52 protein-coding genes and 3 tRNA genes (2 of these 55 cut by a window edge) are annotated in these 56,372 nt (G+C 69.0%); 34 read left to right on the top strand and 21 right to left on the bottom strand.

Annotation, left to right across the window (positions count from 1 at the left end; translation table 11 throughout):
- The 7 genes from trpA to Q5H91_RS04830 form a co-directional block, all read right to left on the bottom strand.
- Nucleotides 1-514 carry the 5' portion of a tryptophan synthase subunit alpha gene (gene trpA, locus Q5H91_RS04860; RefSeq protein ID WP_305172090.1) on the bottom strand. 290 nt of this gene lie to the left of the window's left edge, so only the first 514 of its 804 coding nucleotides appear in the window; it begins with the start codon at nt 512-514; the stop codon falls past the left edge of the window.
- A 226-nt stretch (nt 515-740) separates the two neighbouring features.
- The gene (gene trpB / locus Q5H91_RS04855; protein ID WP_305172089.1) at nt 741-2,006 is read right to left on the bottom strand and encodes a tryptophan synthase subunit beta; all 1,266 of its coding nucleotides are present in this window, start codon (nt 2,004-2,006) and stop codon (nt 741-743) included.
- On the bottom strand, nt 2,003-2,638 hold the full coding sequence (locus Q5H91_RS04850; RefSeq protein WP_305172088.1) for a phosphoribosylanthranilate isomerase: 636 nt from the start codon (nt 2,636-2,638) through the stop codon (nt 2,003-2,005). Before Q5H91_RS04850 ends, trpB begins: the two co-directional genes overlap by 4 nt.
- Nucleotides 2,639-2,840: 202 nt before the next feature.
- Nucleotides 2,841-3,515 (bottom strand): orotidine-5'-phosphate decarboxylase, encoded by a 675-nt coding sequence (pyrF, locus tag Q5H91_RS04845; protein WP_305172087.1) that lies wholly within the window; start codon nt 3,513-3,515, stop codon nt 2,841-2,843.
- On the bottom strand, nt 3,512-3,853 hold the full coding sequence (locus Q5H91_RS04840; protein WP_305172086.1) for a hypothetical protein: 342 nt from the start codon (nt 3,851-3,853) through the stop codon (nt 3,512-3,514). Before Q5H91_RS04840 ends, pyrF begins: the two co-directional genes overlap by 4 nt.
- A 52-nt stretch (nt 3,854-3,905) precedes the next feature.
- Nucleotides 3,906-6,143: a patatin-like protein gene (locus Q5H91_RS04835; RefSeq protein WP_305172085.1), complete on the bottom strand. Its 2,238-nt coding sequence runs from the start codon at nt 6,141-6,143 to the stop codon at nt 3,906-3,908.
- Nucleotide 6,144: 1 nt separating this feature from the next.
- Nucleotides 6,145-6,867, bottom strand: coding sequence for an endonuclease/exonuclease/phosphatase family protein (locus Q5H91_RS04830; protein WP_305172083.1), 723 nt, complete (start codon nt 6,865-6,867; stop codon nt 6,145-6,147).
- A 215-nt stretch (nt 6,868-7,082) separates the two neighbouring features.
- Here Q5H91_RS04830 and Q5H91_RS04825 point away from each other — a divergent pair, with 215 nt between their 5' ends.
- The gene (locus Q5H91_RS04825) at nt 7,083-7,772 is read left to right on the top strand and encodes an Npun_F0296 family exosortase-dependent surface protein (RefSeq protein WP_305172082.1); all 690 of its coding nucleotides are present in this window, start codon (nt 7,083-7,085) and stop codon (nt 7,770-7,772) included.
- A gap of 114 nt (nt 7,773-7,886) precedes the next feature.
- Nucleotides 7,887-8,234, top strand: a complete 348-nt coding sequence (locus Q5H91_RS04820; protein WP_305172081.1) for a hypothetical protein — start codon at nt 7,887-7,889, stop codon at nt 8,232-8,234.
- Nucleotides 8,235-8,284: 50 nt separating this feature from the next.
- Here the strand turns inward: Q5H91_RS04820 and Q5H91_RS04815 are convergent, their stop codons facing one another.
- The 3 genes from Q5H91_RS04815 to Q5H91_RS04805 form a co-directional block, all read right to left on the bottom strand.
- Nucleotides 8,285-8,524 (bottom strand): hypothetical protein, encoded by a 240-nt coding sequence (locus tag Q5H91_RS04815; RefSeq protein WP_305172080.1) that lies wholly within the window; start codon nt 8,522-8,524, stop codon nt 8,285-8,287.
- Between the two features lie 191 nt (nt 8,525-8,715).
- Nucleotides 8,716-8,788, bottom strand: a tRNA-Thr gene (locus Q5H91_RS04810).
- A gap of 53 nt (nt 8,789-8,841) precedes the next feature.
- Nucleotides 8,842-10,164, bottom strand: a complete 1,323-nt coding sequence (locus Q5H91_RS04805; RefSeq protein WP_305172079.1) for a replication-associated recombination protein A — start codon at nt 10,162-10,164, stop codon at nt 8,842-8,844.
- Nucleotides 10,165-10,310: 146 nt separating this feature from the next.
- Between Q5H91_RS04805 and Q5H91_RS04800 the strand changes: the two genes are divergently transcribed.
- The gene (locus tag Q5H91_RS04800) at nt 10,311-10,889 is read left to right on the top strand and encodes a PadR family transcriptional regulator (protein ID WP_305172078.1); all 579 of its coding nucleotides are present in this window, start codon (nt 10,311-10,313) and stop codon (nt 10,887-10,889) included.
- Nucleotides 10,886-11,197, top strand: coding sequence for a DUF2218 domain-containing protein (locus Q5H91_RS04795; RefSeq protein ID WP_305172077.1), 312 nt, complete (start codon nt 10,886-10,888; stop codon nt 11,195-11,197). The genes Q5H91_RS04800 and Q5H91_RS04795 overlap by 4 nt, the downstream gene beginning before the upstream one ends.
- A gap of 119 nt (nt 11,198-11,316) precedes the next feature.
- Here Q5H91_RS04795 and Q5H91_RS04790 read toward each other — a convergent pair whose 3' ends face one another.
- Nucleotides 11,317-12,477 (bottom strand): glycosyltransferase family 4 protein, encoded by a 1,161-nt coding sequence (locus Q5H91_RS04790; protein WP_305172076.1) that lies wholly within the window; start codon nt 12,475-12,477, stop codon nt 11,317-11,319.
- A 117-nt stretch (nt 12,478-12,594) separates the two neighbouring features.
- Here Q5H91_RS04790 and radA point away from each other — a divergent pair, with 117 nt between their 5' ends.
- The 5 genes from radA to Q5H91_RS04765 all read left to right on the top strand — a co-directional run bounded on the left by radA (nt 12,595) and on the right by Q5H91_RS04765 (nt 17,143).
- A complete protein-coding gene (gene radA, locus Q5H91_RS04785; protein ID WP_305172075.1) occupies nt 12,595-13,965 on the top strand; it encodes a DNA repair protein RadA in 1,371 nt (456 codons plus the stop codon).
- Nucleotides 13,966-14,059: 94 nt separating this feature from the next.
- Entirely contained in the window at nt 14,060-14,623 is a 564-nt protein-coding gene (locus tag Q5H91_RS04780) for a CvpA family protein (RefSeq protein ID WP_305172074.1), read from the top strand.
- Complete coding sequence (locus tag Q5H91_RS04775) at nt 14,620-15,060, top strand: iron-sulfur cluster assembly scaffold protein (protein ID WP_305172073.1); 441 nt, start codon at nt 14,620-14,622, stop codon at nt 15,058-15,060. Before Q5H91_RS04780 ends, Q5H91_RS04775 begins: the two co-directional genes overlap by 4 nt.
- A complete protein-coding gene (locus Q5H91_RS04770) occupies nt 15,060-16,820 on the top strand; it encodes a cation:proton antiporter domain-containing protein (RefSeq protein ID WP_305172072.1) in 1,761 nt (586 codons plus the stop codon). Before Q5H91_RS04775 ends, Q5H91_RS04770 begins: the two co-directional genes overlap by 1 nt.
- The gene (locus Q5H91_RS04765) at nt 16,817-17,143 is read left to right on the top strand and encodes a DUF423 domain-containing protein (RefSeq protein ID WP_305172071.1); all 327 of its coding nucleotides are present in this window, start codon (nt 16,817-16,819) and stop codon (nt 17,141-17,143) included. The genes Q5H91_RS04770 and Q5H91_RS04765 overlap by 4 nt, the downstream gene beginning before the upstream one ends.
- Nucleotides 17,144-17,428: 285 nt before the next feature.
- Here Q5H91_RS04765 and Q5H91_RS04760 read toward each other — a convergent pair whose 3' ends face one another.
- From Q5H91_RS04760 to Q5H91_RS04745, 4 genes are all read right to left on the bottom strand, one after another.
- Nucleotides 17,429-18,055, bottom strand: coding sequence for a PEPxxWA-CTERM sorting domain-containing protein (locus Q5H91_RS04760; protein ID WP_305172070.1), 627 nt, complete (start codon nt 18,053-18,055; stop codon nt 17,429-17,431).
- 149 nt (nt 18,056-18,204) lie between these two features.
- On the bottom strand, nt 18,205-18,348 hold the full coding sequence (locus Q5H91_RS04755; protein WP_305172069.1) for a DUF2256 domain-containing protein: 144 nt from the start codon (nt 18,346-18,348) through the stop codon (nt 18,205-18,207).
- A complete protein-coding gene (gene aroB / locus Q5H91_RS04750; protein ID WP_305172068.1) occupies nt 18,333-19,463 on the bottom strand; it encodes a 3-dehydroquinate synthase in 1,131 nt (376 codons plus the stop codon). Before aroB ends, Q5H91_RS04755 begins: the two co-directional genes overlap by 16 nt.
- Nucleotides 19,460-19,990, bottom strand: coding sequence for a shikimate kinase (locus tag Q5H91_RS04745; RefSeq protein ID WP_305172067.1), 531 nt, complete (start codon nt 19,988-19,990; stop codon nt 19,460-19,462). The genes aroB and Q5H91_RS04745 overlap by 4 nt, the downstream gene beginning before the upstream one ends.
- 96 nt (nt 19,991-20,086) lie before the next feature.
- On the opposite strand from Q5H91_RS04745, the gene Q5H91_RS04740 reads away from it, so the two are divergent.
- The 16 genes from Q5H91_RS04740 to Q5H91_RS04665 all read left to right on the top strand — a co-directional run bounded on the left by Q5H91_RS04740 (nt 20,087) and on the right by Q5H91_RS04665 (nt 36,495).
- Nucleotides 20,087-20,221 carry a hypothetical protein gene (locus tag Q5H91_RS04740; RefSeq protein WP_305172066.1) on the top strand — a complete coding sequence of 45 codons (135 nt, stop codon included), beginning with the start codon at nt 20,087-20,089 and terminating at the stop codon, nt 20,219-20,221.
- On the top strand, nt 20,205-21,980 hold the full coding sequence (locus tag Q5H91_RS04735) for a hypothetical protein (RefSeq protein ID WP_305172065.1): 1,776 nt from the start codon (nt 20,205-20,207) through the stop codon (nt 21,978-21,980). Before Q5H91_RS04740 ends, Q5H91_RS04735 begins: the two co-directional genes overlap by 17 nt.
- Nucleotides 21,977-22,882 carry a tyrosine-type recombinase/integrase gene (locus Q5H91_RS04730; protein WP_305172064.1) on the top strand — a complete coding sequence of 302 codons (906 nt, stop codon included), beginning with the start codon at nt 21,977-21,979 and terminating at the stop codon, nt 22,880-22,882. The genes Q5H91_RS04735 and Q5H91_RS04730 overlap by 4 nt, the downstream gene beginning before the upstream one ends.
- Before the next feature lie 10 nt (nt 22,883-22,892).
- The gene (locus Q5H91_RS04725; RefSeq protein WP_305172063.1) at nt 22,893-23,840 is read left to right on the top strand and encodes an acetyl-CoA carboxylase carboxyltransferase subunit alpha; all 948 of its coding nucleotides are present in this window, start codon (nt 22,893-22,895) and stop codon (nt 23,838-23,840) included.
- A gap of 57 nt (nt 23,841-23,897) precedes the next feature.
- Nucleotides 23,898-23,971, top strand: a tRNA-Cys gene (locus tag Q5H91_RS04720).
- 41 nt (nt 23,972-24,012) lie between these two features.
- Nucleotides 24,013-24,216 (top strand): hypothetical protein, encoded by a 204-nt coding sequence (locus tag Q5H91_RS04715; RefSeq protein ID WP_305172062.1) that lies wholly within the window; start codon nt 24,013-24,015, stop codon nt 24,214-24,216.
- A gap of 51 nt (nt 24,217-24,267) precedes the next feature.
- Nucleotides 24,268-24,456 (top strand): Flp family type IVb pilin, encoded by a 189-nt coding sequence (locus Q5H91_RS04710; protein WP_370655216.1) that lies wholly within the window; start codon nt 24,268-24,270, stop codon nt 24,454-24,456.
- Nucleotides 24,457-24,579: 123 nt separating this feature from the next.
- Nucleotides 24,580-24,741, top strand: coding sequence for a Flp family type IVb pilin (locus Q5H91_RS04705; RefSeq protein WP_305172061.1), 162 nt, complete (start codon nt 24,580-24,582; stop codon nt 24,739-24,741).
- Between the two features lie 175 nt (nt 24,742-24,916).
- Nucleotides 24,917-25,597 carry a protein-L-isoaspartate O-methyltransferase family protein gene (locus Q5H91_RS04700; protein WP_305172060.1) on the top strand — a complete coding sequence of 227 codons (681 nt, stop codon included), beginning with the start codon at nt 24,917-24,919 and terminating at the stop codon, nt 25,595-25,597.
- A gap of 5 nt (nt 25,598-25,602) precedes the next feature.
- Nucleotides 25,603-27,126 (top strand): TolC family outer membrane protein, encoded by a 1,524-nt coding sequence (locus Q5H91_RS04695; RefSeq protein ID WP_370655215.1) that lies wholly within the window; start codon nt 25,603-25,605, stop codon nt 27,124-27,126.
- 28 nt (nt 27,127-27,154) lie between these two features.
- Complete coding sequence (locus Q5H91_RS04690) at nt 27,155-27,748, top strand: DUF2497 domain-containing protein (RefSeq protein ID WP_305172059.1); 594 nt, start codon at nt 27,155-27,157, stop codon at nt 27,746-27,748.
- A gap of 75 nt (nt 27,749-27,823) precedes the next feature.
- Nucleotides 27,824-29,434, top strand: coding sequence for a histidine kinase famiy protein (locus Q5H91_RS04685; RefSeq protein ID WP_305172058.1), 1,611 nt, complete (start codon nt 27,824-27,826; stop codon nt 29,432-29,434).
- Nucleotides 29,435-29,516: 82 nt separating this feature from the next.
- Nucleotides 29,517-31,574 (top strand): S9 family peptidase, encoded by a 2,058-nt coding sequence (locus Q5H91_RS04680; protein ID WP_305172057.1) that lies wholly within the window; start codon nt 29,517-29,519, stop codon nt 31,572-31,574.
- Between the two features lie 226 nt (nt 31,575-31,800).
- Nucleotides 31,801-32,034, top strand: a complete 234-nt coding sequence (locus tag Q5H91_RS04675) for a hypothetical protein (protein WP_305172056.1) — start codon at nt 31,801-31,803, stop codon at nt 32,032-32,034.
- A gap of 169 nt (nt 32,035-32,203) precedes the next feature.
- Nucleotides 32,204-34,855, top strand: a complete 2,652-nt coding sequence (locus tag Q5H91_RS04670) for a valine--tRNA ligase (protein WP_305172055.1) — start codon at nt 32,204-32,206, stop codon at nt 34,853-34,855.
- Nucleotides 34,856-35,100: 245 nt separating this feature from the next.
- Entirely contained in the window at nt 35,101-36,495 is a 1,395-nt protein-coding gene (locus Q5H91_RS04665) for an MATE family efflux transporter (RefSeq protein WP_305172054.1), read from the top strand.
- Here the strand turns inward: Q5H91_RS04665 and Q5H91_RS04660 are convergent.
- Nucleotides 36,473-37,369 (bottom strand): diacylglycerol/lipid kinase family protein, encoded by an 897-nt coding sequence (locus tag Q5H91_RS04660; RefSeq protein WP_305172053.1) that lies wholly within the window; start codon nt 37,367-37,369, stop codon nt 36,473-36,475. The genes Q5H91_RS04665 and Q5H91_RS04660 overlap by 23 nt on opposite strands.
- A gap of 70 nt (nt 37,370-37,439) precedes the next feature.
- Here Q5H91_RS04660 and hemB point away from each other — a divergent pair, with 70 nt between their 5' ends.
- A complete protein-coding gene (hemB, locus tag Q5H91_RS04655) occupies nt 37,440-38,429 on the top strand; it encodes a porphobilinogen synthase (RefSeq protein WP_305172052.1) in 990 nt (329 codons plus the stop codon).
- Nucleotides 38,426-40,636, top strand: a complete 2,211-nt coding sequence (locus Q5H91_RS04650; protein ID WP_305172051.1) for a fused MFS/spermidine synthase — start codon at nt 38,426-38,428, stop codon at nt 40,634-40,636. Before hemB ends, Q5H91_RS04650 begins: the two co-directional genes overlap by 4 nt.
- A gap of 4 nt (nt 40,637-40,640) precedes the next feature.
- Here Q5H91_RS04650 and Q5H91_RS04645 read toward each other — a convergent pair whose 3' ends face one another.
- Complete coding sequence (locus Q5H91_RS04645; RefSeq protein ID WP_305172050.1) at nt 40,641-41,141, bottom strand: hypothetical protein; 501 nt, start codon at nt 41,139-41,141, stop codon at nt 40,641-40,643.
- 104 nt (nt 41,142-41,245) lie between these two features.
- Between Q5H91_RS04645 and Q5H91_RS04640 the strand changes: the two genes are divergently transcribed.
- From Q5H91_RS04640 to Q5H91_RS04615, 6 genes are all read left to right on the top strand, one after another.
- Nucleotides 41,246-41,322: transfer RNA gene (locus Q5H91_RS04640), tRNA-Arg, on the top strand.
- A gap of 467 nt (nt 41,323-41,789) precedes the next feature.
- A complete protein-coding gene (locus tag Q5H91_RS04635; RefSeq protein ID WP_305172049.1) occupies nt 41,790-43,541 on the top strand; it encodes a ShlB/FhaC/HecB family hemolysin secretion/activation protein in 1,752 nt (583 codons plus the stop codon).
- 23 nt (nt 43,542-43,564) lie between these two features.
- Nucleotides 43,565-49,117, top strand: a complete 5,553-nt coding sequence (locus Q5H91_RS04630) for a beta strand repeat-containing protein (protein ID WP_305172048.1) — start codon at nt 43,565-43,567, stop codon at nt 49,115-49,117.
- A gap of 87 nt (nt 49,118-49,204) precedes the next feature.
- Nucleotides 49,205-50,485, top strand: coding sequence for a glycoside hydrolase family 130 protein (locus Q5H91_RS04625; protein ID WP_305172047.1), 1,281 nt, complete (start codon nt 49,205-49,207; stop codon nt 50,483-50,485).
- Between the two features lie 43 nt (nt 50,486-50,528).
- On the top strand, nt 50,529-50,822 hold the full coding sequence (locus Q5H91_RS04620; protein WP_305172046.1) for a hypothetical protein: 294 nt from the start codon (nt 50,529-50,531) through the stop codon (nt 50,820-50,822).
- Between the two features lie 268 nt (nt 50,823-51,090).
- A complete protein-coding gene (locus Q5H91_RS04615; protein ID WP_305172045.1) occupies nt 51,091-52,932 on the top strand; it encodes a DUF885 domain-containing protein in 1,842 nt (613 codons plus the stop codon).
- On the opposite strand, the gene Q5H91_RS04610 is transcribed toward Q5H91_RS04615, so the two are convergent.
- From Q5H91_RS04610 to Q5H91_RS04600, 3 genes are all read right to left on the bottom strand, one after another.
- Nucleotides 52,929-53,978 (bottom strand): glycoside hydrolase family protein, encoded by a 1,050-nt coding sequence (locus Q5H91_RS04610; protein WP_305172044.1) that lies wholly within the window; start codon nt 53,976-53,978, stop codon nt 52,929-52,931. The two genes, Q5H91_RS04615 and Q5H91_RS04610, sit on opposite strands and share 4 nt — an antisense overlap.
- 61 nt (nt 53,979-54,039) lie before the next feature.
- Nucleotides 54,040-54,297 (bottom strand): hypothetical protein, encoded by a 258-nt coding sequence (locus Q5H91_RS04605; protein WP_305172043.1) that lies wholly within the window; start codon nt 54,295-54,297, stop codon nt 54,040-54,042.
- A gap of 3 nt (nt 54,298-54,300) precedes the next feature.
- Nucleotides 54,301-54,567 (bottom strand): hypothetical protein, encoded by a 267-nt coding sequence (locus tag Q5H91_RS04600; RefSeq protein WP_305172042.1) that lies wholly within the window; start codon nt 54,565-54,567, stop codon nt 54,301-54,303.
- 104 nt (nt 54,568-54,671) lie between these two features.
- Here Q5H91_RS04600 and Q5H91_RS04595 point away from each other — a divergent pair, with 104 nt between their 5' ends.
- The gene (locus Q5H91_RS04595) at nt 54,672-55,655 is read left to right on the top strand and encodes an MBL fold metallo-hydrolase (protein WP_305172041.1); all 984 of its coding nucleotides are present in this window, start codon (nt 54,672-54,674) and stop codon (nt 55,653-55,655) included.
- Nucleotides 55,656-55,818: 163 nt separating this feature from the next.
- Here the strand turns inward: Q5H91_RS04595 and Q5H91_RS04590 are convergent, their stop codons facing one another.
- Nucleotides 55,819-56,372, bottom strand: partial view of a cupin-like domain-containing protein gene (locus tag Q5H91_RS04590; protein WP_305172040.1) — the 3' portion only. It continues 478 nt past the right edge of the window; 554 of the gene's 1,032 nt are visible here — the last part of the coding sequence; its start codon lies off the right edge, out of view; its stop codon occupies nt 55,819-55,821.

The following is a 56,372-nucleotide window of genomic DNA, read 5'->3' as shown; positions in this document are numbered from 1 at the left end:
AGAGGAACCCGCCGGCGCCATCCAGCACCTGCGCCAGCCGCGCCTCATGGGTCGTCGGCGTCGCCAGCCGGATCGGGGCTATGTCGTGGGCGCGAAGTTGGGGGCCGAGCGCGTCGTCCTCCTCGGGCGGGATATCGACGCAGATCACCCCGTCAACCCCGGCCTCTGCCGCTTCCGCTGCGAACCACTCGGCGCCGCGCCGGACCATCGGGTTGGCATAGCCCATCAGCACCAGCGGCACCTCAGGATGGCGCGCGCGGAAATCCTTCGCGATCGCCAGCACGTCGGCGGTGCGGGTGCCGGCAGCGAGGCTGCGGATATTGGCGTTCTGGATCGCCGGGCCGTCCGCCATCGGATCGGTGAAGGGCATGCCCAGCTCGATCACGTCCGCGCCCCCTGCGACGATCGCATCGAGGATCGCGGGCGTGGCCGCGGGCGAGGGATCACCGGCGGTGACGAAAGCGATCAGGGCGGGGCGGTTCGGGGCAAAGGCGGCGGCGAGTCGGGCGGTCATGCGGCGTCCTCGCGCGGGAACCGGACACTACACCCCCCCTCGCGTGTCCGGTTCCGACGCTGAATGCGGCAGGAGCGGGCACAGGTGGCGAGATGGGCGGGGCGGGACATGGCTGGACGGATAGCCCATCGACGGGATGTAGGACAGGCGAGGGGGTTGGCCGCATCACCGTTGCCTGCGCTGGGACGACGGGCGAGGGGCTGTGTAAGATGACGGAGCGTAGCGCTCATATCGCCACCCCCAGCGCATTCGCGACCGTGAAGATGTCCTTGTCGCCGCGCCCGCACAGGTTCGCCAGGATGATCTGGTCGGCGCGCATCGTCCGCGCACGGCGGGCGACGGCGGCGATGGCGTGGGCGGGTTCGAGCGCGGGAATGATCCCCTCGGTCCGGCAGAGCAGCTGGAACGCGTCGAGTGCCTCGGCATCGGTGGCGCTGTCATATTCGACGCGGCCGATGTCGCGCAGCCAGGCATGTTCCGGCCCGATGCCGGGATAGTCGAGGCCCGCGGAAATTGAGTGGCCCTCGGCGATCTGCCCGTCCTCATCCTGGAGCAGGTAGGTCTTGTTGCCGTGGAGGATGCCGGGAAAGCCGCCTGCGAGACTGGCGGCATGTTCGCTGCCGCCCAATCCGTGCCCCGCCGCCTCGACGCCCAGCATCGCCACCGACGGGTCGTCGAGGAAGGGGTGGAACAGCCCGATGGCGTTCGACCCGCCGCCGATCGCGGCGACGAGCATGTCGGGCAGGCGGCCGGTGCGCGCCAGCATCTGCTCGCGCGCCTCGCGCCCGATCACGCTCTGGAAATCGCGGACCAGTTCCGGATAGGGATGCGGGCCGGCGGCGGTGCCGATGATGTAGAAGGTGTCGTGGACGTTCGCGACCCAGTCGCGCAGGCCCTCGTTCATCGCGTCCGACAGGGTCGCCGCGCCGCTGGTGACGGGTCGCACCTCCGCGCCGAGCAGCTTCATGCGGAACACGTTGGGCTGCTGCCGCTCGACGTCCTTGGCGCCCATATAGATGACGCAGGGCAGGCCGAAGCGGGCGCAGACCGCCGCGGTCGCGACGCCGTGCTGGCCGGCGCCGGTTTCGGCGATGATCCGCGTCTTGCCCATACGGATCGCGAGCAGGATCTGGCCAATGCAGTTGTTGATCTTGTGCGCGCCGGTGTGGTTCAGCTCGTCGCGCTTGAACCAGACCTGCGCGCCCATCCCCGCCGGTGCGCCGGTACGCAGCGCATCGGACAGCCGCTCGGCGTGGTAAAGCGGGCTGGGGCGGCCGACATAATGTTCGAGCAGGTCGTCGAACTCGGCGCGGAAGGCGGGATCGGCCTTCGCCGCGCGATATTCGCGGTCGAGGTCGAGGACCAGCGGCATCAGCGTCTCGGCGACGAAGCGGCCGCCGAACTGGCCGAAATGGCCGCGCGAGTCCGGTTGCTGCCGGAAGCTGTTCGCTCCCGTGGGAGGCTGGTTGCGGAAGGAATTGGGGGCGTTCATGCCGCGGTGGCTTTAAGGAAGGCGGCGATCTTGTCCACATCCTTGACGCCCGGCGCGCTTTCCACGCCCGACGACACGTCGACCAGCGGCGCACCGGTGCGGCGGATCGCCTCGGCGACGTTGGCGGGATCGAGCCCGCCCGACAGCGCCCAGGGCAGCGGATGCCGGAACCCGTCGAGCAGCGACCAGTCGAACCGTAGCCCCATGCCGCCGGGCAGCGCCGCGCCGGGCGGTGTCTTGGCGTCATAGAGGATGCGGTCGGCTGCATCCGTGTAGGCGCGGGCGGTGTCGAGATCGGCGCGGGTCTTGATCGCGACGGCGGCCCAGATCTCGCGGCCGATGCGGCGGCGGAGGGCGGCGACGCGGTCAGGCGCGGTGGCGTGGAGTTGCAGGGCGTCGAGCCGGGCGGTCGTCACCGCGTGATCGACCAGCGCGTCGTCAGGATCGACGAAGACGCCGACCTTGCGGACCGACGCCGGTGTTCGTGCAGCGAGGCCGGCGGCCTGATCGGGCGACAGGTTGCGCGGGGATGGGGGAAAGAAGACGAAGCCGACATGGCTCGCGCCGCCGGCAATGGCGGCGTCGAGGGTGGCGGCGGTGGTCAGGCCGCAGATCTTGGCGGGTGTGGGCATGGCGGGCGACATCGGCCCGGACGAGAAGCTTTGCAAGCTGCCGCCAAATCCTCCCCTGCAAGGGGAGGGGGACCGCCCGGCGTAGCCGGGTGGTGGAGGGGTGTCACCGGTGGCCAGGGTGCGCTGCCTTCACCAGCGGTGACACCCCTCCGTCAGCCCTGCGGGCTGCCACCTCCCCTTGCAGGGGAGGAGTTGAAAGGATTTACAACGTCGCGGCGATCGCCCTGGCCGCGGCGTCGGGATCTTCCGCCTGGGTGATCGGGCGGCCGATCACCAGGATCGAGGCGCCGGCATCCATTGCCGCGCGGGGGGTGACGACGCGCTTCTGGTCGCCGACCCCGCCGCCGGCCGGTCGCACGCCGGGAACGACCAGGAAACCCTTCGGCCAGCGCTTATGAACCGCACCCACCTCTTCGCCGGAACATACGATGCCGTCCACCCCGGCCTCAGCCGCCAGATCGGCGAGGCGCAGGACATGGTCGTGGGGCGTGCCGGTCACGCCGGTCGCGGTCAGATCGAGGGCGTCGAGGCTGGTCAGCATCGTTACCGCGACCACCTTCGTACCGAGCGGGGCAGCGGCCTTGGCATCCTCCAGCATCGCCCGGCCGCCGCTGGCATGAACGGTCAGGATCGCCGGTTCGACGGGGCCGAGCGCCTGCACCGCCTTCGCCACCGTATTGGGGATGTCGTGCAGCTTCAGGTCGAGGAAGATCGGCAGGCCGAGCGCCGCCATCTCGCGCACCCCGGCCTGGCCGTGCGCGCAGAAGAATTCCAGCCCCAGCTTCAGCCCGCCGACATGGGTCCGTACGCGCTGCGCCAGAGCTTTCGCGCGGGCGAGGTCCGGGGTGTCGATCGCGACATAGATACGGCTGGTCATGCGGTGGGCGTCGCCGAGGTGGTGACGGCGGGCAAGGGCTCGCCGAGCGCGCCGGTCGAGGGGGAGGGGGCAGCAGGCGGCATCACCGCGGCGCGCGTCTCCGCCAGCACCCGTTCGCAGGTCGTCAGCCGCTGGCGCAGGCGCCAGCGCTTGGCGGTGTGCCAGCCCAGCGTCGGCAGCAGCCCGGCAAGGAAGGTGGCCAGCAGCAGGAAGGGCAGGTTGATGTCCGCCACCAGCCCGCCGGGCAGGCGGATCGGCACCGCCGTCCAGTTGCCGATGGTGAAGACCGCCGCCAAAAAGGCGAGCAGGCACCAGAACAGGATCTTCAGGAACTGCATCACCACCTCCGGGGATAGTTGCTAGCCGCGCGAGCCCGGCTTGACCAGAGTTTCACCCGATCTCGCGGCGGAGGGACGCGATCAGGGCGGGGATAGCGGTCAGGCGGGGTTCCTCTTCGTCGAGGATGGCGAGGAACGCGCTCCGCTTGATCGCGGCGACGCGGCCGGCACGCAGACGGACCGAGGGGGGCAACGAGGAGACGACGATGTCGACCAGCCGCTCGGCACCGTGCAGCCGGCCCCAGAGATAGTCGTTCTCGCGATAGGCACGGCTGAAGAAGGCGCCGAAGCTGTTGAACTGGATGCCCTTCAGCGTCGCTTCGGCACCGCCGGTGCGGATCGCGACCGCGTCGTCCGGGGCGATGCGATCGACGCGGATGGCGTCGAACTCGTCCACCCCCTCGCCCTGCAGCAGCGGCAGGGTGGCGGCGTCGAAGAAGGGAAAGCCGAGATAGGCGAGGAGCAGCGGCCGGCGTGCCTCGCGGTCGAGTGCGGCTAGCGCCGACGCCAGCCGCTCGTCGGTTTCCTCGTCGAGACGCGACAGGTCGAGCGATATCGCGAGCGCGTCGAGGAACGCGGCGGGCTCATGCCGCAGGCGTCGCGCGGCGGGGCGCAGCGCCTCGCGCGTGTCGGTCCGCTGCGCATCGAGATAGCCGGCGAGCGACAGGTAGATCGCCTCACGCACCGGCTCCAGCCCGACGACGGCGCGCTCCTCCAACTCGCCAAGCCGCCTGGCGAGCAGGCGCAGGCGGCGGATGCGAAAGCCGGTGTCGAAGCGGCGGAAGAAATCGACCGCCTCGGCGCCCGTCGCGTCGGTCGGCACGACGGTCGACAGGGCGGCGCGCGCCCGGCGGTCCGCGCCGGCACCCTCGGCGAGAGCACCCAGCGAATCGACGACGCCGGCCAGCTTCAGATGGCCATAGGCCGTGTATCCGTAACCGGCCTGCGCCGCCGCCGTCGCTTGCGCCCGCGCGCGCCACGCCGCGATCCGCTTGGGTGTCGGCCGGTCGAGGAACAGGGTCCGGCCGAATGCCGCCTCGACCTGCGCCTCCACCGCCGGGCGGATCGCATCGAGGATGCCGCGCATCCGCTCGATCGCGCGGCTGCGGGTGGCGAGCGCATCGAGATTGTCGCGGATCGGCTGCTGGCGGGGCAGCTCGCTCAACGCGCCGAGAATGGTCTGGAAGAAGCCGGGCGTGTCGCCGCGCCCCCCGACGCGAAACTTGGTGCCGGGCGAAGGGTCGATATAGACGAAGCGGCGATCGACCTGCCGCCGCGCCGGTCGATCGCGCAACGCGTTGATCGCCGGGCGGAACGGCGCATTGGCCAGGACCGAGCCGTCGATCAGCACCGCCTTGTCCGCGCCGTTCGCCGCCGCGCGGCGGGGCAGGATGCGGGCCAGGAACGCGTCACGCTCCCGCCAGACCATCCCTCGTCGTGCCAGCACGGCGTCCAGTTCGGCAACGGTGAAGGGCGGGAAGGCGCCGGGAAAGCTCGACGTGGCGCGGGCCGCGAACGCCAACTCGGGCACCGCCGCCAGCATGTCGACCGCCTCGCCCTCGTCGGAGAAGCTGACGACGACGCGGTGCTCGGTCTCGATCACTTCGGGCGGTGAGTTCAGCGGCAGGCGCTCGGGATGGCCGCCGAAATCGGTAACGGTGACGAACAGGTCGAGCGGCTGACCCTCGGGCAGCAGACGGGGGCCGCGCGGCCCGTCGGCCATCAGCGCCAGCGCGTCGAGCAGCAGCCCGGTAAAGGTCTCGCCCCCGAACGGCGGCTCGAACCAGCGCGAGCGGACGAAGCGCGACAATTTCGCGCGCACCTCTTCGCGGGTGGCGGCGTCGTCGAGCGCGTCGACCGCCTCTGCGCTGCGCCCCGCCGCCATCCAGGCGAGCGGCAGCGCCCACATCTTCGAGAAACGCGACGATGGCGCCGCCGCCGGATCGATCAGCGCGTCGACATCGGCGGAGGAGAGCCACAGGTCGGTCAGCGGATCGAGGCTCTGCCCGGTGCTGATCGCCTGTGCCAGGAAGATGCCGTTGATCCCTCCCGCCGACGCCCCGGCGACGATGTCGGCGAGCACGCGCAGCCGCAGCGACCCGCGCTCCTCCAGCTCGCCGAGCAGCGCGTGGTAGATGGCGTCGGTGCCGGGCAGCGGTTCCGCGCCTTCGTGCCAGGCGCGACTGGCGCGGGTCAGGCGCCAGATCTCCTTGGTGATGCCGTGCATATAGACGGCCAGGCTGATGCCGCCGTAACAGACCAGGGCGAGGCGAAGCTCCTTCTCGCGCATGTCAGGCGGGCGCCACCTCCGCCCAGATCGGCAGGTGGTCCGATGCCTTGCGCGCGGCGGCGCTGGCATGGACGCCGCAATCCAGGATCTTCAGTTCGCGCGACACCATGATCCGGTCGAGTCGCCCGATCGGCCGGCGCGCGTGGAAGGAGGGGCCGGTCGTGGCGAACTGGAAGTCGCGACCGAAGTCGCGCAGGCACCCCGCCGCCGCCGTCCACTCGTTCAGGTCGCCCATCATCACGGTCGGATGCGGGGTCGACTGTTGCGCGACATGCGCCAGGATCGCCGCCGCCTGCTTGCGCCGCCACAGGCCGGACAGATCGAGGTGCATGCCGACGATGCGCAGGGTCGCGCCGCCGATCACCACATCGGCGGTCACCGCGCCGCGCGGCTCCAGCGCGGGCAGGTGGATCGCCTCGCAATGGGTTACGCCTGCCGTCTTGCGGACGAGCAGCGCGTTGCCGTGCCAGCCCATCGACGCCGCGCGCTTGCCGACCGCGACCGGTTTCCAGTCGCTATGCTCGTCGAGCAGGTGGCGCGGGATCACGCCCTCGCGCGTGCCGAAACGCCGGTCCGCCTCCTGCAGAGCGACGATATCGGCGTCGATCTCGCGCAGCACCTCGATGATCCGCTCCGGACTGCGTCGGCGATCGGTGCCGATCCCCTTCCTCATATTGTAGCTGGCGATGCGAATACGCGGCAACGATGAGATCTCGGCGGTCATGCGTACCCTGCAACGCCGGGCGGCACGTCCGGGTTGCAGCGGGCAATACCGCAGTCCGGGCAATCCCTGCATTAACCAGAAACCGTCCGATTTTGGGAGGTCCCGAAATGGCACCGATGTTCATCTGGCAGAAAGGAAAGATTAGGACGAAACGGGGATCACCGGATCGGCAAAGTCCAATCACCCGCCGCCGATAGACTTTAGAGGAACCCGCCATGAAGAAGATCGCTCTTGCTGCCGTTACTGCCGCCGCCGCCTTCGCCGCGGTTCCCGCCGCCGCCGTGACTTTCCAGGCGACCGACGGCTCGACTACCGTGTTCAACGCTTCGGCAGTGGGCGCTCAGTACAGCTTCGAAACCTCCACCACGGGCAACACCGGCAATCCGACCGGCTTCGTCCGGACGGGCGGCTCGGTCATGTCGGGCAGCAGCGCGGGCGTTGGGGCCAACCCGTTCGGCGCCGGCTCGGACAACAGCTACCTGTATGTGCAGGCCGGCGTCACCTCGACGATCTCGGCGATCACGACCGCGATCACCGGCTATCAGAACATCTCGTTCTACATGGGCTCGATCGACGCCGGCAACACCGTCCAGCTGCTGGGCGCCGGCGGCGCCGTGCTGAAGTCGTACACCGGTTCCGATCTCGCCGCACCGGCGTCGGCACAGGGCCAGCAGACGCTGCCCGGCACCAACCGCCTGCTGAGCTTCACCGCCGGCGCCGGCGAAGTGCTGACCGGCATCCGCTTCACCTCGACGGTCAACTCGCTCGAGGCCGATAACGTCCGCTTCACCGCCGCGGTGCCGGAGCCGGCCACCTGGGCGATGATGATGCTGGGCTTCGCGATGGTCGGCGCCGGCATGCGCTATCGCAGCCGGAAGTCCGCGGTGAAGTTCGTCACCGCCTGATCGGTTCCTCCGGGGAGGCAGGAGCGCCCGGCGTCGCGAGACGCCGGGCGTTTTCCGTTCGGCATCCTCCCCGCCGGTGACGCGTTGGTCGGATCAGCAGCAGAGGATGCGACCATGGACAGGATCAACCCGCCGACGACCGACGACACGCAGGAGGTGCGCGGCAACCGCGATGGCACCGCCGGCCATCATTTCGGTAACGAGTACGACTCGCACGATGCGCGGTCGCCGACCCATGTCTCGGTCGCATCCGGCAATGGCGGCTCCGCGATCGATCCGTCTGCGGCATCGGAGGGCGACGATGCGGACCTGCCCCCCGACAATGGCCGCCGCGCCCATGTCGACCAGCGCACCGGCGCGGTACATGGCAGCGGCACCAGCGCCGGCGGAGGTACGCGTGGCGACGATCTCGACTCGGACGACGCGGGCGGTAGCGGTGCGGAACGACCGGTTGGAGGATGATCCACGTCTATCCCGACGGCTGGCGGCGCAGCTGCGGACGGCGCCAGTCGCTAGAAATACTGGCAGAACATGTCCGTGAGCGAGACATTGGGGTAGCGCTGCTGAACGGCGGCGATCGCCCATCGTCCCTCGGCGATCCCTTCGGGGTCCGATGCCGAAACATGGGCGGTCCAGTTGCAGCCCGGGATCGCACTGTCGAGATAGATCGACCCGATGTTCGTTCCCGGCGACATCGTCAGTTGCTGGTCATTCAGCGCCTCGTCGATCAGCGCCTTCGCGAAAGCGGCCATCACCAGTTCCTCCCCGAGCGGGATTAGAGGAATGGTTACAAGAAAGTGCTAACCCCTCAGGGAGCCTTCTATCTGCGGATACTTGGCGGTGTCCACGCGGCGCGCGTCCTGCGGTCGTCGTACCAGCCTGATGGACGTGCCACGCCACCAGCCGGTCGCGGCAGTACCTCTTGCTGCGCGGAGCGGGACGGTGCCGGTTGCAGGAATCGAACCCGCGACCTTCGGTTTACAAAACCGCTGCTCTACCAGCTGAGCTAAACCGGCGTCCGTGCGCCCCATGCGTCAGGTCGCGGCGAAGGTCCAGCCTTTGCCGCGCACTATCGCTCGCGCCGGGCCGCGCGCTGCTCGTCCCACCACGCCATGCGCTCGGCGATACGCTTCTCGAAGCCGCGATCGGCGGGGGTATAGAAACGCTGCGGCGTCATCTCCTCCGGCCAATAGTCGGCGCCCGAGAACGCACCTTCCTCGTCATGGTCGTAGCGATAGCCCTCGCCATAGCCCAGGTCGCGCATGAGCCGGGTCGGTGCGCCGAGGATCGACTTGGGCGGGCTGAGCGACCCTCCCTCCTTGGCCGCGCGCCAGGCGCTCTTCTGCGCCATGTAGGTCGCGTTCGATTTGGGCGCGGTGGCGAGGTAGAGACAGGCCTGGACGATCGCCAGTTCGCCCTCCGGACTGCCGAGAAAATCGTAGCAGTCCTTGGCGGCGAGGCACTGGACCAGCGCCTGCGGGTCGGCCAGGCCGACATCCTCGACGGCGGCGCGGGTCAGGCGACGCAGCACGTAGAGCGGTTCCTCGCCCGCCACGAGCATCCGCGCCAGATAGTAGAGCGCGGCCTGCGGGTCGGAGCCGCGGATCGATTTGTGGAGCGCGGAGATCAGCCCGTAATGTCCCTCGCGATCCTTGTCGTAGACCGCGACCCGCCGCTGGAGCAGCGCCGACAATCCCGCCGGATCGAGCGGCCCGGGCAGGTCTATCGCGAACAGCGTCTCCGCCTGATTGAGCAGGAAGCGCCCGTCGCCATCGGCGCTGGCGATCAGCGCGGTACGCGCGTCCGAGTCGAGCGGCAGCGGCGTGCCTGTCATCGCCTCGGCCCGTGTCAGCAGCTCCTCCAGCGCGTCGGCGCCTAGCCGGTGGAGCACCAGCACCTGTGCGCGGCTGAGCAGCGCGGCGTTCAGCTCGAACGAGGGATTCTCGGTAGTGGCGCCCACCAGCACGACGGTGCCATCCTCGACGAAGGGCAGGAAACCGTCCTGCTGCGCGCGGTTGAAACGGTGGATCTCGTCGACGAACAAGAGCGTGCGCTTGCCGGCACGGCCATGATCCTTCGCCTCGGCGAACGCCTTCTTCAGGTCGGCGACGCCTGAGAATACTGCCGAGATGCTGGCGAAGCGCAGGCCCACCGCGTCGGCGAGCAGGCGCGCGATCGTGGTCTTGCCCGTGCCGGGCGGTCCCCACAGGATCATCGACGACAGCCGCCCCGCCGACACCATCCGCCCGATCGCGCCCGAGGGGCCGGTCAGGTGATCCTGCCCGATGACCTCGGACAAGTGCGCCGGGCGCAGCCGGTCGGCGAGCGGCGCGTCCGCGGCGTGAGTATCGGGCGGGGCAGGGGGTTCGAACCCGGCGAACAGGTCGGCCATGCGCCGCGATGTAGGCGCCGGGCAGGGCGCCGTCACCCCCGCTGGCCGCGCGACCCGAGCGATGCTTCAAAATATATCTTGGATCATCTTGATTGATGGCTGGCTAAGATATATCTCCACGGCATCACGACACATATAGGATAGTCATGTTCCACCATTACAATCACAACCACCATCGTCATTGCGGCCAGCGCGGTGGCCGCGGTCCGTTCGGCTTCGGCGCCGCGTTCGGAGAGGGTCGCCCGGGTGGCGGGCGGCGCGGTCGCATGTTCGACGGCGGCGAGCTGCGCCTCGTCCTCCTGCGCCTGATCGCCGACGAACCGCGCCACGGCTACGACCTGATCCGCGAGATCGAGACGATCACCGGCGGCGCCTATGCACCGAGCCCCGGCGTGGTCTATCCGACGCTGACCCTGCTCGACGAGATGGGTCTGATCGCCGAGCAGCAGTCGGACGGCGCCAAGAAGCGCTTCGCGATCACCGACACGGGTAACGCGCACCTGACCGAGCAGGCCGAATTGGCCGACGCGCTGATGGCGCGGCTGCGCTCGCTGGGCGAGCATCGCGAGCGTACCGACGGCGCCGCGCCGATCCGCCGCTCGATGGGCAATCTGAAGGTCGCGCTCGCCGACCGGCTGGGCCGCGGCGACTTCTCGGAGGACACGCTGCACGACGTCGCCGCGCTGATCGACGAGGTCGCGCAGAAGATCGAGCGGCTGCGGTGAGCGCTGCCGTCTCGGTCGCGCGGGTGCCGACGCAGTCGGCCAGCCGCTACCTTCAGCAACTCGCCAAGCACTGGAGCCACAAGATGGCGGTAGCCTTCACCGCCGAGGAGGGGACGATCGACTTTCCGAATGGCACCCGGCTCGTGATGCGCGCCGACAGCGAGACGCTCGACATCGTCCTGACGGTGCCGGCGGGTGAGGACGAGGGTCGGATGCGTGAGGTAGTTGCCAGCCACCTCGACCGCTTCGCTTTCCGTGAGGCGCCGCTGACCTTCGACTGGCAATACAGCTCGAATCCTTCCCTGTAAGCGAAGGGGGACCGCAGCATCGCGGTGGTGGAGGGGTGTCCCCGATATTGCTAGGGGGACACCTCTTCGTCAGTGCTGCGCACTGCCACCTCCCCTTCGAGGGGAAGAGCAGAAGGGCGTTATCTCGCCACCACCTCAAAATAGGCATCCAGCACCGCCGCGTTCGCAGTGTCCCAGCGATAGCCGTCTGCCCGATCGCGCCCGGCCTCCCCCATCGCGCGCCGCAAGGCGGGATCGCCGACGATCTTGCCGATCGCATCGGCATAGCCCGCCACGTCGCGGGGTGAGACCAGAAACCCCGTCTTCCCATCGACCACCAGGTCGACCGCCCCGGTCGCCCGCGCCGCGACGACGGGCACGCCCGCCGCCATCGCCTCGGTGGTCACGTTGCCGAACGTCTCCGTCACCGATGGGTTGAAGAAGATGTCCATCGACGCGACCGCGCGGCCCAGATCGTCGCCGCTCTGGTATCCGGCGAAGACCGCCTCCGGCACCTCGCGCGCGAACCAGTCTTCGGCGGGGCCCTTGCCGATCACCAGCACCTTGTGCGGCACCCCGCGCCGGCCGAGTTCCTGTGCGACCTGGGCGAAGACATCGAGCCCCTTCTCCTTCACCAGCCGGCCGAGAAAGCCGATCGCGATCTCCCCATCGCCGATGCCCAAGCTGCGCCGCCACGCGAGATCGCGGCGGTCGGGGCGGAACCGGTCATGGTCGATGCCGCGCGACCAGATCGACATCGGCGCGGTGACGCCCCACTGCTCCAGCAGCGCGATCATGCTGGGCGAGGGGACCAGCACCCGGTCGAACCGGTTATAGAAGCGCCGCATTAGCGCGATCAGCAGCGGCTCGACGAAGCCGGCGCCGTAATAGCTGGCATAGGTCTCGAACCGCGTGTGGAACGAGGCGACGCAGGTTACACGGTTCTTCTCCGCCCAGCGCACCGCCGCGTGGCCGAGCAGTTCGGGGGCGGAGACATGGACGATGTTGGGTGCAAACGCCTCCAGGTCACGCCGCACCGACGCAGGCAGTCCGCGCGCCAGCCGATACTCGCTGCGCCCGCCCGGCAGCGGAATGGCCGGCACCGACACCAAGTCGCCGGTCGGCGTGAAGGCGGGCCGCGAGGCCGTCGGCGAATAGACGCGCACCTTGACGCCCTGCGCCAGCAGATGGCCGACGAGCAGGTTCAGCGACATGTTGGCGCCATCGCGCGTGTAGTTGTAGTTGCCGCTGAACAGGGCAACGCGCAGATCGGTGGCCGACTTGATGGAGGTGGCCTGCATGGGGCCGGGGCGATAGCGGCGAGTGCGCGCGGACGCCAGCGAGATCGCCCTTTGTTACCGAAATATTGCGAACGGCGCAGCGCTTGTGTTCTCGTCTCGTTCCGCTACATCGCCTGCATGGCCAAGCCGCAGAAACGATATGTATGCCAGGCATGCGGCTCGGTCGCGTCGCGCTGGCAGGGGCAGTGCACCGACTGCGCCGAGTGGAACACGCTGGTCGAGGAGGCGGGGGCGGTCGTCACGCCGTTCGCCGCCAAGCATCATCTGCACGGCGGCGGTCGGGCGATCCAGCTGACCTCGCTCGACGCCGAGGTGACGCTGCCCGCGCGGATGGCGACCGGCATTGCCGAGTTCGACCGCGCGCTGGGCGGTGGCTTCGTAGAGGGTTCGGCGACGCTGATCGGCGGCGATCCCGGCATCGGCAAGTCGACCCTGCTGCTCCAGGCGGCGGCCCGGCTCGCGACGGCGGGGCGCTCGGTCGCCTATGTATCGGGCGAGGAGGCGGCCGATCAGGTGCGGCTGCGCGCGCGGCGGCTGGGTCTGGGCGCGGCGCCGGTGCAGCTGGCTGCGGCGACGTCGGTGCGCGACATCCTGACGACCCTGTCGGCGGGACAACCGCCGGCGCTGCTGGTGATCGACTCGATCCAGACCATGCACTCCGACCTGATCGAGGGCGCGCCCGGCACCGTCAGCCAGGTGCGCGCGTCGAGCCAGGAGCTGATCCGCTTCGCCAAGGAGCGCGGTACCGCGCTGGTACTGGTCGGTCACGTCACCAAGGATGGCAGCATCGCCGGCCCCCGGGTGCTCGAGCACATGGTCGACACGGTGATGGCGTTCGAGGGCGAACGATCGCACCAGTACCGCATCCTGCGCGCCGTCAAGAACCGCTTTGGCGGCACCGACGAGATCGGCGTTTTCTCGATGGAGAGCGAGGGCCTGTCCGAGGTCGCGAACCCCTCCGCCCTGTTCCTGACCCACCGCGACGAGGGGGTGACCGGCGCCACCGTCTTTCCGGCGCTGGAGGGGACGCGGCCGGTGCTGGTCGAGATCCAGGCGCTGGTCGTCCGCCTTGCCAGCGGGGCGACGCCTCGGCGGTCGGTGGTCGGCTGGGATTCCGGCCGGCTGGCCATGATCCTGGCGGTGCTGGAGGCGCGCTGCGGCCTCTCCTTCTCGGCGTGCGAGGTCTATCTGAACATTGCCGGTGGCTACAAGGTGCAGGACCCGGCCGCCGACCTGGCGGTCGCGGCGGCTTTGGTGTCGGCGCTGTCCGAACGACCGGTGCCGCCGCAGGCGGTCGCGTTCGGCGAGGTCGCGCTGTCGGGCGAGATCCGGCCGGTGGCGCATGGTCCCCTGCGGCTGAAGGAGGCGGCGAAGCTCGGCTTCGAGCGTGCGCTGGTGCCGGGCGCGATGGCCAAGGATGACGGCGCGCTGCGGCTGACCGGTTTCCGCACGCTGGCGCAGTTCGTCGATCACATGCTCGGGCGGTGATCGTTTTCGCGAATGGACCGCCATGCCCGGCGCTTCTGCCCCACGATGATTTTCTCTCTCGACACCGCCCGCTATGCCGCGCTTTAGGGCGGACATGGCACTGACCTCGCTCGACGTGATCGTCCTCATCGCCGTGGCGGGTGCCGCGGTGATGGGCGCGGTGCGCGGCTTCGTGACCGAGGTGCTGTCGCTGTTCGCCTGGATCGCGATCGTCGCCGCGCTGAAGCTGTTCCATATCCCCGTCGCACAGGCGCTGACCGGCGTGGTCGGCACCGTATCGGGCGCAGCCGTCCTCGCCTTCGCACTGCTCGCGGGCGTCACCTATCTGGGCGGCAAGCTGGTGGCGAACGCCATTGGCAGGCGGACCCGAACCTCGGTCCTCGGCCCCGTCGATCGCGCGCTCGGCTTCGGCTTCGGTGCGCTCAAAGGGCTGATCCTGGTCAGCCTGGTATTCCTGCTGGTCGCGCTGGTGATCGACACGGTCAGCGGCGGTCCGGCGCGGCGGCCGCTCTGGATGGTCAAGAGCCGCACCTATCCGCTCCTGAACGCCACCAGCGCCGGCATCGCCGATTTCGTCGACCGCCGCCGCCGGGGACTGCCGGTGTTCGGCGCGCGGGCACCCACGCCCGACCCGACCACCACGGGTGACGCATCATGAGCGGGACGCTCTACAACACTGACATCCTGCGCCTGGCCGCCAGCATCCCGCATCACGCGCGGCTGACGGCGCCGATGGGAACGAGCGAGCGGCGCTCGCCGATCTGCGGCAGCCGCGTGACGGTCGATATCGACCTTGGCGCCGATGGGCGCGTCGCCGCCGTCGGCCTGCTGGTTCGGGCCTGCGCGCTGGGGCAAGCGTCCGCGTCTCTGCTCGGAACGGAGATCGTCGGCCGGACCCCGGCAGATCTCGCCGCCGCCCGCGACGCCTTGGCAGAGTGGCTGGCGACCGGGGAAGGCGACGCGCCCGACTGGCCGGGCCTTGCGATCTTCACGCCCGCGCTGCCGCACACCGCGCGCCACGCCTCGATCCGGCTGGCGTTCGAGGCGGCGGCAGAGGCCGCGGCGCTGGCGGCGGCAGAGCGGGTCGACACCTGATGCATGGCACCGGCGAGTTCTCCCTGCTGCGCGACGGCGCCGTGCTGCTCGGCATGGGCCTTGCCTTCGTGCTGCTGTTCCGGCGGCTGGGACTTGGCGCGACGCTGGGTTATCTCGTCGCTGGGGCGGTGGTCGGCCCGCATGTGCTGGGGCTGGTCGGCGATGCGGAATCGAAGATGGGGATCGCCGAACTCGGCATCACGCTCCTCCTGTTCATCGTCGGGCTGGAGCTGAACCCGTCACGATTGTGGCGGATGAAGCAGGAAATCTTCGGCGTCGGGCTCGTCCAGGTCGCGCTGTGCGGGCTGGCGATCACCGGCGTGGTGCTGCTCGCCGGCTTCTCGCCCGCGGCGGCGTTGGCGCTCGGCCTGCCGCTCGGCCTGTCGTCGACCGCGCAGGTGCTGCCGATGCTTCAGTCGTCGGGCCGGATGCGAACGGCCTTCGGGGAGCGGACCTTTGCGATCCTGCTGTTCCAGGACCTGTCGATCGTCCCGCTCATCACCATCATCGCCGCGATGAGCCGCAATCCCGCCGACGCGCATGGACCACCGGGCTGGCTGCTCGCGCTCGAGACGGTGGGCGCCGTCGTGGGGCTGGTGCTGGCCGGGCGTTTCCTGCTGCGGCCGCTGTTCCGGCTGATCGGCAATCTGGGCGAGCGCGAGATGTTCGTGTTCGCCGGCCTGTTCACCGTCATTGCCAGTGCGGCGGTGATGGAACTGCTGGGCCTGTCGACCGCGCTCGGCGCCTTCATCGCCGGCGTGATGCTCGCCGACAGCCCGTATCGCCACGAGCTGGAGGCGGACGTGGAGCCGTTCCGCTCGATCCTGCTCGGCCTGTTCTTCCTGGCGATCGGTATGATGCTCGACCTGAACGCCATCGCCGAGCGACCACTGTTCGTCGCCGGCATGGCGGCGGCGCTGATCGCCACCAAGGCGCTGGTGATCTTCCTGATCGGCCTCGCCTTCCGCATGACGTGGCGCGGTGCGCTGGCGCTCGGCCTGCTGCTCAGCCAGGGCGGCGAGTTCGGCTTCGTCCTCTTCGCGCAGGCGCAGTCGGGGCTGCTGATCGAGCCACAGGCGGCCAGCCTGTTCGGCGCGATCATCACCCTGTCGATGGCGACCACGCCATTCCTGATGAGCGCCACTCGCCGTTTCCGCGCCGAGCCGATCGTCAAGGGCGGCGAGCGCGACGGGCCGACCGCCGACGGCGCCAACGCGATCATCGTCGGCTATGGCCGGTTCGGCCAGACGGTCGGCCAGATGCTGCTGACCCAGGACATTCCCGTCACGCTGATCGACCGCGACATCGAGATGATCGACATCGCGGGCGAGTTCGGCGCCAAGGTCTACTACGGGGACGGCACCCGGCTCGACCTGCTGCGCCAGGCGGGGGCGGCGGACGCCGAACTGATCCTGTTCTGCATCGACGGCGACCAGATCGAGCCCGAGATGGTCGAGGGCGTGCACGAGGCGTTCCCCAATGCCGCCATCTATGTCCGCGCCTATGACCGGCGTGCGCTCATCAAGCTGAAGAAGGGCCCGGCCGACTATGTCGTGCGCGAGGTGCTGGAATCCGCGGTGAAGATGGCGCGCCTGGCGATGCGCGGGCTCGGCATCGCGCCGGCCGACATCGATCGCGCGGAAGAAATGTACCGCGCGCGCGACAAGGAGCGGCTGCGTATCCAGGTGGAAGCAGGCGACATTCGAGCCGCTCGTGCCGAAACCGCCGAGCGCTTTCCCTGGGGGAACGACCCGCGATGATCCTCGCCGTCTTCGCCGCGCTGTCGGGCGCGCTCGCCGTCGCCGCCGGTGCGTTCGGCGCACATGGCGCCTCCGGTCAGGCGGCGGAGTGGCTGCGCACAGGCGGCCAGTATCAGCTGATCCACGCGGTCGCCGCCCTCGTCGCGCTCCGCTGGGAGGCGCGCGGCCCGGCGTGGCTGTTCGTCGCGGGCGGGGCGATCTTCGCGGTCACCCTCTACGCCATGGCGCTGGGCGCGCCGCGCTGGCTGGGCGCGGTGACGCCGATCGGCGGCGCGTTGCTGATCGGCGGCTGGCTCTGGCTCGCCTGGCAGCTACGCGGTTAGGATATTCGGAAGGCGCTCCCCGCGTCCGCAGGATTTGTGCAGAATTCCCTTCGTCATGCCGGGCTCGTCCCGGCATCCACCGAACCGCATACGCTCGATACGCTGTTCTTGCGGAGCCGTGGATGCCGGGACCAGCCCGGCATGACGAAAGAAGAGGTGCCGACGCGAAACCCACGCAACGTCTCGCGTTCGCAGGAGCACGGGTACGCTTCCACTCGCTCCAGGCAATAAGAAAGCCGCGAGCCTTGCGGCCCGCGGCTTCCCTGTCCGTTACGGCTCGGCCGTTCAGGCGATCGCGGCGCGAACGCTGCGACGGCGATAGCGCGATGCGGCGCCGACCATGCCGAAGCCGACCAGCAGCATCGCCCAGGTGGCGGGTTCCGGCACCGCGGTGATGCGGTAGTTGGCGGTTTCGAACGCATCCACAGCCGGCGAATTGTTGAACGAGATGCTGCTGATCGTCTCACCAGCGCTCGCGGCGAACTGCACCGCCTGCGAGATGCTCTGGTTGCCGTCGGTCGTGGTGAAACCCAGCGAATTGGCGGTGTAGGTATAGCTGCGCTGGTTGGTGGTGAGCGTCAGCTGGTTGTACGTGTCGGGCGAACCCCACAGGAAGCTGAGATAGGTCAGCGCGTTGGTGAAGGTCAGCGTGGCCGGCTGACCCGCGGTCGGGCCAACCGCGAGGAAGGCGTTGCCGAAGATGGTGCCGGCAGGCATGTCGGCAAACGGACGGTCGTTGGTGTACACCGTGCCACCGGACAGGGTGGCAACTGCGCCACCGTTCAGGCCGGCCTGGCTGAGCGACACGAGCGTGCCCCCGCTGCTGCCCAGCGTTGCGGTGACGGCGGCATTGGCGGCGGACGGCATCACGCACAAGGCGGACGCGGCAAGGGCGATGGTCTTCAAACGCATACGGGATCTCCCTGTTCGACAAACGCCTGCCGTCCTGCGACAAACGTTGCGGGCCTAATCCCCGGTTAACCAGAAAGTTCACCAGAAAATCCTGATCGGGAACCTTTTTCGATCACCGTGTCAGAATGGTACAAACAGCGCGATGTTAATCATGGCCGTTGGCGACGGCATGCGTCCGAGCAGTAGACGACGTGCTCCCAGTCGCGCGCCCATTTCTTTCGCCAGGTAAATGGCCGGCCGCAGGCGGGGCAGGTTTTCGTCGGCAGATCGCGCTTCTTTACGCCGTTGGGCACGGCACGGCGCCCGGCATCCTACGCGGCTCGGCATCGAGGAAGCGCTCGACCGTGGCGAGATCGACCGTGCGGTCGACATAGGTCCGCCCGATCCCGCGCACGAGCAGGAAGGGCAGGGTGCCCGCCGCCATCTTCTTGTCGTGGCGCATATGGTCGACCAGCCTCGCGCCGTCGGCCGCGATCCCCGCCCGCGCCAGCCCATCAGGCAGGCCGACGGCGCGGAAATGCGCGGCAACCCGCTCGGCCTCGGCAATAGCGCACAGTCCTTGGGCGACGGAGAAACGGAAGGCGAGGGCGATGCCCGCCGCTACGCCCTCGCCGTGGATCAGGCTGCCGTCGAAGCCCGCCTCTGCCTCCAGCGCATGACCGAAGGTGTGGCCCAGGTTCAGGAGCGCGCGGGTGCCGTTGGTCTCGTGCTCGTCCGCGGCAACGATCCGCGCCTTGGCGGCGACCGAGTGAGCGATGGCATGGACCCGCGCGTCGACGTCGCCCGCCAGCAGTGCGGCGCCATTCGCCTCGCACCAGGCGAAGAAGTCCGCGTCGTCGATCAGCCCGTATTTGACCACCTCGGCATAGCCGGCCGCCAGCTCGCGGGGGGACAGCGTGTCGAGGACCGCCGGGTCGATCAGCACCAGGGACGGCTGGTGAAAGGCGCCGATCAGGTTCTTGCCGGCGGGCGTGTTGATCGCGGTCTTGCCGCCGACCGACGAATCGACCTGAGCCAGCAGCGTCGTCGGGATCTGCACGAAACCACACCCGCGCTTCAGGATCGCGCAGGCGAAACCCACCAGGTCGCCGATCACCCCGCCGCCGAGCGCCACGACGTGATCGCCGCGCTCGACGCCCTGACGCAGCAGCCAGTCGCACACCTCGGCCAGCCGCGCCCAGCTCTTCGTCGCCTCACCGGGCGGCAGCACCAGCGCCTCGCTGGCGATGCCCGCCGCGTTCATCGCCGCCTGCAGGGTGTCGAGATGCGGACGGACATTCTCGTCGGTGACGATCGCCATCGGCCGCCCGCGCGCCAGCGGCGCCAGATGTTCGCCCGCCTGCGCCAGCAGCCCCGGCTCAATCAGGATCGGGTAGCTGCGGGAACCCAGTTCGACCGTGACCTTCATCGTCCGATGGCTTTCAATATGGCGTTGACGGTCGCCTCGTGCGGCCCGCGCTGGCTGGCGACATGGATGGGCGCCATCGCGTATAGCGGATCGCGCTTGGCGGCGAGATCGGTCAGCACCTGGCGTGCGTCCTTGCCGCGCAGTAGCGGGCGGGTGTCGCGGCGGCGGACCCGCTCGGCCAGGATCTCGGGATGGGCATGCAGCCAGATCGCGGTCGACTGGTCGAGGATCAGGGCGCGCGTCTCGTCGTTGACGAAGGCGCCGCCGCCGGTGGCGATCACCTTGGGCGTGCCGTCCATCAGCCGCCCGATCACGCGCCGCTCGCCGTCGCGGAAATAGGGTTCGCCGAACCGATCGAAGATCTCGGTGATGCTGAGCCCGGCGGCCGATTCGATCTCGTGATCGGCATCGACGAACGGCAGGTCGAGCCGGGTCGCCAGTCGGCGTCCGACGGTCGACTTGCCGACCCCCATCAGCCCGACGAGCACCAGCGGCCGGCCGGTCCAGGGGGTTTGGCTTTCCATCATCGCGGGCCGCGCTATACAGCCGCAGGGCGTTCACGCAAAAAGTACCGCCGCCCCTACGACTCTTCCGCCCGGTTCTACGTCATCAAGGCTTTTTCCATGTCCCGCCTGGTCGTCTTCCTCATCATCCTCGTCGCCGTGATCGGGGGCGGGCTGTTCCTGCTCGCGGGCCGTGATTCGGAACGGCCGACGACTCAGGTCGAGAAGCAGGTCTCGCTTGCGAACCTCCAATAGGGCGCTGCTGGCGGCGGCGCTCGGCGCCCTCGTAATCGGTGGAGCCGGGCTGGCGCAGGACCGGCCCGAGTCGATCCTGCCGCCCGGCTTTGGTGAACCCGCCCCTGCGCCGCGCGCCACGGCGACGCCAACGGTGCCGCGCCCCGGCGGTACCGCGACCCCGCGACCGCTGGCGACGCCCGACGCGACCGGTGCGGTCGTCCAGCCGCTGCCCACCGACACGCCGTCGCCGCTGCCGACGCCGAGCGCCACGCCCAGCCCGGTCGATCCGGCGACGCTGGCCGCCTATGAGATGCCGGCCTCGGCGCGACGCTCGCTGAGCGATGTCGGCGTCGGACGTGGCATCGCGCCCGACGCGTTCGGGCGGGCGGACGGAATCTATGTCGAGCAGTTGATGCGCCGCATGGCCGCGCCGCTGCCGTCACGCTGGCTGTCCATCGCGCTGCGCCGTGCGCTGGTTGGGCAACTCGACACGCCCCGCCATCTGAACGGTGCCGATTTCGCCGCCGAGCGTGCCTGGCTGCTGCTGCGCATGGGCGAATCGGTCGCGGCGCGCGCGGTCGTCCAGCAGGTCGACAACGGCAACTACACGCCCAAACTCTATCAGGTCGCGCTCAACGCGATGCTGGCCGCGGGCGATCCGGCCGGGCTCTGCCCGCTCGCCGATGCCGGGCTGGCGACGACGGGGGAGGGCGCCTGGGCGCTCGCCCGCCCGGTCTGCACCGCGCTCGCGGGTGACGGCGCGGCGGCGCGCGCGGCCTTTGCCGCCGTTCGCCGCCGCCGGGTCGGTACCGGGTTCGACCAGCACCTCGCCGAGAAGGTGATGGGCGCGGCTGGCCAGGGGCGCCAGGCGGTGACGATCGAGTGGACCGATGCCGACCGGCTGACGCCGTGGCGCTTCGGATTGGCGACCGCGACCGGCGTGGCGATCCCTGACGATTTCTACACCGCGGTCGGCCCGCAGGTCCGCTCCTGGCAGGCGCTGTCGCCCTCTGTTCCGGTCAAGGACCGCGTAGCCATCGCCGAGCAGGCGGCGGCGCAGGGCGTGTTCTCGAACATCGCGCTCGTCGACCTTTATGGCGCGGTGGCGATGGCGGACGACGCACCGGCCGCCGCCGCCTCGACCGCCGCCGACCTTCGCACCGCCTATACCGATCCGGATCCGGCGGCGCGGCTGACGGCGCTGCGCCAGATCTGGGGCAATGATCCTGGCTATGGCCGGCTGATCCTGACTGCCCGTGCCGCGGTGCGTCAGCCGGCGGGGCCGAACAACGCAGACGCGGACCGGCTCATCGCCGCGATGCTGTCGGCCGGGCTCGACCGGACGGCACAGCGCTGGGCAGGAGTGGTGCCGGCCGGGGGGCAGGCCTGGGCGCTGCTGGCGCTGTCCGATCCCGATGGCGGCCGGCGCTACGCGGCGAGCGACGTGGACGGCTATGGCGGCGGGGCGGTGCGGCAGCGGCTGCTCTTCGCCGGACTCGCCGGGCTCGGCCGGATGCCGCAGATCGAGGTGGAGCGTGCCGCCGAATCGCTCGGCGTGCCGATCGGCCGGCAGGACAGCTGGACCCGCGCGCTCGACCGCGCGGTCGCCGATGAGCAACCCGGCACCGTGCTGCTGCTGGCGGGCATCGGCATGCAGACGGGCGCGTGGCGCGGCGTGCCGCCCGCCGCGCTGTTCCGCATCGTCGCCGCACTCCGCGCGGTCGGCTTGGAGGGCGAGGCCCGGATGATCGCCGCAGAGGCGGTCGCGCGCGCGTGACCGGACTGGCCGACCGGCCGCTGATCGACCGCTTCCTGGAAATGCTGGCGGCTGAGGCGGGGGCGGCGCGCAATACGCTTGCCGCCTACCGCAGCGACCTGTCGCTGGCGTCGGAGGTGCTGGGCGGGCGGCTGGCAGAGGCCGACGCCGCGGCGCTCCAGACACTGGCGACCGAGTGGCGCGCGCTGTCGCGCGCCACCGTCGCGCGCAAGGCGGCGTCGCTGCGCCGCTTCTTCGCCTTTCTTCACGAAGAAGGGCACCGCGCCGACGACCCCGGCGTCGCGCTACCCCGCCCCGGTGCCGCCCGACCGCTGCCCAAGATACTGAGCCACGCCGATATAGACCGGCTGTTCGCCGCCATCGCCGAGCGGCTGGCGGTGGAGCGTCCGCTGCCCGGCGATCTGCGCCTCGCCGCGATCGTCGAGCTGCTCTACGGCTCGGGCCTGCGCGCGACCGAGCTGGTGTCGCTGCCGCGCAACGCGGTCGCGCCCGACCGGCCCTACCTGATCCTGGCGGGCAAGGGCGGAAAGGAGCGGCTGGTGCCGATCTCCGACCGGGCGCGGGCGGCCGTCGCGGCGTGGCGGGTGCATGTGCCCGTGGCCAAACCCTTCCTCTTTCCCTCCGGCGCGCGGCATCTGACCCGCATCCGGCTCTACCAGCTGGTCAAGGAGCTGGCGGCGGCGGCGGGGATCCCGCCCGACCGGGTCAGCCCGCACGTCCTGCGCCATGCTTTCGCGACGCACCTGCTGGCGGGCGGTGCCGACCTGCGCGCGCTCCAGACGATGCTGGGCCATGCCGACATCGCGACGACCGAGATCTACACCCATGTCGATGCCGGCCGGCTGGTCGAGCTGGTGAATGCACGTCACCCGCTCGTTGACCTCGCGCCGCGCCAGCCTTAACCGCCGGGCGATGGCAAGCTTCCTCGAATTCGAGAAACCGATCGCCGAGCTGCAGGGCCGGATCGACGAACTGCGCGAGACCGCCGCCGACGGCGCGGTCGATATCGACGCGGAGATCGCCCGCCTGCAGGCCAAATCCGACAAGCTGCTGCGCGACACTTTCGCCAAGCTGTCGCCGTGGCAGAAGACGCAGGTCGCCCGTCATCCGGAACGGCCGCACTTCAAGGACTATGTCGCCGGCCTTTTCGACGAGTTCCTGCCGCTGGCCGGCGACCGCGCGTTCGGCGACGACCAGGCGATCATCGGCGGCTTCGCGACGTTCCGCGGCCGCCGCGTGCTCGCGATCGGGCACGAGAAGGGCGCCGACACCGCCAGCCGCATCCGCCACAATTTCGGCATGGGCAAGCCAGAGGGGTATCGCAAGGCGATCCGCCTGGTCGAACTCGCCGACCGTTTTGCCCTGCCGATCGTGACGCTCGTCGACACGTCGGGCGCCTTTCCCGGCATCCAGGCCGAGGAGCGTGGCCAGGCCGAGGCGATCGCCCGCTCGACAGAGGCATGCCTGAACGCAGGCGTGCCGGTGGTCGCGGCAATCGTGGGCGAGGGCGGCTCTGGCGGCGCGGTGGCGCTGGCCGCGGGCAACCGCGTGCTGATGTTCGAGCATGCCGTCTACTCGGTCATCAGTCCCGAAGGCTGCGCCTCGATCCTGTGGCGCACCGCCGACCGCGCCGCCGACGCGGCCGAGGCGATGCGGGTGACCGCGCAGGACCTGAAGTCGCTCGGCATCATCGACACGATCGTCGCCGAGCCGCTGGGCGGCGCCCACCGCGCCCCCGCCGCCGCGATTTCGGCTCTGGGCGACACGATCGACGGTGCGTTGAAGGACCTTGCCCCGCTCTCCGCGCAGGAGCTGCGCAGCGAGCGTCGGACGAAGTTCCTCAAGATGGGCCGGCTCTGACGATCATAGTTGACCGGGACGACAAAATTCCCCATCAGCCCGCCTCCCGCAGATCGAGGCCCGATGGCGGAGTGGTGACGCAGAGGACTGCAAATCCTTGCACCCGGGTTCGATTCCCGGTCGGGCCTCCAGATCCGCGCGTTCAGCGCTCCGCAAAATCATCTTCTCCCGCATGCTGATCGAGGCGATCGTCCTGGGCGTCGCGATCCTCGCGCTGCTCGCGGCGGCGCTGCTATGGGGCGAGCGCATCGAGCGCCGCCGCCGGGCACGCTGGTGGCACGATTATTTTCACGGCGGCGGACTTGCCCGCGCGCTGATCCGTCGCTGGAACGGGACGCGCAGGCTGACCTATCGACCGCCGGAAAAGCCTGATTGAGGCGAATATTGGTCAATCGTTAAGCAAAGGCGGCTAACCACCACCGCCATGGTGTCCGTGCAAGCCGTCCGCCGCCTCGTCGCGCGCATGCTCTCCGATCAACGCGGGGTGTCCGCGGTGGAATATGGCCTCATCATCGCGATGATCGTGCTGGTCATGATGGTCGGGCTGTCCAGCGTCGCCGACGTGACCATCGGCATGTGGGGCAATGTCAGCCAAAAGGTCGTCAACGCCCGTTGACCCAAATTACTCACAAACTTGGCGAGCTTAAGTCTTTTTCAACCCAGCCCGCTTAATCCCGAAGGTGCTGGCCCGGATACCCGGCCCGGCCGGGTGACTGAAGCTTCGACGATGGAGACCGAAATGCAGACGATTCGCAACATGTTCAAGAACAAGAAGGGCGCCACCGCCATCGAATACGGCCTGATCGCCGCCCTGATCGCCGTCGCTGCCATCGGCGCGATGTCGCAGCTGGGCACCAAGCTCGGCACGACCTTCAACGCCGTCTCGGCGAACATGAAGTAACGAACGCCCAGGCCACCCGGCCTTCGGACGTTCTTGCGGGGGCGGTGGACCAGCGGGTCCGCCGCCCCTTTCGCATATGGGTGCCCCTTGGCGCATCCGACGTCGCGCGATAGGGAAAGGCGAAATCCGCAACAGTGTATTGCGTGACTAAGACGCTTCGCGTAGAGGGTGGGCCATGACGACGATCGATATCTCCGACGCCAGCGCGTCGACCGATAGCGCAGCGATGCGCCAGGCCATGGTGTCCAGCCAGCTGCGCACCACGGGCGTCGACGACGTTCGCGTCGTCGCGGCGATGGGAACGGTGGCGCGTGAGGATTTCGTGGCCGCCACGTCGCGCGCGATCGCCTATCGTGACGGGCCGCTGCCGCTGGGCGGCGGACGCTTCCAGAATCCGCCGATGGCGACCGGCCGCCTGTTGACCGAGGCGGAGATCCTCGACGGTGATCGTGTGCTGCTGATCGGCGCGGCGACGGGCTATACCGCTACCGTCGCTGCATTGCTTGGCGCACAGGTGACTGCGGTCGAGAGCGATCCCGCTCTCGCCGAAGCGGCTCGTGCGGCATTGGCCGGCACCGATGGCGTCACGCTGGTCGAGGATTCGCTCGCAGGTGGCCATGCCGATGGTGCGCCCTATGATGTGCTGCTGGTCGACGGTGCGGTCGAGGCTCTGCCCGATTCGCTGGTCGCTCAGCTGCGCCCCGGCGGTCGGATCGCCACCGGACTGGTCGAGCGCGGCGTTACGCGGCTGGCGAGCGGTCGCCGCACCGCCAGCGGGCACGGCGTCATGCCGTTTGCCGACGCGGAGTGCGTGCTGCTGCCGGGGTTCGCCCGGCCGACCGGCTTTCGGTTCTGATCGCGGTGACGCGGCTTCTGTTCCGTCGCGCGGCGCTCGCGGGAGTCGCGCTGCTGCCGCTGGCACCCGTGTCGGCGGAAACGCTGCGTGAGGCGTTGGCAAAGGCCTATGCCAACAATCCGACCCTCACCGCGCAGCGCGCGGCGCAGCGCGCGACCGACGAGAATGTGCCGATAGCGCGCTCCAACGGGCTGCCCTCGCTCGCCGCCAGCGGCACTGCGACGGAGAACGCGATCCAGGCCAACAACAACTTCCTCAACCCTGAGCGGCTGGCGAACAGCCAACTCCAGCTGTCCGTTCCGCTTTATCAGGGCGGCGCGGTGCGCAACGCGGTGCGTGCTGCCGAGACCAGGGTCGAGTCCGGCCAGGCCACGCTGCGCAACACCGAGGCGAACACCTTCGTCAACGTGGTCGCGGCCTATATGAACGTGATCCGCGACGAGGCGATCGTCGGGCTGAACCAGCAGAACGTCCGCGTTCTCGACGTCAACCTGAACGCCAGCCGCGACCGGTTCCAGGTCGGCGACCTGACCCGTACCGACGTCGCCCAGTCGGAGGCGCGGCTGGCGCTCGCCCGTGCACAGCTTCAGTCGGCCGAGGCGCAGCTGATCTCCAGTCGCGAGAACTATATCGCGGTCGTCGGCGCGCCGCCGGTCGCGCTGGAACAGCCGCCGGCGCTCCCCAACCTGCCGGCCTCGCCGGCGGCGGCGGTCGACACCGCGCTCGACCGTAATCCGCAGCTGCTCGCCGCGCGCAAGGCGGCGGACGCCACCCGCTTCGACATCGACGTCGCGCGGGCCGGGCGCCGCCCGCGCGTTGCGGCGGTGACGACTGGCACCTATTTCAACTATCTCGGCTCCGTTCCGGCGGTCGCCAATGGCCAGCGTGTTCCCGGCAGCGGCACCGCCGTCACCACCGGGCTCCAGCTGTCGCTGCCCTTGTTCCAGGGCGGCGCACCGGCTGCACGGGTCCGCCAGGCAGAGGCGGGACGCAGCCAGGCGATCGAGCAGCTGACCGGCGCCGAGCGGGCCGTGATCTCGCAGACCCGCTCCGCCTATGCGATCTGGCAGTCGGCGCAGCAGGTGATCGCCTCGTCCGAGACGGCGGTGAACGCCAACAAGCTGAGCCTGGAGGGCGTGCGGGCCGAAAACAGCGTCGGCACGCGCACGATCCTCGACATCCTGAATGCCGAGCAGGAGCTGCTGAACAGCCAGGTGACGCTCGTCACCGCACGCCGCGACGCCTATGTCGCCGGCTTCGCGCTGCTCGCCGCGATGGGCAATGCCGAGGCGCGCGACCTGAACCTCGAAGGCACGACGCTCTACGACCCGACGACGAACTACAAGCGGGTCCGCCGTCGGTTCAACGATTTCGGCGACGACGGCGAGCCGGAACCGCTCGCCACCTCGACCAGGGCGACCCCGGCGCAGACCGCCACGGTCAGCGGCCCGCTTGATCCGATGCTGGACACCGATGTTGACAGGAGCCCCGGATTAACCACAGGTGCGTCCTCGCCGAACCGCCAATAGGGGCGGGCACAAGGGGGCTGAATCGGGGATGGGGGACATGAGCGCCGAGCCGTCGATGGAAGAGATCCTGTCCTCCATCAAGCGGATCATCGCCGAAGAGGGCGAGGGGCCGGTGCGCTCCCGCCGTGCGCCGCGGACGCAGCCGGCACCGGTGCCCGCGCCGGAGCCGTCCTATTTCGACGACGAGGATGCCGAGGTGCTGGAACTCAGCGACCCGATCCCCGCCGCCTACGAAGCCCCGGTTGACGAAGCTCCTGTCGAGGATGTCGTGACGATGGCCCAGCCGCATGTCGAGCCCCAGCTCGCCTCGATCCGTCCGGCCGGCCCGGCGCCGCGCCAGTCTGCGTCGGCACCCGCCGCCGCGCCGGCTGTGGCGGCGGTCGACCCGATCCTGTCGGATCGGACCGCGCAGGCGAGCCGGAGCGCACTCGACAACCTGACCCGCCTCGTTGCGCAGCCCGATGTGACCGCTGCGGAACGCAACGACGACGGTAGCCTGGAGGGCGTGGTCCGCTCCATGCTCCGCCCGATGCTGCGCGACTGGCTCGATACCAACCTGCCGGCGATGGTCGAGGAGATGGTGGCAAGCGAGATCGCCCGGATTACCGGTCAGCCCCGCTGACGTGACCGCATCGTTCCCGATGCCGGCCGCCGTGCAGGCCGGGAACGACTCGCGTGACCTGTGGTTTAGCCGCCGATGACCGCTTTCGATCCGCCGCCGGAAAAGTCGAACGTCGGCATGGTGCCGCCGCCGCGGATCAGCGACGCGCGCCCGCCGCATGGCGCCTCGCACGACATCTTCTTCGCCGCCGTGCAAACGACGCGGATGCCGATGATCGTCACCGATCCGCACCAGCCCGATAATCCGATCATCTTCTGCAACGAAGCCTTCACCTTCATGACGGGCTATACCGAGGAAGAGATCGTCGGCAGCAACTGCCGCTTCCTCCAGGGGCCGGAGACCGATCGGGAGGTCGTCGACCAGCTGCGCGCCGCGATCCTCAAGCGCGAGGAGATCGCGGTCGAGGTGCTGAACTACCGCAAGAACGGCTCGACCTTCTGGAACGCGCTGTTCGTGTCGCCGGTGTTCGACCAGTCGGGCGAGCTGCTCTATTTCTTCGGCTCGCAGCTCGACATCTCACGCCGGCGCGAGGCGGAAGAGGCGCTGCACGAGGCGCAGAAGATGGAGGCGGTCGGCAAGCTGACCGGCGGCATCGCGCACGACTTCAACAACCTGCTCCAGGTCATTCTGGGCTATGTCGATATCCTGGAGGCGCGGGTCGGGCAGGAGGATCGCTCCGCCCGCCGTGCGATCGAGGCGATCGCCACCTCGGCCAGCCGTGGCGCGACGCTGACCCAGCAGCTGCTGGCCTTTGCGCGCAAGCAGGAACTGCGCGACCGCCTGCTCAACTTCAACTCGTTGATCGCCGATTTTCGCCCGATCATCGACCGGACGGCGGGCGAGGGCGTCACCGTCCGCCGCCATCTCGACGATCATCTGTGGAACTGCCGCATCGATCCGGTGCAGGCCGAAATGGCGTTGCAGAACATCATCGCCAACGCCCGCGATGTGGTGGGCGACGGCGGATCGATCGCGATCGAGACGCGCAACATCGTTCTGCCCGATGATGACGAGCCCGCCGGGCAGAAGCTGGCCGCGGGCGAATATGTGGTGGTGACGATCACCGACAACGGCCCCGGCATCGATCCCGCCATCGTCGACAAGGTATTCGATCCCTTCTTCACGACCAAGGAGATGGGCAAGGGCACCGGACTGGGCCTGGCAATGGTCTACGGCTTCATGCGCCAGTCGGGCGGACTGGCGACCGTCCGCAACGAGGCGGAGGGCGGCGCCCGTTTCTCGCTGTTCTTCCCGCGCGCCAGCGGCTCGGTTGCCGGCAAGGCAGCGCCAGTGTCGCGCCAGCAGGATGGCGGGCGCGAACGGGTGCTGATGGTCGAGGATCAGGCCGATGTCGGCGAACTGGGCCGCGAGATGCTGCGTGATCTGGGTTACGACGTCACCCTCGCGATGAACGCGCGCCAGGCGCTCGATGTGTTGCAGGGTGATCCGCACTATCAGTTGCTGTTCACCGACGTGTTGATGCCCGGTGGGATGAACGGCGTCGCGCTCGCCAATGCGGTAAAGCGCGATTACCCGCATACCGGCGTTCTGCTGACCACCGGGTTCGCGGACGAGGCGATCGACGAGGGTGCGCGGTCGTACGAGCTGATCCGCAAGCCCTACCGCCGTGCCGATCTGAACGAACGGATCCGGCAGGTGCTCGACAAGCCCGGCGCACGGACCTGATCCACGGCTAGCTGATTACGCTGGGGCGGTAACGATCGTTACCAGTTGAAGGGCGGATTTCGATCTGCTCTACATGCCTGCCATGAAGCACCTCCTCCTCGCCGGGCTGGCGTTTGCGCCCGTGATCGCCGCCCCCGCCGCCGCCCGCCCGCTGACCATCCAGGACGTGACCATGCTCAGCCGCGTCGGTGCGCCCGTCGCGTCGAAGGACGGCCACTGGCTGGTCTGGGCGCAGCGCGAGACCGACCTCGACGCCGATCGCGGCCGTTACGACCTGTGGCGCCTCGACCTGACCCGCCGCGGCGCCAGGCCGGAGAAGCTGGTCGCCGAACCCGACGTCAACGAGAACGACCCGCAGGTCGTCGGCGACACCGTGTATTTCACCTCGGACAAGAACGGTGAGGGTGGGGGCGGCGGCGACGGTGCCGTCTGGTCGGTGCCGCTGACCGGCGGCACGCCGCGTAAGCTGACCGGCTTCCAGGGCGGCTTCGGCGGGTTCAAGGTTTCGCCCGACGCGACGAAGCTGCTGGTCTGGGCCGACCGCAAGCCCGGCGCTCCCAGCCTGGCGCCGGCGATGGAGAAGAAGGCGGCGGACGCCGGCTCCGGCCACACCTATGACCAGCTGTTCGTGCGCCACTGGGACACGTGGGCGGATGGTACCCGCTCGCAGCTGTTCGTCCTGCCGCTGACCGCCGCGGGCGCGCCCGGCGACGGCATGCGCATCACCGGCGCGCTCGTCGGCGACACACCGTCCAAGCCGTTCGGCGGCGGCGAGGAGGTGGCATGGAGCCCCGACAGCCGCACCGTCTATTTCGCCCTGCGCGAGGCGGGGCGGATCGAGGCGACGTCCACCAACCTCGACATCTTCTCGGTGCCCGCGGACGGCTCGGCCGCCCCGACCAACCTGACCGCCGCCAACCAGGCGACCGACAATCTGCCGACCGTCTCGCCGGACGGTCGCAGCCTCGCTTATTTCGCGATGAAGCGGCCGGGGTTCGAGGCCGATCGGCAGGTGCTGACGATCCGCGACCTCGCTTCCGGCCAGACCCGGGCGGTGACGGAAGCGTGGGACCGTTCGGTCGCCTCGATCGCCTGGGCGCCCGATGGCAAGTCGCTCTACGTCACCGCCGACGACACGCAGGAAACCCCGCTGTTCCGCGTCGACGCCGCCACCGGCAAGGTGCAGCGGCTGACCGGCGAGGGTCATGTCGCCAGCGTCGCGGTGGTGCCCAAGGGCGCCGTGGTCGCGCTCGACAGCCTGACCGCGCCCGACGACTATTACCTGGTCACGAAGCCGAACCGTGCGCAGCGGCTGACCAGCGTCAATGCCGAGCGGCTGGCCGGGATCGACATGCCCGCCGTCACCCGCTTCTCGTTCAAGGGCGCGAACGACGACACCGTCTGGGGCTATGCCGTGCGTCCGGCGGGTACGAGCGGCAAGGTGCCGGTCGCCTTCATGGTCCATGGCGGCCCGCAGGGGTCGAGCAACAACAGCTGGTCCTATCGCTGGAACCCGGCGGTGTTCGCGGGCGCCGGATACGGTCTGGTCGCGGTCGATTTTCACGGATCGACGGGATACGGCCAGGGCTTCACCGACTCGATCAGCAACAACTGGGGCGGCTGGCCGCTGGAGGATCTTCAGAAGGGCCTCGCCGCGGCAACGGCCAAGTTCGGCTGGCTCGACGGCGACCGCGCCTGCGCGCTCGGTGCATCCTATGGCGGCTATATGATGAACTGGATCGAGGGGCAGTGGCCTGATCGGTTCAAGTGCATCGTCCAGCACGACGGCGTCTTCGACGCGCGGGCCATGGCGTATGAGACCGAGGAGCTATGGTTCGACGAGTGGGAACATGGCGGCAAGACTTATTACGAGGACCCGCAGGCGTTCGAGAAATGGAACCCGGTGAACTTCGTCGATCGGTGGAAGACCCCGATGCTGGTCATCACCGGGGAGAAGGATTTCCGGATTCCATATACCCAGGGCCTTGCTGCCTTCACCGCCCTGCAGCGACGCGGTATTCCCTCTCGGTTGCTGGTGTTTCCCAATGAGAATCATTGGGTGCTGAAACCGAAGAACTCGCGTCAATGGTATGGAGAAGTGTTAGGATGGATGAACCGCTGGACAAAGCCGGGGAGTTGATCCTCGTCGGTGGCGTCTGAGCAGGCGCCGCCGCCTTCGTTTGCGGCCGCGCGCCGAGTGAGAGGAGGGGCGAAAGCATGCGCTCCTCCCAAACGAACTGTGCTTCGATCAGGCGATGCATCCTCGCCGATTCCTCCCGGTAACTGTTCGGATCCATCCCAATCTTTTCTGGCGTCCACCGCCTGATCTTCTCGCTGTAGCGCTGATTCAGGACGCGCATCCGCTCATGATACTCGCCAAAAACGATTGCAGCACGGCTCGGCAAGCGTTCCAGGGGAACCGCCGCGATGCTGTTGTGGACGATCTCGTTCAGCTGTCGGAACGCCACGTAGAAGACGAAGCGGTCATGCATTATCTTCGACTTATCAATGGCTTGGCCAGAGGTCAGCTGGCTGCGATAATCATGGAGCAGAGCGCGCAGCTGGTCATGAACGCGTTTCAGAATGGGCATTGCGAGTAACCTGACGAGATGGAATTTCGGGTCGATCCCTCGACTATCTGCGGCGATCCCTAATGAAATTGTCATGCGCCGACTGGCCGATACGCGGCATCATGTCTCGAAAGCGGCTGTTTGCGCATAAACTGACGTGGCGATTGTCCTCGCCGCCAAGGAACTTTAGGGCCGCTCCATGACCGAGCTTCCCAAGACCTTCGACCCTGCCGCCATCGAACAGCGCTGGTACGCGCATTGGGAGGAACAGGGGCTGTTCCGCCCCGATCGCCCGGGCGCGGAGCCGTGGACGATCGTCAACCCGCCGCCCAACGTCACCGGCAGCCTGCATATCGGCCACGCGCTCGACAATACTTTGCAGGACATCCTGACCCGCCACGCCCGGCTGAAGGGCAAGGACGCGATGTGGGTGGTCGGCACCGACCATGCCGGCATCGCGACGCAGATGGTGGTCGAGCGCCAGCTGAACGCCGCCGGCAGCAAGCGCACCGACTTCACCCGTGACGAGTTCATCGACAAGGTCTGGGCGTGGAAGGCGGAGAGCGGCGGCCAGATCACCGGCCAGCTGCGCCGGCTCGGCTGCTCGATGGACTGGTCGAACGAGCGGTTCACGATGGACGAGGGGTTCAGCAGGGCGGTGCTGAAGGTCTTCGTCGAGCTACACAGGCAGGGCCTGCTCTATCGCGACAAAAGGCTGGTCAATTGGGATCCGGGCCTCGGCACGGCGATCAGCGACCTCGAGGTCGAGACGCGCGAGATCAAGGGCCATTTCTGGCACATCCGCTACCCGCTCGAGGACGGATCCGGCTTTATCGAGGTCGCGACGACCCGGCCGGAGACGATGCTCGCCGATATGGCCGTGGCGGTGAACCCGACCGATGAGCGCTATACCGCGCTGGTCGGCAAGCGCGTGCGGCTGCCGATCACCGGGCGGTTGATCCCGATCGTGGCGGACGAGCATGCCGACCCGGCGCTGGGATCGGGCGCGGTCAAGATCACGCCCGGTCACGACTTCAACGATTTCGAGGTGGGCAAGCGCGCGGGCATGAAGGCCGGCGAGATGCTCAACATGCTCGATGCCAAGGCGAACGTCGTTCAGACGAGCGACGGGCTGATCCCCACCGATCTGCTCGGCCTGTCGACCGCGGAGGCGCGCAAGGCCGTCGTTGCCCGGCTGAAGGCGGACGGCGTCCTGATCCCGCATGTCGACAAGGAGGGCGCCGAGCACGATGCCGAGCCGCGCATCATCCAGACGCCGTACGGCGACCGCTCCGGCGTGGTGATCGAGCCGTGGCTGACCGACCAATGGTATGTCGACGCCAAGACGCTGGCGGCGCCCGCGATCGAGGCGGTGCAGACCGGCGCGATCCGGCTGGTGCCGAAGACGTGGGAGAAGACCTTCTTCAATTGGATGGAAAACATCCAGCCCTGGTGCGTGTCGCGTCAGCTGTGGTGGGGCCACCAGATCCCCGCCTGGTTCGCCGAGGACGGCCGTATCTTCGTCGCGCAAACCGAGGAAGATGCCCGGGCCGAAGCGGGACAGGGGGTGACGCTGACCCGCGATCCGGACGTGCTGGATACGTGGTTCTCGTCCGCGCTATGGCCCTTCGCGACGATGGGCTGGCCGCACGAGGGCGAGTGGCAGCGCCGCTATCCCAACGATGTCCTGATCTCCGGCTTCGACATCCTGTTCTTCTGGGATGCGCGGATGATGATGCAGGGGCTGCACTTTCTGCACGACGTGCCGTTCCGCACGCTCTACCTGCACGGGCTGGTCCGCGCGGCAGACGGCGCCAAGATGTCGAAGTCGAAGGGCAACACCGTCGACCCGCTCGGCCTGATCGACCGCTATGGCGCCGATGCGCTGCGCTTCTTCATGGCGGCGATGGAGAGCCAGGGCCGCGACATCAAGATGGACGAGAAGCGGGTCGAGGGATACCGCAACTTCGCCACGAAGCTGTGGAACGCCTGCCGCTTCGCCCAGGCCAACGGCATCGGCGGATCGACCACGCTGGAGCCGCCCGCCGCCACCCACGCGGTCAACCAGTGGATCCTGGCCGAGACGGTGCGGACGGTGCAGGCGGTCGACCTGGCGCTCGGCGAGTACCGCTTCGACGCGGCGGCCAACGCCATCTACCAGTTCGTCTGGAGCCGCTTCTGCGACTGGTATCTCGAACTTATCAAGGGCCAGATCGATGACGAGACCAAGGCGGTGGCGGGCTGGGTGCTCGACCAGATCCTGGTCATCCTCCACCCGTTCATGCCCTTCGTTACCGAGGAGCTGTGGCACGGGCTGGCGTCGCGCGACCACGACCTGATCGTCGCGCATTGGCCGATGCCGGACGCGCGCGCGCTCGATCCCGAGGCGGAGCGCGAGATCGACTGGCTGATCCGCCTCGTCTCCGACATCCGCACCGCGCGGACCGAGCTGAACGTGCCGCCGGGCGCGCGCCTGCCGCTCCACGTCCGCGACGCGGGCGAGGGTACGACGGCGCGATTGGCGCGGCAGCAGCCGGCGCTCGCCCGCCTCGCCCGCGTCGACATGACGGACGGCGACGTCGCCGCTGGCGGCGCGGCGCAGGTGGTGGTGGACGAGGCGACCTTCGTCCTGCCGCTCGCCGGCGTCATCGACCTCGACGCCGAGCGCACCCGCCTGACCAAGGCGATCGCCGCGGCGGAGAAGGAGCGCGACGCGCTGGGTGGCCGCCTGTCGAACCCCAGCTTCGTCGAGCGCGCCAAGCCCGAGGCGGTGGAGAAGGCCAAGGCCGACCATGCCGACAAGATGGCAGAGGCAGCCCGCCTGCACGCGGCGCTGGGGCGGCTGGGGTAGGATCGCCTCTTTTCGTCATGCCGGGCTTGTCCAGGCATGACGACACCCTTCTTCGTCATCCCGGCGAACGCCGGGATCCATGGTTTCGGTGTGGCTGGTGATCGGGGACGGCCGCTTGGTCACCGTGTCCATGGGTCCCGGCGTTCGCCGGGATGACGAAGAGGGGCGGTGCCGCTCATAACCACCCTCGACACGGGCCCGCCGACCCGGCATCCCACCCCCCAGCCGACAGGAGGGCCAGGCAATTGGCGAAACCGCAGCGCGATCTCACCACCGGCCCGATCGGCACCACATTGCTCGCCTTCGCGCTGCCGACGCTGGGGTCGAACATCCTCCAGTCGCTCAACGGCTCGATCAACGCGATCTGGGTCGGGCGTTTCCTGGGGGAGGGGGCGCTGGCGGCGACGTCGAACGCCAACATCATCATGTTCCTGATGTTCGGTGCCGTCTTCGGCTTCGGCATGGCTGCGACCATCCTGACCGGCCAGAGCTGGGGCCGCGGCGACGTGGAGGGCGCACGGCGCGCCTTCGGCTCGGCGATCGGGCTGGTGCTGGCGACCTCGATCGTCGTGGCGCTGCTCGGCTGGGCCTGCTCGCACGACATCCTCCTGCTCCTCGCCACCCCGCGCGAGGCGCTGCCGCTGGCCGATGCCTATCTGCGCGTCATCTTCCTCGGCCTGCCCGCGTCGATGATCCTCGTCCTCGCGATGATGGGGCTGCGCGGCACCGGCGATTCAATGACGCCCCTCTGGTTCATGGTGCTGGCGGTGATCGTCGACACCGGGCTGAACCCGGTACTGATCCTCGGCCTCGGGCCATTCCCGCGGCTCGGCATCGCCGGCTCGGCCTTGGCGACGCTGATCGCCAACGGCGTGTCGATCGTCGCGCTGGTCGCCTATCTCAACCTGCGCGACCTGCCGATCCGGCTGCGTGGCGCCGAGCTGTCCTACCTCCTTCCTGACCGGGCGCTGGTGAAGACCATCGTTGGCAAGGGGCTGCCGATCGGCGCGCAGATGCTGGTCATCTCGGTCGCGGGGCTGGCGATGGTCGGGCTGGTCAACCGCGAGGGGGTGGCGACCACCGCGGCCTATGGCGTCACGCTCCAGCTCTGGGCCTATATCCAGATGCCGGCGCTGGCGATCGGCGCCGCGGTCAGCGCGATGGCGGCGCAGAATATCGGCGCGGGCAAGTGGGACCGGGTCGGCCGGATCACCCGTGTCGGGCTGATCTACAACGTCGCGATGACCGGCGTGCTGGTCGTCGCGGTGCTGTGGTTCGATCGCACCACGCTCGGCCTGTTCCTGGCAGAGGGCAGCGCCGCGATCCCGATCGCCCAGCGCATCGGCCTGATCGCCAGCTGGAGCTTCGTGCTGTTCGGCGCGACCATGGTGCTGTTCGGCACGGTCCGCGCCAACGGTGCGGTGTGGGGGCCGCTGGTCATCCTGTTCGTCGCGATGTTCCCGGTACGCCTCGGCATCGCATTGCTCGCACATCCTGCGCTCGGCGCGGATGCGCTGTGGTGGAGTTTCCCGACCGGCTCGGCGGTGACGCTGCTCGGCGCGACGCTCTACTATATTTACGGCCCGTGGCGGAAAGGCCGGCTGATGGTGCCGGCGTCTAGCCCTGCCGCGGCGGAGTAGGCGGCGCCATCACCTCGATCACCCCGGCCGCCACCTTCGCCGTCACCGGCGTCCGCGCCAGTACCTCGCCGTCGATCGAGATCGGCAGCCGCGGCTCGGTATCGACATGGACGCTCTTGGCGGAAAAGCTGATCGTGTCCTGGTGCCGCGCCTTCAGCCCCAGGATGCTCGCCATCCAGTTATAGACCAGCTTGCGCTTGTAACGCCCGCGCACGGCCTGGACGACGATCTCGCCCGAATTGACCGACGCCTCGTCGACCAGCCAGGTGCCGCCATGGTACGGTCCATTAGAGATCCGCACCTCCACCACCCGCATCTTGCGCTTGGTCGTGCCGTCGTCGACATGGAGCGTGAACGGCTTGAACCGCCCGAACTGATAGCCGGCCCAGCCCAGATAGCCGACCATCCCCAGCACCTTCTTCAGGCCGTGCGGCACCGTCTCGGCGATCTGCGGGCTGATCCCCATCGCCGCGCAATTGGCGAAATAGTCGCCGTCGATCATGCCCAGGTCGATGCGCCGCGTGTGCCCGGCCCTGATGACATCCACCGCCCCCTCGATCGTGCGCGGGATGCCGAGCGTCCGCGAGAAGCTGTTGGCGGTACCGAGCGGCAGCACCCCCAGCACCACGTCCTGCCCGACCAGCAGGTCGACAAGCCCGCTGATCGTTCCGTCGCCGCCGCCCAGGATGACGAGGTCCGGCTTGGCCGCCAGCACGTCGCGCACGGTCGCTTCCAGCTGCTCCGGATCCTCAACCGCGCGGGCATCGACCTTGTACGGCAGACCCTGCATCGCCGCGCAGGCGCGCTTGAACAGCTTCTGCCCCTTTCGCGATTTCGCGTTGACGATCATCGCCGCCGACCGGATTTCCCGCATGATCGATACACTCCCGCAACCATCCGCCCAACGCTTGCGGGCGCGCGTCCGATCCCGCATGGGCGGGCCCATGTCCTCCTTTCCCGCGCTCCGCCTCCGCCGCACCCGCGCCTCTGCCTGGAGCCGCCGGCTCCATGCAGAGACGGTGCTGACCCCGGCCGACCTGATCTGGCCGCTGTTCATTGCGGAAGGGTCACAGGCGGAGGAGCCGATCGCCAGCCTGCCTGGCGTTTCACGCTGGTCGGTCGACAATATCGTTCTACGCGGGCGCGAGGCGCGCGACCTAGGCATCGCCTGCATCGCCCTGTTCCCCAACACGCCCGCGCACCTGCGCTCCGACGACGGGGCGGAAGCGCTGAACCCCGACAACCTGATGTGCCGCGCGATCCGCGCGTTGAAGGACGCGGTGCCGGAGATCGGCGTGCTGACCGACGTCGCGCTCGACCCCTATACCACCCACGGCCATGACGGGCTGGTCGATGCCGCCGGCTATGTCGTCAACGACGCGACTGCCGACGCGCTCGTGCAACAGGCGCTCAACCAGGCGCGTGCCGGCTCCGACATCATCGCGCCTTCCGACATGATGGACGGCCGTATCGGCGCGATCCGCGGCGCGCTGGAGGGCGAGGGCCACCGCAACGTCCAGATCATGAGCTACGCCGCCAAATACGCGTCTGCCTTTTACGGTCCGTTCCGCGACGCGGTCGGCAGCCGCGGCCTGCTGAAGGGGGACAAGAAGACCTATCAGATGGACAGCGCCAACGCCGAAGAGGCGCTGCGCGAAGTCGCGCTCGACCTGGCCGAGGGCGCCGACAGCGTCATGGTCAAGCCCGGCCTGCCCTATCTCGATATCGTCGCCCGCGTGAAGCAGCGCTTCGAGGTGCCGGTCTTCGCCTATCAGGTGTCCGGCGAGTATGCGATGCTGGAGGCCGCGGTCGCCGCCGGCGCCGGCGAGCGCGACGCGCTCGTGCTGGAAACGCTGATGGCATTCAAGCGCGCCGGCTGTTCCGGCGTGCTGACCTACCACGCCGGCCACGCCGCGCGGCTGCTGGGCAGATGAGCGAAGCCTTGAGGGCGCCGGACGGTGCCGCGGCCTATGCCAGCCGCGCGCTCTTCGTCCTGACCATACTGACCGGATCGTTCCTGCTGTTCCTCGTCCAGCCGATGGTGGCGCGCATGGCGCTGCCGCGGCTGGGTGGGGCGCCGGCGGTGTGGAACTCGGCGATGCTCGTCTATCAGGCACTGCTGCTCGGCGGTTACGCCTATGCCCATGGGCTCGGCCGGCTGCGGCCGCGGGTGCAGGGGATGGTTCATCTCGGTGTGCTGCTCGCCGCTGCCCTCTGGTTGCCGATCGGGCTGACCGCATCGCAGCTGCCGGCTGACGCCCAGCCGGCGCTGTGGGCGCCGTGGCTGCTGCTGGGTTCGATCGGACCGCTGTTCTTCGCGGTTTCGGCGCAGGCGCCACTGGTGCAGCGCTGGTTCAGCGTGGCGAGCGGCGGGCGCGACCCCTATGCGCTCTACGCCGCGTCCAACCTCGGCAGCTTCGCCGGGCTGATCGCCTATCCGCTCATGGTCGAGCCGTTGATGGCGGTCAGGACGCAGAGCCTGTTCTGGAGCGGCGGCTATGTCCTGCTCGCCGCCCTCGTCGTCGCCTGCGTCGCCACCCTGCCGCGCGGGTCGGAGCCGGCCGCGACCGCCGCCACCCCCTCCGCGCGGCCATCGCCCCGGACGATCGGCTGGTGGATCGCGCTGGCGCTGGTCCCGTCGGGGCTGATGCTCGCGACCTCGACCTACATCACCACCGATATCGTCGCGATGCCACTCCTCTGGGTGTTGCCGCTCGGGCTCTACCTGCTCAGTTTCACCGTCGCCTTTGCCGACCGGCGCGGGCCGGCGGACTTCATCACCCGGATCGCACCGATCACCATCCTGCTGTTCGGCGGGGTGATGATGGGCGGCTATCAGGAGGGGCCGTGGTTCACGCTGGGCATTGCGCTCGCGCTGCTGTTCATCGCCTCGGTCGCGCTGCACACCGCGCTCTATCGCTGCCGGCCCTCGCCCGATCGGCTTACCGGTTTCTATCTCGCCATGGCCGCGGGCGGAGCGCTGGGCGGGGTGTTCGCCGGGCTGGTCGCGCCGGTGGTGTTCGACTGGACCTATGAATATCCGCTGCTGATCCTCGCCGCCGGTGCGCTGGCGCCGCAGACCTTTCTCACCGCCGGCATCCGCAACCTGTGGTGGGGTAGGCGGCGACCGATCGCGCTGGCGATCGTGGTGGCCCTGCTTGCCGTGCTGCTGATCGTCGGCGCGGTCGACGGGGCGGAGACGCAGCGGCGCGGCGTGTTTTTCCTCGCCATCGCCGCGATCGGCCTGGCGTCGGTGGGGATGCGGCCTGCCTATGTCGCTGTCCTCGCCACATCGCTGATGCTGTTCGGCGGCTATCGCTCGCTGGCGCTGTCCACCGAGCCGGGTGCGCGGACGCGGAGCTATTTCGGCGTCTACACCATCCGCAGCGGCCCTCGCCTGCGCGAGCTGGACCACGGCACGACCGTCCACGGCATCCAGCTCGCCGGCACCGTCGCGCGCGAGCGCACGCCGACCACCTATTACGCGCCCGGCAGCGGCGTGGGGCAGGCGATGCAGGCCCTGCCGGCACTCTACGGCACCCATGCGCGGGTCGGCGTGGTCGGCCTCGGCACCGGTACGCTCGCCTGCTACGCGCGTCCCGGCCAGAGCTGGCGCTTCTACGAGATTGACCCCGCGGTGATCCGCATCGCCCGCGACACCGGCCAGTTCACCTATCTGTCGCGCTGCCTGCCGCATCCGGAGATCGTGCTAGGCGACGCGCGGGTCAGCCTGGCGCGCGCGGAGCCCGCCTCGCTCGACCTGCTGGTGCTGGACGCCTTCTCGTCCGACGCGGTGCCGATGCACTTGATGACGCGCGAGGCGTTCGCCGCCTATGCCCGCGTCGTCGGTGCGCGCGGGCTGCTCCTGGTCCACATCTCCAACCGGTTCCTCGATCTGGAGCCGGTGGTCGCCGCCGCGGCGCAGGAAGGGGGCTGGGCCGCGACGCTGCTCGACTACAAGCCGTCGACACTCGACACCACCGCGTCCCACTCGTTGTGGATCGCCCTGTCGCGCGACCCCGAAGTCCTCGCCCGGCTGACGCACAGCAGCAGGGACTGGCGCGCGCCCCAGACCCGCCCCGGCATCGCCGCCTGGACCGATGATTATTCGACCATCCTGCCGCTCCTGAAACGGCCCTGAGCCGTCAGGCGGCGGGCAGCAGCGCCTGCACCCGGTCGAGTGCCGCACCCTGCCGGTCGACCTCGGCCGATGCCGTCTGCTCCAGCGCCTCCAGCGATGGATAGGGTGGGGTGAGCATCGCCGCCCGCGCGCTGCCGGCCGCCTCTGCATCCGCCGCGATCGCGGTCGCCTGTGCCCGCCAGTCGTCGAGCCCGGCGAGTGCGGTCTGCACGTCGAGCCACGCGTCGCTGCCGACCGTGCGTGCGCCCGCCGCCTTCGCCATCCGCTCGGTCTTGGCGGCAGCCTCGTCGAACCCGCTCGCCACCGCTGCCAGCCGCGTCCGCCACGTCGCGATCCGTGCGTCGAGCGCCGGGTCGGCCACCACCGCCTGTTCCGGCGGGGCAGGGGGATCGGCGAAGTTCATCGCCTCGACCGGCCGTTTGGCGAGCGACGGATAGGCGGTCCTGTCCCGCGAACAGCCGGCGATCAGGAGCGGCAGCAGCGCCAGCGCGGGGAGGATCTTCATGCGCGATGTCCTACGATCCGCACCCGCCCCGCACAACGGCGCAGATTTTCTGTCGATTGCCCTTGCGCCCTTCCGGAACCCTGCTATTGGCGCACCTCCATTGCGCGCCCGTAGCTCAGCTGGATAGAGCATCAGACTACGAATCTGAGGGTCGGACGTTCGAATCGTTCCGGGCGCGCCACTTGGAAAACCACGGAAAGAGTGGGTGAAGCTGGGTCAGAAATGATCCGGCTTTTTTCGTTCGCCGATCGCCGGCAGAGGGGGAAGCCTCCTAGTGTCGGGTGTTTGATCCCGTGGTTCGACGGCCCGCTCCTCTCGTCGGATCTCGAAGGCTGCCGCACCGCATAGGTGCAGGACGGGAGCGCCACGACCAACCCGCCCCGGAATACAGCGTCCTCTCTCCCGCATATCGAAGCGGCAAGCCAGAGCGGCGGTGCGCTGAGTGCGTCTCACGATGTAGGCGCAAGCTGTCGGCCAAACGCCGCGCGGACAGGGGCGCAGTCGAACGCCTGATGGTCGGCGATGCGCCAGACTGAGGCGCTTGTCCACAATCACAGCCGATACGTCCTGTAATGCGACAAACGACTTATCGGGGCTTAACCATCCCGGAACGAGGAGGGACGCGCACCTACAGAAGGCCATCGTCCCTTGCCGTCACTTCATGATCGATCCGCTTCTCTCCGCCGGGCGCTGAGCCTGCTCGCCGGCTCTGCCAGCCTGTTCGCAGCGGCCTCTGCTGCCGCGCAGAGCGTGCCCAATGCCGGCTCGCTGCTCAACGAACAGCGCAGCACTGCCACCACGCCCCGCCCCGTGCCCGAGGCGGCGCCGGTCATCGCCGTGCCCGAGACGCGCACGGCGGTGCCGGCGGGCGAGGTGTCGGTGACGATCCGTGCCATCACCTTCTCGGGCGACACCGCGCTTGCCGACAGCGAGGCGCTGGTCGAGCGTACGCGCGAGGCGATCGGCCGGACGCTGGACCATCCCGGGCTGCAGGCGCTGGCGGATGGCGTGACCCGCTACCTGCGTGCGCGGGGCTATGCGCTCGCCTATGCCTATCTGCCGCGGCAGGACGTGACCGAGGGCAGCGTGACGATCGCCATCGTCGGCGGGCGCCTGGCCGGTGCCGACGCGGTGACGGTGGTCGGCCGGACGCGTATCGATCAGCATCGTCTGACCGCACCGATCGTCCGCGCCACCCGCCGCGACGCGCCGCTGCGGACCGCGGAGCTGGAACGCGCGATGCTGCTGGTCAACGACCTGCCCGGCATCACCGCGCGCGCGACGCTGGAGCCGGGCAGCCGCACCGGCACCAGCCGGCTGGTCCTCCAGGCCGAGGAGGCACCGCTGATCGGCAGCGAGCTGTCGATCGACAATTATGGCAGTCCCAGTACGGGGATGTTGCGCACCGGCGCGGGGCTGCGCCTGAACGATCCGTTGCGCATTGGGGACGAGGCGGCGCTGGGTGCCCGCTTCACGTCGGGCAGCACGCTCGTCAATGGACTGTACGCGCTGCCCCTGTCGGCATCGGGATTGCGCCTGACACTAGGCGGAAATTACCTGGACTACCGGGTCGACCAGCCGCGGTTCCGCAGCCTGTCGCTGGCCGGATCGGCCACTGCGGCCTCGGCGCAGCTCGGCTATCCGGTCGTGCGCAGCCGCGCGGGCAACCTGTATGCGACCGCCGGCTACGAGCATCTGGCGCTGAAGGATCGCGCACGCGGCATCGGGATCAGCAACCGCCGGATCGATGCGGTGACGCTCGGCCTGACCGGTGACGGCTTCGACAGCTTCGGGCGCGGTGGGCTCAGCGAGGCAGCGGTGACGCTGACGGTCGGTGGCGCGGACCTGTCGCGCAATCGCGACCAGCTGCTCGTCGACCGGCTGACCGCACGCGTCGACGGCACGTACCTGAAGGCGACGGGACGGCTGTCGCGCACCCAGACGCTGGATGCCGCCGATCGCTGGACGCTGTTTGCTGGCCTGTCCGGACAGATGGCCAACCGCAACCTCGACAGCTCGCAGAAATTCCTGTCCGGCGGTCCCTCCGGCGTGCGGGCCTATTCGGTCGGCGAGGGGATCGGTGACGAGGGAGTGCTCGGCACGCTGGAGCTGCGGCGCCTGATCCCGGCACCGCCGCTGAAGGCCACGCTGCAACTGCTCGCCTTTGTCGATGGCGCGCGCCTCTGGCTGAACGATCAGCCCTGGCAGGGCGCCGCCCGCGACAATGATCGTGGGCTGTACGCCGCCGGCATCGGCCTGAACGCGGCGGGCGAGCACTGGTCGATCCACACCGCCGTCGCCCGCCGCATCGGTGGCGACGTGCGGCAGGACACGCTGCTCGTCGGGCCGACCGACACGTCCGACTGGCGGGGCTGGTTCCAGGCCGCCGTCCGCTTCTGATGCTCTCTATCGCTGGATCGATCATGACCTTTTCGCACGCACCCCGCCGCCGCCTGCTCGTCGGCGCCAGTTCCGTCGCCCTGCTCGGCACGCTCGCGCTCTCCACGCCGCTCAGGGCACAGACCGCCCCGGTGCTGCCGACCGGCGGCTCCGTCGTCTCGGGCAGCGCGACGATCACCACCGGCGCGAACCGCGTCGACATCCACCAGACCAGCGACCGGATGGTCGCCAACTGGACCGGCTTCGATATCGGAGCGGGCGGCGCAGTGGTCTTCCAGCAGCCCGGCGCGAACAGCGTCGCGCTGAACCGCGTGACCGGCGGCAGCGCCAGCCAGATCCTCGGCCGGCTGTCCGCCAATGGCCAGGTCTGGCTGCTGAACCCCAACGGTGTCGTGTTCGGACGTGGCGCGTCCGTCGATGTCGGTGGGCTCGTCGCCTCGTCGCTGGCGCTGTCGGACGCCGATTTCGCCGCAGGGCGGCTGCGGCTGACCGGCGGCACGGGCGCGGGTGCGATCGTCAACGGCGGGGTGCTGGGCAGCGCGGCCGGCGGTGTCGTCGCCTTGGTCGGACCCAGCGTCACCAACAGCGGGACGATCACGACGCCGGGTGGCAGCACGGTACTGGCCGCGGGCGATGCGGTGACGCTCGACTTCGTCGGCGACGGGCTGGTCGGCTACCGGGTGGAGCGCGGCGTGCTGGGCGCACTGGCCGGTAACAGCGGCACGATCGACGCGTCCGGGGGCCTGGTTGCGCTGACCGCGCGCGGCGCCGACGCGGCGACCGCCAGCGTCGTCAACAACAGCGGCCTGATCCGCGCGACCGCGCTCGTTTCCCGTGCGGGGCGCATCGTGCTCGACGGGGATGCGACGGCCGGCGCGGTCGACCTGACCGGTACGCTCGACGCCTCCTCCGCCTTCGGCCGGGGCGGCGCGATCACCGTGACGGGGCATGACGTGGCACTGTCCGGCGCCGCGATCGATGCCAGCGGCACGGCCGGCGGCGGCATCGTGCAGATCGGCGGAGGCCGGTTCGGCAAGGACGCCGGCGTCGCCAACGCCACGAACCTGACAGTGGACGCCGCCAGCACGATCCGCGCCGATGCCACGACCAACGGCAATGGCGGCGAGGTCACCGCCTGGTCCGACCGCACGACCCGCTTCGCCGGCCGCCTGTCGGCCCGCGGCGGTGCCGCCGGCGGCGATGGCGGCCAGCTGGAGGTGTCGGGCAAGGAGGTGCTGCACTACGCCGGTATCGCCGACGCGCTGGCGCCGATGGGGCGGACCGGCGACCTGCTGCTCGACCCGACCAACATCACGATCGAGGGCGGATCGGGCACCAGCGGCGATTGGACGTCGGGGACGGGCGACATCACCGTGTATGCCGCAACGCTGGAGGCGCAGACCGCCAACGTGCTGCTCCAGGCGACGCGCTACATCACCTTCAACGACCTGAACGGCAATGGCGGCGATGGCGACATCGTCATGCAGCGCAACGTCAGCTTCCGCGCGGAAACGCTCAACGGCCTGAGCGGCACGCCCAGCAGCCGGCGCGCCTCGATCCTGTTCGCCAACCCCGACAACACGCTGAAGGTATCGGGCACCGGCAGCATCTACATGAACGGCGGCGGCCTGGGCGAGGGGTCGATTGGCGAGCGGATTGGCGAGAACTCGACGCAGAGTCCCGGCATCGTCACGGGCAGGCTGGGCACGTTCAACCTGATCGCCGGCGATCCGGGCGACGTCGGCGACAATCCGGCGATTGGATCCTTGCCCAGCCACGATGTCGGCGTGATCGGCAACGGTACGCCGGGTGCGGGCAGCATCACGCTGCTGGGCGCGGACGGCATCACCGTTTCCGGCAACATTACCACGCACGGCGGCTATGTCCGCATCTCCGGCGATTCGGACAATGGCGGCAACGGATCGATCACGCTCAACAAGAACATCTCGACCGAGGGCGGCAATCTGTACGTCTATTTCGGCCGGTCGCCGTCCAGCGAGACCAACGTCGCGACGATCGGCGGCAACGTCACCCTGGGCACGGGCCGACTGGTCTTCGGCGACGAGGTGAAGACGGCCAACCCGTCGGCCCCCAATCTGGGCGATTCTACGGGGATCAAGCGGCTGAGCGGACTGCTCGACCTGTCCGGCAACGTCAATTTCTCGACCCCGCTGACGATGCTGGGCGGTGCCAACATCCGCACCGACGGCAACATCAACTTCACCAGCACGGTCAACTTCAACACCGGCAGCCAGTCGCTGACCCTGCGCGCGACCAACATCAGCTTCGCCGGTGCGACGCTGCAGAACAGCTCGACCGCCAACATCATCCTCGAGCCGCACGATCCGACCACCAACATCAACCTCGACGGCAATGACGGCATCGTACCGAGCAGCAGCTTCACCCAGCTGGCGGGTGTCCGCAACCTGACGATCGGTCGCCTCGACGGCACCGGCACGACGACGATCAGCAGCAGCGGCTTCGCCTTCGGCGCGACAGAGCGACTGACGCTGCTGAACGGCGCGATCCAGGTGGACGGGCTGCTCCGGAACACCAGCGGCACCGGATCGGTGCTGGCGCGGGCCGGGTCGACCGACGTGACGATCGGCAGCGGCGGCGCGATCAGCGCGCCGGGCAGCGGCACGGCCGTAATCGCCGCGGCGGCGCGCAACTTCGTCAACCTGGCGGGTAGCGGCGCGCTGGTCGCGAGCGGCGGGCGCTGGCTGACCTATTCGACCGATCCGACTGCCGACACGCGCGGCGGCCTGACCATCGATTTCAAGCAGTATGCCGCGACGTACGGGCTGACCGCACCGGCGCAGGCGAGCGGCAACGGCCATCTCTACACCGTCGCGCCGATCGTCGGCGTGGCGCTGACCGGCACGACCACCAAGGTCTATGACGGCACCACCGCCGCGACGCTGGCGCTCTCGAACTTCGCGACGAGCGGCGGCATCGACGGCGACGATGTCAGCCAGATCATGGCCGGCTACACCTCCGCCGCCTATGCCGATCGCAATGTCGGCACGGGTAAGGGCGTGACCGCATCGGGTCTGACGCTGGGTACCGCGCAGAACGGCGCCGTTACCGTCTACGGCTATGGCGTCGGCGCGAATGCGACCGGGCTGATCGGCACGATCACGCCGCGGACCGTTACCGCGCAGGCCGTTGCACAGAACAGGGCCTATGACGGCACCGTCACCGCGACCGCCACGCCCGGCTTTGCCGCCGGCGCGGTGATCGCCGGCGACGCGCTGAACGTCAGCGCAAGCGGCGCGACCTTCGCCGATGCCAATGCGGGTTTTGGCAAGACGGTGACGGTGTCGGGCCTGATGCTGTCGGGAACGGATGCGGCCAATTACCAGCTCGCCACGTCGACCGCCACGACCACTGCGACGATCACCCGGCGCATCGTGTCGGCGATCCTCGGCGCGCAGGACAAGGTCTATGACGGCACCACCGCCGCCACGGTCGCGGCCGGCTTCGGCAATGGCGCCGTCATCGGCAACGACAGCCTCGCCGTCAGCGGCACCGGCACCTTCGACACCCGCAATGTCGGGATCGGGAAGACCGTCACCGTCAGCGGCCTGACCCTGACCGGTGCGGACGCGGGCAATTACCAGCTGTCCGCCACCACCGGCACGACTACTGCCGCGATCACCCAGCGGATCATCTCGGCGCAGTTCTCGGCTCAGAACAAGGTCTACGACGGCACCACCGCCGCCACGGTGGGCATCGACTTCGCGAACGGTGGGCTGATCGCGGGTGACAGCGTCAGCGCGACCGGAACCGGCACGTTCGACACCCGCAATGCGGGTACCGGCAAGACGGTGACGGTCAGCGGTCTGACCCTGAGCGGTGCGGACGCGGGCAATTACCAGCTGTCCACCACCGCCGGCACCACCACCGCCGCAATCACCCAGCGGATCATCTCGGCGCTGCTCTCGGCCCAGAACAAGGTCTATGACGGCACCACCGTCGCCACGATCGGCGTCGACTTCGCCAACGGCGCGCTGATTGCGGGCGACAGCGTCAGCGCCACCGGGACCGGCGTGTTCGACACCCGCGATGCGGGCACCGGCAAGACGGTGACGGTATCTGGCGTCACCCTGACCGGTGCGGATGCGGGCAATTACCAGCTGTCCACTGCCACCGGCACCACGACCGCCGCGATCACGCGGCGGATCATCTCGGCGCTGCTCTCGGCTCAGAACAAGGTCTATGACGGCACCACCGTCGCCACGATCGGTGTGGACTTCGCGAGCGGCGCGTTGATCGCGGGTGACAGCGTCAGCGCCACCGGGACCGGCGTGTTCGACACTCGCAACGCGGGGACGGGCAAGACGGTGACGGTGTCTGGGGTCACCCTGACGGGCGCGGACGCGGGCAATTACCAGCTGTCCGCCACCGCCGGCACCACAACGGCCGCGATCACGCAGCGGATCATTTCCGCTCTGCTCTCGGCCCAGAACAAGGTCTATGACGGCACGACCGCGGCCGTGGTCGGCGCGGCTTTCGCCAATGGCGTGCTGGTCGCGGGCGACAGCGTGAATGTCGCAGGCACCGGCAGCTTCGACACCCGAAATGCCGGCACGGGCAAGACGGTGACGGTGAACGGCCTGGCGCTATCGGGTACGGATGCGGGCAATTACCGGCTCGCCGCAACGACCGGCACCACCAGCGCCACCATCGCGCCGCGCCTGGTCACGGCGCTGGTGACGGCCAATGACAAGACGTTCGACGGCACCGTCCTTGCGACGCTCGCGGGATCCCGGTTCGATGGCCTGATCGCGGGCGACAAGCTGACGGCGACCGGCAGCGCGCGGTTCGACACGGCAGCGGCGGGGCTCGGCAAGGTAGTGACCGTCAGCGGCCTCACCCTGACCGGAGCCGATAGCGGCAATTATCGGCTCGCATCGACCAGCGCTGCGACCAGCGCCGACATCCTGCCGCGTGCCGACGCCGCGACCCTGCTGGCCGGGATCGTCGGCAGCCCGCAAGGGGCCAACGGCACGGCGCAGGAAGCGGGCGGCACCGCCGTTGCGGCCGCAGCGGTGATCGGTGACGCCCGGCGCGACGCAGGAGCGACCCTGGTCACCGCGCTGCCCGCTCCGAGCGGCGCGGCCGGGCTGGTGTTCGGCAATCATGTCGTGAGCGCCGCCGGACGCACCAGCCTGCTCCTCGACGAACCCGCTACGGCGGCGATCCGCGGCGAGCCGATGAGCATCTATCGCAGCGCGACGGGTACGCCGCTGAACCTGATCGGCACCTATGTCGCGACCGATGGCGGCAACACCGTCGCGTTGCAGGCCAGCGCCAGCGGTGCGCTGCCCCCGCCGGCGCTGCGCGCTCCGGTGACGGCGGTGCAGGCGAGCGCGGAGACGCCTGCCGGGCTGCTCGACCTTTCGGTCGGGGAAATCGCACCGGGCGTGCTGATGATTACCGTGATCCGCGATCCGGGCGACACCGATGCCGAGACGGTCGCCCTCTATGGTCTCGCCACCGCCAAGACGAAGCTGGCGCTGTCTGTAGCGCAGATCCGCACCGTCGTCGTATCGCGAGGCGCGGCCCGGTGATCGACAGCCACGCCTGAGAACAGCTCGACGCGGATCGATCCGCGTCGAGCTTCGCTTTCCCGCCATGTGGACAGCGAGGACTGGCTGATGGAAGCTGCGGACGTATTCAGGACACTCGATCTGGAACTCAAACCGGATCCGGCGCGCACGGTCATCCGGCCATTCGGCTTCAGCTACCCCGCGGCGTTCGCCGATGGGCGACCGACCCGGTCCGAGGCGGTGGCATCGCGCCTGATGGCGCTGTCGCCGGAGATGCGGCAGCGGATGCTGGGGCTTCTCCACAATGCGATGCAGTCGCGGCACCGGAACGTCGACGCCGTATTCCTGCGTCGCTTCGCGGAGGTGAGGGACGAGCTGGGTGTCAGCGTCGAGGCGGAATGCGACCAGCTGCTGGTCGGCGCCTATTTCAGCCAGGAATATGCCTTCGAGAGCGCCGCGCTGTTCAATCCCTCGATCATCGCGGTGCCCGATCAGGACGAGACCGACGATAGCATCGCCTTCCTCCTGTCGCTGCGCGGCGTGGGCGAGGGGCATATCTCGTCGGTGACGTTCCGCTCGGGCACCTGGGATGGTGCGGACGGTCTGGTGGTCGATCCTCCAAGCGCGCAGGGCGTCCCCCCGCGGATCGAGAAGGACGACGATGCGGGCTGGGTTCGGCTGCGCGCCGACGACAGCGAGGACATATCGGAAACCGTGATCTTCCCGACCTTGCCTAGCCAGCGGCAGGGAGTGGAGGACCTGCGGCTCGTCCATTTCACCGATGACGACGGCACCGAGAGCGTGATCGGCACCTACACCGCCTTCGATGGCCGCGAGGCACGCCCGGAGCTGTTGCGCGGGATAGACGTGCGTACCTACGAAATGCGGTCGCTGACCGGCGCGATGGCGGGATACAAGGGCATGGCGCTGTTTCCCCGCCGGATCGACGGGCAGTTCGTGATGCTCGGCCGGCAGGACAACGAGAATATCTGGCTGTCGCGGTCCGACGACCTGCACCACTGGGAGACTGGCGAGATCATCATGGGGCCGCGCTACCCGTGGGAGTTCGTTCAGATCGGCAATTGCGGCTCGCCGATCGAGATCGACGAGGGGTGGCTGGTGTTCACTCATGGGGTCGGGCTGGTGCGCGGCTACTGCGTCGGCGCGTGCCTGCTCGACAAGGCCGATCCTGCGAAGGTCCTGGCGCGGACCCCATCGCCTCTGCTGTTCCCTAGCGGCGAGCAGCGCGGCGGCTATGTTCCCAACGTCACATATAGCTGCGGCGCGCTGCTCCACAAACGACGCGTGCTGCTGCCCTATGCGATCGCCGACGAATATTCGGCGTTCGCGGTCGGCGCGGTGGACGACATCCTGTCCGCGATGCGCTAGATGGGGGTGAACGACTGACGCATACTGAACCGGGGAGAACGTCATGACCGGCACAGCCTACGCCGCGTGGATGAAGGCGGGCATGGACACCTGGCTGCTCGGCGCGGAGGCCGGCACGGTGATGGCGCTGCGTATGGCGCGCATCGCCACCGGCGGCGCGGCGGGCGGTGCGGAGGCCGAACTGATGGTCACCGAGAAGGTGCGCGCCGCGATGGAATTGCAGACCCGCTTCATGACCGGTGCGCTGGCGCTGACACCGCTCGGTGCGGTGCAGGGCACGCTGAAACATTACCGCCGCAAGGTGGCTGCCAACAACAAGCGACTGAGCCGCCGCTAGATTTTGGATGTGGCAGGGCCGCCGGGATCGCTTCGGCGGTCCGGTCATGACGGAGATCAGGCGGCGACCGTCTTCGCCGTTGGCCGACAATCGCGAGCGGTCGCACCGACCATGCCTAAGCCCATCAGCATCATCGCCCAGGTTGCGGCCTCGATTACGACGTCGCCGTTGGCCCTGGATCTCGCTCGCGTCGATTTAGCGGGATAGGGCGCTTCACCCGCGCGCCGCATGCTCGTAAGCCGGATGATCGAACCACCGGGGAATGACGATGCGCCGACTGCCTTGCCTTCAAGCCGCGGCCCTCGTGCTCGCCGCGCCAGCCCTGCTCGCCGCCCATGCGGCGCTTGCCGCCCCGGCGCCGGCCCCTGCGCAAGCCGAAGATGCGCGGCTCTACGCATTCCTCGACACGGAATTTGCCGAGGAGCTTCGCGAGCGTCCGCAGCTCGCCACGCAACTCGGGTTGAAGGAGGGGCAGGATCGGCTGGACGATATCAGCGATGCCGCTGCCCTGCGACGGCTGCAACGCCGCCGCGCCAGCGTGGCGCGGATGAAGGCGGGCTTCGACCGGGCGAAGCTCTCGTCGGACGCGCAGGTGAACTACGACATATGGGCGCTGGAGCTGGATCGCGCCGAGCTGAGCTATCGGTTCCGACTGCAGGCGCCGCCCTTCTATTCGTTTCTGTATTCGACCCACGCGCAGCTGCCGAACTTCCTTATCAATACCCATACGGTGCAGGACGCAGGCGACATGCGCGCCTATGCCGCGCGGTTGCGGGCGATCCCGGCGGTGCTCGATACGGCGATCCAGCTCAGCGAGGCGTCCGACGCGGCCGGCGTGCGCGCGCCCAGGTTCCAGATCGAGCGTGTCATCACGGGCAGTCGGGCGATCGTGACCGGTGCGCCGTTCGACGACGGCGCGGCGTCGCCATTGTGGGCGGATGCGCAGGCCAAGGTCGCGAAGCTGCGGGCGGGTGGCAAGCTCGATGCGGCGCAGGCGGACGCGCTCCTCGCCGACACGCGCGCTGCGCTCCTGACGATCAAGCCCGCCTATGACCGCGTCATCGCCTGGGCACAGGCCGACCTGCCGTCCGCGCCGGGCGGGCGGGTCGGGGCGCTGACCCTTCCCAACGGGGCTGCCTGGTACGCCGCGGCTCTGAAGCTCAACACCACTACCGACCTCACCGCCGATCAGATCCACCAAATCGGCCTGTCGGAGGTGAAGCGGATCGAGGGCGAGCAGGATGCACTCGCCCGCGCCGCCGGGCTGAAGGATCGCCAAGCCTTCTACGCGGACATCGCCCGCCGCTTTCCGGTGGTCCCCTGGACCGACGCGTTGCGCGCGAAATATCTGAAGGACGCCAACGCCGCGCTCGCGTTCAACCGCACGCTGCTGCCGAAATACTTCGGCAAGCTCCCGGTCCACGCCATGGAGGTGGTCCGCGAACCGTCGTTCAGCGAGGTCGCCGGGGGCGCCGCCCATGCCGCGGGCCCCAGTCGCGACGGCGCACGGCCCGGCCGCGTCTATGTCCACCTGCTCGGCACCACCGATGCGACGCCGCCATCGGCGCTGCGCGACCTGATGTGCCACGAAGGCGTGCCGGGCCATGTGATGCAAGGGGATATCCAGGTCGGCCAGAGTAGCGGGCCGAAGTTCCGCCAGAGCGCACGCTATGTCGCGTTCAGCGAGGGCTGGGGCCTCTATGCCGAGGCATTGTGCAAGGAGATGGGCGCTTTCCCCAAGCCGTCGGACGACTTCATGCGGCTCGATGCGGAGCTGTTCCGGGCCGCGCGGCTGGTGGTCGACACCGGCATCCATGCCAAGGGTTGGACCGAAGACCAGGCGATCGATTATATCGTCCATACTGGTCGCGCCGCACCCGATCAGGGCCGTTCCGAGGTGCGCCGCTACATCACGCTGCCCGGGCAGGCGACGGGCTACAAGATCGGGATGCTGAAGATCGTGGAGCTTCGCGGGAAGGCCGAGCGGGCGCTGGGGCCGAAGTTCGACATTCGCGGCTTCCACGACCTCCTGATCGGCTCGGGATCGCTGCCGCTGCCGATCCTCGAGCGTCAGGTGGACGCCTGGATCGCCGCCCGTCGCGGGAGTTAACCGGCGGGCGGGTAGGCCGCGACCAGCGCATCAAGTTGTGCGCGGCTGATCGCGATCATCGAACCGTGCCGCAGGCCGGGCGGCATCGCATAGCGGTCCCACTCGGCCACCCCCGTGTTGCCGGAAACCTGATACCACGGCCCGGCGAGCCGTGGTGCCTTGGACAGGCCATAGCTCGTTCCGGCATATTGCTCGTAGTAGAGCAGCCAGTCACGATCGTCGGGCGATCGGATCAGCGTCGGCGCTTCGCGGAAGTTGGGGCTGAGCGGCGGGCCGGGCAGGGGGTAAGGCCCGGTCAGGGTCGGCGCACAGCTGATCCGCACCGTCTTGCCCGTCGTCCAGTCGTACGATGGATAGCGTTCGTCCTTGAAGACCGCGCAATATCCGGGCGTGCCCACATCGTTGGGAACGACGAAGGTGTCGATCGTCGCCATGTCCCAGTCGAACAGCCGCTGCGGGCGGGCGGCGAAGCGCTTCAGATCGGGCGACAGCACGTAGAGCGTCCGCTGGCTGGTCCAGTAGCGCTCGGGATCGTCCGATGCGCCGGGAACGTTCGGGGTGTGCCAGGTCAGCAGATAGCGACGGGACGGCGGGTCGTAGAACAGCTTCGGCGCACCGATCCGCTGGAGCGCGCCGGGCAGGCCGGCAATATCGCGCAGCTCGGGGCGATAGCTGCCGAACGCCGTCCAGCGCACCAGATCGTTCGACACCCAGAAGCGGATCAGCGGGTCGTCGTCGCTCCGATTGCCGACCAGATAATAGCGACCATCCTCACCGCGCGCGATCGACGGGTGGCCGTGATAGTCGCTCGATACCGGCTGGCCCCGGTTCAACTGTCGCCAGTGCAGACCGTCGCGGCTGACCGAATAGTGCAGCACGCCGTACCGCTCCTTGGTCATATGGGCGAACAGATACGCCTTGTCCGGTGCGACATAGGGGGTTTCCGGAGCACCAGCCGGCACCGTGCGCTGCTGGGCCGAGATCGCCGGGGCAAGCAGCGCAAGGAGGATGGCAGCGGTGGACCAGATCGGGCGTGATCGCGTCATGTCATCTCTCCTGTGAGCCTGCATCGTCGTCAGCAGTGGCGCGGCCCGCCCCCAGCAGTCGCTAGAGTCCGGCCCTTTCCAGCGCGTCGGCCAGTTCCGGGTCAATCGTTCCGACGTCCTTGGGCGTGAGCCGGTTCAGGACGGTCTGCACCCGCTTCTGTGCGACCTGCAGCGTCTTGTGGCGCACCTCCCGAATGGCATTGGTCCGCCACGAGGGACTTTCACCCAGAAGCGCCGCCCATTTCGCCTCCTCCGCGGCCAGGATGGCAAGCGCCAGCCTCAGCCCGTCGCGTCGGCCCCGATCATAGTCGTCGGCCATGGATCAGCGGTCCTCGTCGGAATCGCGGTCCACGGCATCCATGAAATCGCGTGCGGCGTCTCTGTCCGCCTCGTCCTTGAACGCGACCTCCAGGTCCGGTGCCGCTCCCAGCATATAGGCCAGGCACCAGAGCGCGAACCGCCTGCCGGAATCCCGCTCCAGCCCGAATTGCACGAGCAGCCGGTCCAGGCCGGCCGCGAGCGCCTCCGGCGCGAGATCGGCGACATCTTCGGTGCCGAAGAAATGGATGAGCATCTGATCGAAGTTCATGCCTGTCCGTACCTGAGCCAAGGCCATGTCCCAAGTCCGATCGCGGTCGAACAGGTGGCGGAAGAGGCTTGCCTGGCGGCACGGCCCGTGATCGAACGGACGCCATGGCCCGCAATCCCTACTACGCCGGACCGCCCAGCGACCATTTCGACGGCACCCGCTTCTTCAATCCCGGCCAGCCCGGCACCGATCGGGGCCTGCGCGACATGCTGCGCTGGAAGCTGGCGGGCGGTGCCGCCAGATGGCCCCGGTCGGTGCCGGTCACCACCGCCAGGCCACCCGCCCGGGTCGACGGCATCCGCATCACGATGGTCGGCCACGCGACCCTGCTGGTCCAGGCGGGTGGCGTGAACCTCCTAACCGACCCGGTCTGGTCGGCGCGCGCGAGTCCGTTTCGCCACATCGGCCCGCGCCGCGTAACCGAACCGGGAATCGCGTTCGACGACCTGCCGCCGATCGACGTCGTGCTGCTGAGCCACGGCCATTACGACCATCTCGACATCGCGACGCTGCGGCGGCTGCAGGCCGCCCATGATCCGCTGATGGCCATGCCGCTCGGCAACGATGCGATCGTGCGGGCCGCCGTGCCGCTGGCGAGGTGCGTCACTGGCGACTGGTGGGATCGGCTGGAGCTTGGCGCGGGGATTGCGACCACGCTCACCCCCGCCAATCACTGGTCCAATCGCTGGCCTAGCGACACGCGGATGACGCTGTGGAGCGGTCATTTCCTCGACACGGCCGCAGGCTCGATCTGGTTCGTCGGTGACACGGGCTTTGGCGACGGCAGGATCTTCGGCGATGTGCGCAGGCGCCTGGGATCGCCGGATGTCGCGCTGATCCCGATCGGCGCCTATGCGCCGCGCTGGTTCATGGCCGCACAGCATGTCGACCCGACAGAGGCGGTACGGATCTTCACCGATGTCGGGGCGACCCGGGCACTGGGCATCCACTGGGGCACGTTCCAGCTGACCGACGAGGCGCGGGAGGCGCCGGTCGAAGGACTTGCAGCGGCGGTGCGTGCCCATGGCATCGCGGCCGACCGGTTCGTTGCCGCCGAGCCGGGCGGCGTCTATCCCTTGCGACCCTGACGGCTCAGAGGCTGTTTGAAAACGTGCTGAGGGCACGTTTTGCGGCGCCGGCCCGCTCCCCCACCCCGACCGCCCATCAAGGATACTCTGTGGGCGGTCGGGGTGGGGGAGCGGGCCGGCGCCGCATCGAAACTCGCTCTTTCGCGAGTTTTCAAACAGACTCTCATCGCCCGAACGCCCTGGCAAGGACGGCGCGGATGCGCTCCGCACTTTCGGCGGTCAGGGTGGCGAGCACCCCCCTCTGATGTTCCGGAATATGCTCCGTCACGTCGGGACCGGCGGCGAACACATAATGGTCGAACATGTCGCGCCAGTGGCGCCGCTCGTCGTCGGGCAGGTCGCGGATCGCGAGCATCGCGTGGCTCAGCGCGTCCTGCGGCTGGGTCAGCCATCGCGGGCTGTCCCGCCACCAATAGTTCACCAGCACGTTGAACGCCGCCAGTCCTTCGACATGGTGCCACCACATCGTCGGGATGTAGAGGGCATCGCCCGCGCCCAGCACACAGACCTGGGCATGGGCGAGTGCCTCGCGGAACCGCGGGAACCGGGCAAAATCGGGATTGTGGAAATCGACCATGCTGATCGGCCGCCCCGCCGGCGTGTCGTCCACCGGACCCAGATAGAGGTTGCGGAACTGGTCTCGCGGAAACAGCGTGAACCGGCGCTCCCCGACCGCGACGCAGGCCAGATTGTCCGCCACATCGTTGTGTGCCGCGA

Source organism: Sphingomonas aurea (assembly GCF_030678875.1).
GTDB lineage: Bacteria > Pseudomonadota > Alphaproteobacteria > Sphingomonadales > Sphingomonadaceae > Sphingomonas > Sphingomonas aurea.
Note: the sequence above shows the minus strand (reverse complement) of the source record. Positions and strands in the feature narration are given on the sequence as shown.

Coding starts and splice junctions, on each gene's coding strand:
- Q5H91_RS04675 (WP_305172056.1), top strand. CDS start 31,801: ATGATACTCGCCAAAAACGATTGCAGCACGGCTCGGCAAGCGTTCCAG.
- Q5H91_RS04745 (WP_305172067.1), bottom strand. CDS start 19,990: ATGATGGAAAGCCAAACCCCCTGGACCGGCCGGCCGCTGGTGCTCGTC.
- Q5H91_RS04800 (WP_305172078.1), top strand. CDS start 10,311: ATGTTCCACCATTACAATCACAACCACCATCGTCATTGCGGCCAGCGC.
- Q5H91_RS04770 (WP_305172072.1), top strand. CDS start 15,060: ATGCATGGCACCGGCGAGTTCTCCCTGCTGCGCGACGGCGCCGTGCTG.
- Q5H91_RS04825 (WP_305172082.1), top strand. CDS start 7,083: ATGAAGAAGATCGCTCTTGCTGCCGTTACTGCCGCCGCCGCCTTCGCC.
- Q5H91_RS04610 (WP_305172044.1), bottom strand. CDS start 53,978: ATGACGCGATCACGCCCGATCTGGTCCACCGCTGCCATCCTCCTTGCG.
- Q5H91_RS04760 (WP_305172070.1), bottom strand. CDS start 18,055: ATGCGTTTGAAGACCATCGCCCTTGCCGCGTCCGCCTTGTGCGTGATG.
- Q5H91_RS04660 (WP_305172053.1), bottom strand. CDS start 37,369: ATGCGGGAAATCCGGTCGGCGGCGATGATCGTCAACGCGAAATCGCGA.
- Q5H91_RS04840 (WP_305172086.1), bottom strand. CDS start 3,853: ATGCAGTTCCTGAAGATCCTGTTCTGGTGCCTGCTCGCCTTTTTGGCG.
- Q5H91_RS04805 (WP_305172079.1), bottom strand. CDS start 10,164: ATGGCCGACCTGTTCGCCGGGTTCGAACCCCCTGCCCCGCCCGATACT.
- Q5H91_RS04595 (WP_305172041.1), top strand. CDS start 54,672: ATGGCCCGCAATCCCTACTACGCCGGACCGCCCAGCGACCATTTCGAC.
- Q5H91_RS04705 (WP_305172061.1), top strand. CDS start 24,580: ATGCAGACGATTCGCAACATGTTCAAGAACAAGAAGGGCGCCACCGCC.
- Q5H91_RS04715 (WP_305172062.1), top strand. CDS start 24,013: ATGCTGATCGAGGCGATCGTCCTGGGCGTCGCGATCCTCGCGCTGCTC.
- Q5H91_RS04790 (WP_305172076.1), bottom strand. CDS start 12,477: ATGCAGGCCACCTCCATCAAGTCGGCCACCGATCTGCGCGTTGCCCTG.
- Q5H91_RS04645 (WP_305172050.1), bottom strand. CDS start 41,141: ATGAAGATCCTCCCCGCGCTGGCGCTGCTGCCGCTCCTGATCGCCGGC.
- Q5H91_RS04690 (WP_305172059.1), top strand. CDS start 27,155: ATGGGGGACATGAGCGCCGAGCCGTCGATGGAAGAGATCCTGTCCTCC.
- Q5H91_RS04630 (WP_305172048.1), top strand. CDS start 43,565: ATGACCTTTTCGCACGCACCCCGCCGCCGCCTGCTCGTCGGCGCCAGT.
- Q5H91_RS04830 (WP_305172083.1), bottom strand. CDS start 6,867: ATGACCGCCGAGATCTCATCGTTGCCGCGTATTCGCATCGCCAGCTAC.
- Q5H91_RS04765 (WP_305172071.1), top strand. CDS start 16,817: ATGATCCTCGCCGTCTTCGCCGCGCTGTCGGGCGCGCTCGCCGTCGCC.
- Q5H91_RS04650 (WP_305172051.1), top strand. CDS start 38,426: ATGAGCGAAGCCTTGAGGGCGCCGGACGGTGCCGCGGCCTATGCCAGC.
- Q5H91_RS04780 (WP_305172074.1), top strand. CDS start 14,060: ATGGCACTGACCTCGCTCGACGTGATCGTCCTCATCGCCGTGGCGGGT.
- Q5H91_RS04725 (WP_305172063.1), top strand. CDS start 22,893: ATGGCAAGCTTCCTCGAATTCGAGAAACCGATCGCCGAGCTGCAGGGC.
- Q5H91_RS04740 (WP_305172066.1), top strand. CDS start 20,087: ATGTCCCGCCTGGTCGTCTTCCTCATCATCCTCGTCGCCGTGATCGGG.
- radA (WP_305172075.1), top strand. CDS start 12,595: ATGGCCAAGCCGCAGAAACGATATGTATGCCAGGCATGCGGCTCGGTC.
- Q5H91_RS04620 (WP_305172046.1), top strand. CDS start 50,529: ATGACCGGCACAGCCTACGCCGCGTGGATGAAGGCGGGCATGGACACC.
- aroB (WP_305172068.1), bottom strand. CDS start 19,463: ATGAAGGTCACGGTCGAACTGGGTTCCCGCAGCTACCCGATCCTGATT.
- Q5H91_RS04850 (WP_305172088.1), bottom strand. CDS start 2,638: ATGCCCACACCCGCCAAGATCTGCGGCCTGACCACCGCCGCCACCCTC.
- Q5H91_RS04700 (WP_305172060.1), top strand. CDS start 24,917: ATGACGACGATCGATATCTCCGACGCCAGCGCGTCGACCGATAGCGCA.
- Q5H91_RS04815 (WP_305172080.1), bottom strand. CDS start 8,524: ATGGCCGCTTTCGCGAAGGCGCTGATCGACGAGGCGCTGAATGACCAG.
- Q5H91_RS04820 (WP_305172081.1), top strand. CDS start 7,887: ATGGACAGGATCAACCCGCCGACGACCGACGACACGCAGGAGGTGCGC.
- Q5H91_RS04605 (WP_305172043.1), bottom strand. CDS start 54,297: ATGGCCGACGACTATGATCGGGGCCGACGCGACGGGCTGAGGCTGGCG.
- Q5H91_RS04775 (WP_305172073.1), top strand. CDS start 14,620: ATGAGCGGGACGCTCTACAACACTGACATCCTGCGCCTGGCCGCCAGC.
- Q5H91_RS04670 (WP_305172055.1), top strand. CDS start 32,204: ATGACCGAGCTTCCCAAGACCTTCGACCCTGCCGCCATCGAACAGCGC.
- Q5H91_RS04835 (WP_305172085.1), bottom strand. CDS start 6,143: ATGCGCGAGAAGGAGCTTCGCCTCGCCCTGGTCTGTTACGGCGGCATC.
- Q5H91_RS04625 (WP_305172047.1), top strand. CDS start 49,205: ATGGAAGCTGCGGACGTATTCAGGACACTCGATCTGGAACTCAAACCG.
- Q5H91_RS04615 (WP_305172045.1), top strand. CDS start 51,091: ATGCGCCGACTGCCTTGCCTTCAAGCCGCGGCCCTCGTGCTCGCCGCG.
- Q5H91_RS04600 (WP_305172042.1), bottom strand. CDS start 54,567: ATGAACTTCGATCAGATGCTCATCCATTTCTTCGGCACCGAAGATGTC.
- pyrF (WP_305172087.1), bottom strand. CDS start 3,515: ATGACCAGCCGTATCTATGTCGCGATCGACACCCCGGACCTCGCCCGC.
- Q5H91_RS04685 (WP_305172058.1), top strand. CDS start 27,824: ATGACCGCTTTCGATCCGCCGCCGGAAAAGTCGAACGTCGGCATGGTG.
- hemB (WP_305172052.1), top strand. CDS start 37,440: ATGTCCTCCTTTCCCGCGCTCCGCCTCCGCCGCACCCGCGCCTCTGCC.
- Q5H91_RS04680 (WP_305172057.1), top strand. CDS start 29,517: ATGAAGCACCTCCTCCTCGCCGGGCTGGCGTTTGCGCCCGTGATCGCC.
- trpB (WP_305172089.1), bottom strand. CDS start 2,006: ATGAACGCCCCCAATTCCTTCCGCAACCAGCCTCCCACGGGAGCGAAC.